The organism is Cloacibacterium rupense (assembly GCF_014645495.1).
Lineage (GTDB): Bacteria > Bacteroidota > Bacteroidia > Flavobacteriales > Weeksellaceae > Cloacibacterium > Cloacibacterium rupense.
The window spans coordinates 230686-278185 of record NZ_BMLV01000004.1; the positions used below are offsets into that span (position 1 = coordinate 230686).

At 34.2% G+C, this 47500-nt stretch carries 49 protein-coding genes, 1 tRNA gene and 1 riboswitch (1 of these 51 cut by a window edge); of the genes, 29 read left to right on the plus strand and 21 right to left on the minus strand.

Annotated elements, in window-relative coordinates; genetic code table 11:
- Together IEW40_RS10180 and IEW40_RS10185 are read right to left on the minus strand one after the other, a co-directional pair.
- Window positions 1-1124: the 5' portion of a voltage-gated chloride channel family protein gene (locus tag IEW40_RS10180; protein ID WP_188617986.1), read on the minus strand. 190 nt of this gene lie to the left of the window's left edge; only the first 1124 of its 1314 coding nucleotides appear in the window; it begins with the start codon at window positions 1122-1124; the stop codon falls past the left edge of the window.
- Between the two features lie 32 nt (window positions 1125-1156).
- Window positions 1157-1224, minus strand: a riboswitch (Fluoride riboswitch).
- A gap of 32 nt (window positions 1225-1256) precedes the next feature.
- The gene (locus tag IEW40_RS10185) at window positions 1257-1712 is read right to left on the minus strand and encodes a hypothetical protein (protein WP_188617987.1); all 456 of its coding nucleotides are present in this window, start codon (window positions 1710-1712) and stop codon (window positions 1257-1259) included.
- 219 nt (window positions 1713-1931) lie between these two features.
- Here IEW40_RS10185 and IEW40_RS10190 point away from each other — a divergent pair, with 219 nt between their 5' ends.
- The 12 genes from IEW40_RS10190 to IEW40_RS10245 all read left to right on the plus strand — a co-directional run bounded on the left by IEW40_RS10190 (window position 1932) and on the right by IEW40_RS10245 (window position 12253).
- Window positions 1932-2174: an AtpZ/AtpI family protein gene (locus IEW40_RS10190; RefSeq protein WP_188617988.1), complete on the plus strand. Its 243-nt coding sequence runs from the start codon at window positions 1932-1934 to the stop codon at window positions 2172-2174.
- Entirely contained in the window at window positions 2164-2526 is a 363-nt protein-coding gene (locus IEW40_RS10195; RefSeq protein WP_188617989.1) for a hypothetical protein, read from the plus strand. The genes IEW40_RS10190 and IEW40_RS10195 overlap by 11 nt, the downstream gene beginning before the upstream one ends.
- A gap of 62 nt (window positions 2527-2588) precedes the next feature.
- Entirely contained in the window at window positions 2589-3722 is a 1134-nt protein-coding gene (atpB, locus tag IEW40_RS10200) for a F0F1 ATP synthase subunit A (protein WP_188617990.1), read from the plus strand.
- 36 nt (window positions 3723-3758) lie between these two features.
- Window positions 3759-3953 carry an ATP synthase F0 subunit C gene (atpE, locus tag IEW40_RS10205; protein WP_188617991.1) on the plus strand — a complete coding sequence of 65 codons (195 nt, stop codon included), beginning with the start codon at window positions 3759-3761 and terminating at the stop codon, window positions 3951-3953.
- A gap of 86 nt (window positions 3954-4039) precedes the next feature.
- The gene (gene atpF, locus IEW40_RS10210) at window positions 4040-4537 is read left to right on the plus strand and encodes a F0F1 ATP synthase subunit B (RefSeq protein WP_188617992.1); all 498 of its coding nucleotides are present in this window, start codon (window positions 4040-4042) and stop codon (window positions 4535-4537) included.
- Window positions 4538-4539: 2 nt separating this feature from the next.
- Window positions 4540-5079 carry an ATP synthase F1 subunit delta gene (gene atpH / locus IEW40_RS10215; RefSeq protein WP_188617993.1) on the plus strand — a complete coding sequence of 180 codons (540 nt, stop codon included), beginning with the start codon at window positions 4540-4542 and terminating at the stop codon, window positions 5077-5079.
- 17 nt (window positions 5080-5096) lie between these two features.
- On the plus strand, window positions 5097-6674 hold the full coding sequence (gene atpA, locus IEW40_RS10220; protein WP_188617994.1) for a F0F1 ATP synthase subunit alpha: 1578 nt from the start codon (window positions 5097-5099) through the stop codon (window positions 6672-6674).
- Window positions 6675-6759: 85 nt separating this feature from the next.
- The gene (gene atpG / locus IEW40_RS10225) at window positions 6760-7617 is read left to right on the plus strand and encodes an ATP synthase F1 subunit gamma (protein ID WP_188617995.1); all 858 of its coding nucleotides are present in this window, start codon (window positions 6760-6762) and stop codon (window positions 7615-7617) included.
- 132 nt (window positions 7618-7749) lie between these two features.
- Window positions 7750-9177 carry an ATP-binding protein gene (locus IEW40_RS10230; RefSeq protein ID WP_188617996.1) on the plus strand — a complete coding sequence of 476 codons (1428 nt, stop codon included), beginning with the start codon at window positions 7750-7752 and terminating at the stop codon, window positions 9175-9177.
- A gap of 49 nt (window positions 9178-9226) precedes the next feature.
- Window positions 9227-10120 carry a DUF8428 domain-containing protein gene (locus IEW40_RS10235; protein ID WP_188617997.1) on the plus strand — a complete coding sequence of 298 codons (894 nt, stop codon included), beginning with the start codon at window positions 9227-9229 and terminating at the stop codon, window positions 10118-10120.
- A 394-nt stretch (window positions 10121-10514) separates the two neighbouring features.
- Window positions 10515-11864 (plus strand): hemolysin family protein, encoded by a 1350-nt coding sequence (locus IEW40_RS10240; RefSeq protein WP_188617998.1) that lies wholly within the window; start codon window positions 10515-10517, stop codon window positions 11862-11864.
- Between the two features lie 98 nt (window positions 11865-11962).
- Window positions 11963-12253 carry an ATP-dependent Clp protease adaptor ClpS gene (locus tag IEW40_RS10245; RefSeq protein WP_188617999.1) on the plus strand — a complete coding sequence of 97 codons (291 nt, stop codon included), beginning with the start codon at window positions 11963-11965 and terminating at the stop codon, window positions 12251-12253.
- A gap of 31 nt (window positions 12254-12284) precedes the next feature.
- On the opposite strand, the gene IEW40_RS10250 is transcribed toward IEW40_RS10245, so the two are convergent.
- Genes IEW40_RS10250 through tamL form a run of 3 tightly spaced genes read right to left on the minus strand, consistent with a single transcriptional unit; the run spans window position 12285 to window position 17551 of the window.
- Window positions 12285-12737: a hypothetical protein gene (locus IEW40_RS10250; RefSeq protein WP_188618000.1), complete on the minus strand. Its 453-nt coding sequence runs from the start codon at window positions 12735-12737 to the stop codon at window positions 12285-12287.
- Window positions 12738-12752: 15 nt separating this feature from the next.
- Entirely contained in the window at window positions 12753-14954 is a 2202-nt protein-coding gene (locus tag IEW40_RS10255) for a M20/M25/M40 family metallo-hydrolase (protein ID WP_188618001.1), read from the minus strand.
- 20 nt (window positions 14955-14974) lie between these two features.
- On the minus strand, window positions 14975-17551 hold the full coding sequence (tamL, locus tag IEW40_RS10260) for a translocation and assembly module lipoprotein TamL (protein WP_188618002.1): 2577 nt from the start codon (window positions 17549-17551) through the stop codon (window positions 14975-14977).
- Here tamL and IEW40_RS10265 point away from each other — a divergent pair.
- A complete protein-coding gene (locus IEW40_RS10265; protein WP_188618003.1) occupies window positions 17537-18265 on the plus strand; it encodes a TrmH family RNA methyltransferase in 729 nt (242 codons plus the stop codon). The genes tamL and IEW40_RS10265 overlap by 15 nt on opposite strands.
- A gap of 108 nt (window positions 18266-18373) precedes the next feature.
- Window positions 18374-19303, plus strand: a complete 930-nt coding sequence (locus IEW40_RS10270) for a diacylglycerol/lipid kinase family protein (RefSeq protein WP_188618004.1) — start codon at window positions 18374-18376, stop codon at window positions 19301-19303.
- Window positions 19304-19327: 24 nt separating this feature from the next.
- Here the strand turns inward: IEW40_RS10270 and IEW40_RS10275 are convergent, their stop codons facing one another.
- The 6 genes from IEW40_RS10275 to porQ all read right to left on the minus strand — a co-directional run bounded on the left by IEW40_RS10275 (window position 19328) and on the right by porQ (window position 23361).
- Window positions 19328-20152 (minus strand): mechanosensitive ion channel family protein, encoded by an 825-nt coding sequence (locus tag IEW40_RS10275; RefSeq protein WP_188618005.1) that lies wholly within the window; start codon window positions 20150-20152, stop codon window positions 19328-19330.
- A gap of 2 nt (window positions 20153-20154) precedes the next feature.
- A complete protein-coding gene (locus IEW40_RS10280) occupies window positions 20155-20658 on the minus strand; it encodes a phosphoribosyl-ATP pyrophosphatase (RefSeq protein ID WP_188618006.1) in 504 nt (167 codons plus the stop codon).
- 12 nt (window positions 20659-20670) lie between these two features.
- Window positions 20671-20982 carry a phage holin family protein gene (locus tag IEW40_RS10285; RefSeq protein ID WP_188618007.1) on the minus strand — a complete coding sequence of 104 codons (312 nt, stop codon included), beginning with the start codon at window positions 20980-20982 and terminating at the stop codon, window positions 20671-20673.
- Between the two features lie 82 nt (window positions 20983-21064).
- Window positions 21065-21409, minus strand: coding sequence for a YtxH domain-containing protein (locus tag IEW40_RS10290; protein ID WP_188618008.1), 345 nt, complete (start codon window positions 21407-21409; stop codon window positions 21065-21067).
- A gap of 125 nt (window positions 21410-21534) precedes the next feature.
- Complete coding sequence (gene cmk, locus IEW40_RS10295; RefSeq protein ID WP_188618009.1) at window positions 21535-22209, minus strand: (d)CMP kinase; 675 nt, start codon at window positions 22207-22209, stop codon at window positions 21535-21537.
- 153 nt (window positions 22210-22362) lie between these two features.
- Window positions 22363-23361, minus strand: a complete 999-nt coding sequence (porQ, locus tag IEW40_RS10300; protein ID WP_188618010.1) for a type IX secretion system protein PorQ — start codon at window positions 23359-23361, stop codon at window positions 22363-22365.
- Window positions 23362-23743: 382 nt separating this feature from the next.
- Between porQ and pyrH the strand changes: the two genes are divergently transcribed.
- Together pyrH and frr are read left to right on the plus strand one after the other, a co-directional pair.
- Window positions 23744-24451, plus strand: a complete 708-nt coding sequence (gene pyrH, locus IEW40_RS10305) for a UMP kinase (protein WP_188618011.1) — start codon at window positions 23744-23746, stop codon at window positions 24449-24451.
- 111 nt (window positions 24452-24562) lie between these two features.
- Window positions 24563-25117 (plus strand): ribosome recycling factor, encoded by a 555-nt coding sequence (gene frr / locus IEW40_RS10310; protein WP_188618012.1) that lies wholly within the window; start codon window positions 24563-24565, stop codon window positions 25115-25117.
- Between the two features lie 132 nt (window positions 25118-25249).
- Here the strand turns inward: frr and IEW40_RS10315 are convergent, their stop codons facing one another.
- From IEW40_RS10315 to IEW40_RS10325, 3 genes are all read right to left on the minus strand, one after another.
- Window positions 25250-26707 carry an LptF/LptG family permease gene (locus IEW40_RS10315; RefSeq protein WP_188618013.1) on the minus strand — a complete coding sequence of 486 codons (1458 nt, stop codon included), beginning with the start codon at window positions 26705-26707 and terminating at the stop codon, window positions 25250-25252.
- 100 nt (window positions 26708-26807) lie between these two features.
- Window positions 26808-27437, minus strand: coding sequence for an outer membrane lipoprotein periplasmic chaperone LolA1 (lolA1, locus tag IEW40_RS10320; protein ID WP_188618014.1), 630 nt, complete (start codon window positions 27435-27437; stop codon window positions 26808-26810).
- A 100-nt stretch (window positions 27438-27537) separates the two neighbouring features.
- On the minus strand, window positions 27538-27924 hold the full coding sequence (locus tag IEW40_RS10325; RefSeq protein ID WP_188618015.1) for a Fur family transcriptional regulator: 387 nt from the start codon (window positions 27922-27924) through the stop codon (window positions 27538-27540).
- A gap of 73 nt (window positions 27925-27997) precedes the next feature.
- Between IEW40_RS10325 and IEW40_RS10330 the strand changes: the two genes are divergently transcribed.
- The 3 genes from IEW40_RS10330 (at window position 27998) to IEW40_RS10340 (ending at window position 31030) form a co-directional block, all read left to right on the plus strand.
- Complete coding sequence (locus IEW40_RS10330; RefSeq protein WP_188618016.1) at window positions 27998-28336, plus strand: MerC domain-containing protein; 339 nt, start codon at window positions 27998-28000, stop codon at window positions 28334-28336.
- 6 nt (window positions 28337-28342) lie between these two features.
- On the plus strand, window positions 28343-29545 hold the full coding sequence (locus tag IEW40_RS10335) for a GTP-binding protein (RefSeq protein ID WP_188618017.1): 1203 nt from the start codon (window positions 28343-28345) through the stop codon (window positions 29543-29545).
- Between the two features lie 72 nt (window positions 29546-29617).
- Window positions 29618-31030 (plus strand): alkaline phosphatase, encoded by a 1413-nt coding sequence (locus tag IEW40_RS10340; RefSeq protein ID WP_188618018.1) that lies wholly within the window; start codon window positions 29618-29620, stop codon window positions 31028-31030.
- 165 nt (window positions 31031-31195) lie between these two features.
- Here the strand turns inward: IEW40_RS10340 and IEW40_RS10345 are convergent, their stop codons facing one another.
- The 3 genes from IEW40_RS10345 to IEW40_RS10355 all read right to left on the minus strand — a co-directional run bounded on the left by IEW40_RS10345 (window position 31196) and on the right by IEW40_RS10355 (window position 34394).
- On the minus strand, window positions 31196-31603 hold the full coding sequence (locus IEW40_RS10345; RefSeq protein ID WP_188618019.1) for a type II toxin-antitoxin system VapC family toxin: 408 nt from the start codon (window positions 31601-31603) through the stop codon (window positions 31196-31198).
- The gene (locus IEW40_RS10350; RefSeq protein WP_188618020.1) at window positions 31603-31845 is read right to left on the minus strand and encodes a DUF6364 family protein; all 243 of its coding nucleotides are present in this window, start codon (window positions 31843-31845) and stop codon (window positions 31603-31605) included. The genes IEW40_RS10345 and IEW40_RS10350 overlap by 1 nt, the downstream gene beginning before the upstream one ends.
- A 113-nt stretch (window positions 31846-31958) precedes the next feature.
- Complete coding sequence (locus tag IEW40_RS10355) at window positions 31959-34394, minus strand: FtsK/SpoIIIE family DNA translocase (RefSeq protein ID WP_188618021.1); 2436 nt, start codon at window positions 34392-34394, stop codon at window positions 31959-31961.
- Between the two features lie 195 nt (window positions 34395-34589).
- Between IEW40_RS10355 and ccsB the strand changes: the two genes are divergently transcribed.
- The 5 genes from ccsB (at window position 34590) to IEW40_RS10380 (ending at window position 40263) form a co-directional block, all read left to right on the plus strand.
- A complete protein-coding gene (gene ccsB, locus IEW40_RS10360; RefSeq protein WP_188618022.1) occupies window positions 34590-37754 on the plus strand; it encodes a c-type cytochrome biogenesis protein CcsB in 3165 nt (1054 codons plus the stop codon).
- Between the two features lie 119 nt (window positions 37755-37873).
- Window positions 37874-38743, plus strand: coding sequence for an SPFH domain-containing protein (locus tag IEW40_RS10365; RefSeq protein ID WP_188618023.1), 870 nt, complete (start codon window positions 37874-37876; stop codon window positions 38741-38743).
- A gap of 48 nt (window positions 38744-38791) precedes the next feature.
- The gene (locus IEW40_RS10370) at window positions 38792-38986 is read left to right on the plus strand and encodes a type II toxin-antitoxin system antitoxin (RefSeq protein ID WP_188618024.1); all 195 of its coding nucleotides are present in this window, start codon (window positions 38792-38794) and stop codon (window positions 38984-38986) included.
- Window positions 38987-39037: 51 nt separating this feature from the next.
- On the plus strand, window positions 39038-39400 hold the full coding sequence (locus IEW40_RS10375) for a cupin domain-containing protein (protein WP_188618025.1): 363 nt from the start codon (window positions 39038-39040) through the stop codon (window positions 39398-39400).
- Between the two features lie 80 nt (window positions 39401-39480).
- Window positions 39481-40263 carry an alpha/beta fold hydrolase gene (locus tag IEW40_RS10380; protein WP_188618026.1) on the plus strand — a complete coding sequence of 261 codons (783 nt, stop codon included), beginning with the start codon at window positions 39481-39483 and terminating at the stop codon, window positions 40261-40263.
- Here IEW40_RS10380 and IEW40_RS10385 read toward each other — a convergent pair.
- Genes IEW40_RS10385 through IEW40_RS10395 form a run of 3 tightly spaced genes read right to left on the minus strand, consistent with a single transcriptional unit; the run spans window position 40244 to window position 41910 of the window.
- The gene (locus IEW40_RS10385) at window positions 40244-40855 is read right to left on the minus strand and encodes an HAD family hydrolase (RefSeq protein ID WP_188618027.1); all 612 of its coding nucleotides are present in this window, start codon (window positions 40853-40855) and stop codon (window positions 40244-40246) included. The genes IEW40_RS10380 and IEW40_RS10385 overlap by 20 nt on opposite strands.
- Window positions 40848-41435, minus strand: coding sequence for a hypothetical protein (locus IEW40_RS10390; protein WP_188618028.1), 588 nt, complete (start codon window positions 41433-41435; stop codon window positions 40848-40850). Before IEW40_RS10390 ends, IEW40_RS10385 begins: the two co-directional genes overlap by 8 nt.
- Window positions 41436-41475: 40 nt before the next feature.
- The gene (locus tag IEW40_RS10395) at window positions 41476-41910 is read right to left on the minus strand and encodes a type I restriction enzyme HsdR N-terminal domain-containing protein (RefSeq protein WP_188618029.1); all 435 of its coding nucleotides are present in this window, start codon (window positions 41908-41910) and stop codon (window positions 41476-41478) included.
- A gap of 2 nt (window positions 41911-41912) precedes the next feature.
- Here IEW40_RS10395 and holA point away from each other — a divergent pair, with 2 nt between their 5' ends.
- The 5 genes from holA (at window position 41913) to IEW40_RS10420 (ending at window position 45981) form a co-directional block, all read left to right on the plus strand.
- Window positions 41913-42944, plus strand: a complete 1032-nt coding sequence (holA, locus tag IEW40_RS10400; RefSeq protein WP_188618030.1) for a DNA polymerase III subunit delta — start codon at window positions 41913-41915, stop codon at window positions 42942-42944.
- 1 nt (window position 42945) lies between these two features.
- Window positions 42946-43908: a YitT family protein gene (locus tag IEW40_RS10405; RefSeq protein ID WP_188618031.1), complete on the plus strand. Its 963-nt coding sequence runs from the start codon at window positions 42946-42948 to the stop codon at window positions 43906-43908.
- A gap of 8 nt (window positions 43909-43916) precedes the next feature.
- Window positions 43917-44663: an alpha/beta hydrolase gene (locus tag IEW40_RS10410; protein ID WP_188618032.1), complete on the plus strand. Its 747-nt coding sequence runs from the start codon at window positions 43917-43919 to the stop codon at window positions 44661-44663.
- A gap of 106 nt (window positions 44664-44769) precedes the next feature.
- Entirely contained in the window at window positions 44770-45708 is a 939-nt protein-coding gene (gene trxB / locus IEW40_RS10415; protein WP_188618033.1) for a thioredoxin-disulfide reductase, read from the plus strand.
- Between the two features lie 188 nt (window positions 45709-45896).
- A tRNA-Ser gene (locus tag IEW40_RS10420) sits at window positions 45897-45981 on the plus strand.
- A gap of 625 nt (window positions 45982-46606) precedes the next feature.
- On the opposite strand, the gene IEW40_RS10425 is transcribed toward IEW40_RS10420, so the two are convergent.
- Entirely contained in the window at window positions 46607-47089 is a 483-nt protein-coding gene (locus IEW40_RS10425) for a hypothetical protein (protein WP_188618034.1), read from the minus strand.
- Window positions 47090-47500: the final 411 nt, after the last annotated feature.

Below are 47500 nucleotides of genomic sequence, written 5' to 3' on the forward strand. Positions count from 1 at the left end.
GTGTTGGTAGCCCCTGCAAAAACGGCTACAAAACCCATGCCTGCTAAAAGTGCCGTAGGAAGAGGTATAAATAAGGAAAGTGCACTGCCCAAAGTAGCGCCAATAAAGAAGAGCGGGGTGACTTCGCCTCCTTTGAAGCCTGCTGCCAAAGTAATGATGGTGAAGGCCATTTTAAGGGCAAATACATAAGTTGGTTCTTGGGTTTGAAAAGCTTCAATAATGGTAGGAATGCCAAGGCCAATGTATTTGGTAGTTCCCATGATAAATACCAAAGCAGCAACGATGATGCCACCTACTACAGGTCTTAGTGGGGGAAATTTAATTTTAGATTTGAATATTTTGGTCAGAAAATGAATGGTTTTGCTGAAGGCGGCTGCGCATAATCCGAAGGCAATTCCCGCCAAAATACTATATAAAATAGGCAAAACTTCTAGTTTGGGGATAAGGTCTACATGATAGTGGGTATGTTTTACAGGCCAAAGGTTGGTTACGATATCAGCTAAAATAGCCGAAGCAAAAGCTGGGAAAATGGCATTGTATCTTATTTTGCCAATCAAGAAAACCTCTAACCCGAATAAAGCACCCGCTAAAGGAGTGCCAAAAACAGAGCCAAAACCAGCCGCTATGGCAGCGATGAGCAGAATTTTTCTTTCGTCTTTGTTGAGGTGTAAAGGTTTTGTGAGTTGGTCTGCAATAGCACCTGCCATTTGCAGTGCTGTGCCTTCTCTACCAGCAGAGCCCCCGAAGAAGTGGGTAGCGATGGTCCCGATATATACAAAAGGAGCCATTCTGAAGGGGATGGTTTCTTTGGGATTGTGTATGCTGTCTATTAATAAATTATTACCCGCCTCAATATCTGTACCTAAATAGTAGTACAATAATCCGATTAAAAAACCGCCGATAGGGAGTAGGGCAATAAGCCAAAGGTGATTTTCTCTAAAGTTGGTGGCCCAATCTAGAGAGATTAAGAATCCTGCAGAGGCAGAGCCTACGGAAATACCAATGATGGAACTTATGAGTAGCCATTTTAGGATATAAGGTAGGGCAGGATATTTCCTGAAAAATAGGGCAATAAAGAGTTTTGGTTTTTTGATGAACGATTTATTGTTGTAATGATTTTGCATAATTCTCCTGATTAAAATTGATTGTTTTAATTTGATAATCAGGCGTCATCAGCTCTTACAGAGCGGTTGGGTTAGGAAGAACACCATTTCCTATGAGACAAAGATATTAAATTTTGAAAAATCAAAAAAAAGTTATTCAGATTTTTCTTCTTGCATTCTTTGGGCTAAGAGGTAGATGGCTTTCAGTACCCGTTCGCATCTTGTGATGTCTGGGGAAAGGGAGAAAAAATCTACTTTAGAAACTAAAAGACCATTATACAATTTAATTTTTTCACCATTTGTTTGTAAACTGAATTGGTAATTTTTACCATCAGGCTTACATTTAACCTCAGAAATGATGAGGTCTTTCACATTAAACGAAGTGTTTTCTGAGAGCAAGATAACACCATCGGCGTTTACAGAACCCGTTTTTTTGGTGATAAGGCCTTCCTTGGTTACCGAGAATTCGTTGGCTCCATTATTAAAATATCCTAGAAGGTCAGACGCATAAGCATTGAGCCAAGCTGAGATGTCTTCTTTGGATTGAGCAAAGGAAATTATGGGTAAAATGAGTAAAAAGGAAGCAATAAATTTTTTTGTTTTTTTCATATTTGTGAATAGATATACAAATATAAAATATTATCTCATCAAATGACCTTTTGATATTGAAGGAGCATTATTTTTTTTGATTTAATTTGTTTTCTGGTCTTGAAGAAAGGTGTTTTTGAGGAAACTGATGAAGCATTCAAGTTAATTTTTCAGGGTATGACATTTGTCATCTTTTGGATTTTGTATATACTTTTCTCTATTTTTGCAAAAATCGGGTTTATGGAAAAAAAACCTTATCAGGAGAGCCCATTAAGAAAATATGGGATTTATTCTACCATTGTGTTTCAGATGTTGTTTATCATCGCCATTTCATTTTGGGGAGGCAATAAGATAAGTGAATATTATGAACTTAAAACCAAATTGTTAACCGTAGGAATTGGTTTTGCGGGGTTGTGTTTGGCGATGTATGTAACCCTAAAGAGATTGAACGAAATCAATAAAGAAGAAGAGAATGAAAAATAATATATTGTGGATAGGTTTTGTAGTGGTGATGATGGTTCATTTAATCATTTGGACTCAGGTAGAGCATCTGGCTCCGCTATTGCTTATCAAATTTTATGTTTTTTTAAGTGTGATGTTTCTAATGCTGATTACGGTGATTAATATTATTAATAGAACCGTGCCAGAGTTTTTAGGATTATCATTTATAGGAATTATTTTGTTGAAATTTGTGTTGATGTATTTGATAAGAATGAAGTTGGATTTTGAGCAAGTTCCGCATTATAAATTTCATTTTATTATTCCGTATTTCGTTCTTACAGGGCTACTTACGTACTACACGATTCAATTATTGAATCAAGAAAAAAAACATTAAATATTTTCTTTTATACTCCGAAAAAATATCATATTTTTGCACAACTAAAAAAAAAGACTCTAATGCTTAAGAAAACAGCACTTATAATTAGTACCATTTTTACTTTGACTTTTGCATTTGCTAATCAGGAAACACCTGTAGCAGAAGCACATAGTACAGAAGCACATGCGGAAGCTAAGCCTTTATCAGAGAAAGAAAAGATTGCTGAAGAAAATAAAGAATTTATTCAGCATCACTTGTTAGATGCTCATGATTTTACCATTATGGTAGATGTAGACGGTCATCATATAGGTTTTCCGTTGCCTGTGATTATCTATGATGGAGGATTTCATTTCTTCATGAGTAACAAAAATAATTTCTCTCATGTAAACAATGAGGGCAAAAGTGCTGAAAATATAGTAGAGAGCAATGGAAACTATTATAGACTTTTCCATGAGAAAATATACAAAACAGATGCTTCTGGTGATTTGAAATTAGATGCGCATCATCATCCAACGGTAGAAAAAGTTTTAGACCTTTCTATTACTAAATCTGTGTTGATGATATTGTTTGTTTCCATTTTGATGTTGGTTATTTTTGGAGGAATGGCCAAATCTTACAAGAAATCTTTGGTGCCATCTGGGGCTGCAAAAATATTTGAACCATTGATTATCTTCATTAGAGACGATATAGCTATCCCGAATATTGGGCATAAATACAGAAGATATATGGGTTATTTGTTAACTGTATTTTTCTTTATCTTGTTCTTGAATGTTATTGGTTTAATGCCTTTTGGGGTAAACGTAACGGGTAATATTACCATTACTTTCTTCTTGGCTATATTCACTTATCTTATTACCAACATTTCTGCCAACAAAGATTATTGGAAGCATATTTTCTGGATGCCAGGTGTTCCTTTCCCAATGCAATTGATTTTATTGCCAATCGAATTATTAGGGACTTTGACAAAGCCATTTGCATTGATGATACGTCTTTTTGCGAACATGTCTGCTGGTCACATTGTGGTCATGAGTTTGATAGGTTTGATTTATTATTTTAAGAATGTTGTAGCTGGAGTGTCTTTTCCGCTTTTAGCATTGGTAATATATGTGTTAGAGGTATTGGTAGCATTTTTACAAGCTTATATCTTTACGATGCTTTCAGCATTATTTATTGGTATGGCTGTACAAGATCATGAGCATGAGCACGCTCATTAATAGAATTATTAAAACAATTTTTTAAATTTTTATATTATGGAAATTCCTAAAATTATTGGTGCAGGTTTAGTAGTAATCGGTGCAGGTATCGGTATCGGTAAAATTGGTGCTGCTGCTTTAGAAGCTATCGCTAGACAACCAGAGCAATCAGGTAAATTACAAACTGCGATGCTTATCGCTGCGGCTCTTGTAGAAGGGGTAGCGTTCGCTGCATTATTTGCTGTAAACTAATTGCTTAGAAAAATTTCATTGACTGTAAGGGTTGCTTGCAGTCAGTGATTTTTTAAACAAAAATTTTAAAAAACATTAATCTACATATGGAATTAATTAATCAATTTCAATCAGGATTGTTTATCATCCAATCTATTATCTTCATAGCGCTTTTGCTTTTATTAGGAAAGTTTGCTTGGAAGCCAATTCTTAACTCTATCAACGAGAGAGAAACTAACATTATGGATGCTCTTAACCAAGCACAGTTAGCAAAAGAAGAAATGGCACAGCTAAAATCTGATAACGAAAGAATCATCAGAGAAGCAAAAGCAGAGAGAGATGCTATCTTAAAAGAAGCTAGAGAAATTAAAGAAAAAATAGTTTCTGATGCTAAAGAAGTAGCTAAAGTAGAAGGGGATAAAATGATTGCTCAAGCAAGACAGTCTATCGTTGCTGAAAAGACGGCTGCAGTAGCTGAAATCAAAAACCAAATTGGTGCTCTTTCAGTACAAATTGCAGAATCTATCTTGAAACAAAAGCTAGATACTACTGAAGCACACAATCAATTGGTAGAAAATATCCTTAAACAACCTAATCAGAACTAACAATGCTTACATCTAAAGTAGCAAAAAGATACGCACAAGGTTTACTTGATTTCACACAGGAGTCAGGTAATACTGCAACTGTATTTGCAGAGATGAAAGATGTGGTAAAGATTATGAAAGATTCTAAGGAACTGAAAAATTTCTTTGCTTCACCTATTATTGATGCGAAAAAGAAAATAGCGGTAGCTTCACAAGTTTTCGTTAGTTTTTCTGCAGTTGCCCAAAACTTAATCACCCTAGTTATCAAACAAGGTAGAGAAAGTCATCTGCAAGACATAGCACAAGAATTCATCAACAAAGTAGAAGATTTACAAGGAGTACAGAGAGTGACATTGACAGTAGCATCTGAGCTATCTCCTAAAAACATTGAAGAGATTGTAAAATCTACTTCTTTGGTAGATCATTCTAAAAACAGTGATTTAAAAGTGGTGGTGAATCCAGAAATTATAGGTGGTTATATCCTAAGAGTAGGAGACCAACAGGTAGATGCTTCTGTAAAAACTAAGCTAAGCCTAGTAAAAAAAGAATTTCAATTAAATTAAGTTAAAACAACCATAAAATGGCAGAAATAAATCCGGCTGAAGTTTCAGCAATTTTAAAACAACAATTGGCCAACTTTGATACGCAATCCAACGTAGAAGAAGTAGGTACAGTATTACAAATTGGAGATGGTATTGCTCTTGTTTACGGTTTAGAAAACGTACAATACGGTGAATTGGTAAAATTCCAAAGTGGTATTGAAGGTATTGTATTGAATCTAGCTGAAGACAACGTAGGTGTTGCGCTTTTAGGAGAATCTAAAAATGTAAAAGAAGGAGATACCGTAAAAAGAACCCAAAGAATCTCTTCTATTAGAGTAGGTGAAGGTATGCTAGGTAGAGTAGTAGATACTCTTGGTAATCCTATCGATGGTAAAGGGCCTATCTCTGGTGACCTTTACGAAATGCCACTTGAAAGAAAAGCTCCAGGTGTAATTTTCCGTCAACCGGTAAATGAACCTTTACAAACGGGTATCGTAGCGATTGACTCTATGATTCCGATCGGAAGAGGACAAAGAGAGCTTATCATTGGTGACAGACAAACTGGTAAAACAACTGTTGCGATTGATACCATTCTTAACCAAAAAGAATTTTTCGATGCTGGTGAACCAGTATTTTGTATCTACGTAGCAGTAGGGCAAAAAGGTTCTACCGTAGCACAAATCGTAAAAACTTTAGAAGATAAAGGAGCTATGGCTTATACTGTAGTAGTAGCAGCTAATGCTTCAGACCCTTCTCCAATGCAGGTATATGCTCCTATGGCAGGTGCTGCAATTGGTGAGTATTTCAGAGACACAGGTAGACCAGCATTAATCATTTATGATGATTTATCTAAACAAGCGGTAGCTTACCGTGAGCTTTCTTTATTATTAAGAAGACCACCGGGCCGTGAAGCATATCCAGGTGACGTATTCTACTTGCACTCTAGATTATTAGAAAGAGCTGCTAAAGTGATTAAAGATGATACGATTGCTGCTCAAATGAATGATTTGCCAGAATCTCTAAAACCAATGGTAAAAGGTGGTGGTTCTCTTACGGCTTTACCAATTATCGAAACTCAAGCGGGTGACGTATCTGCCTATATCCCAACCAACGTAATTTCTATTACAGATGGTCAGATTTTCTTAGAGTCAGATTTATTCAACTCTGGGGTAAGACCAGCAATCAACGTAGGTATCTCTGTATCTAGAGTAGGGGGTAATGCACAGATTAAATCAATGAAAAAAGTATCTGGTACTTTGAAATTAGACCAGGCACAATATAAAGAACTAGAAGCTTTCGCAAAATTCGGTTCAGACTTAGATGCGGCTACTATGGCGGTAATCTCTAAGGGTGAAAGAAACGTAGAAATCTTAAAACAACCTGTAAACTCTCCACTACCAGTAGATGCACAGATTGCAATGATTTACTCAGGAACTGAAAACCTATTGAGAAACGTACCGATTAGAAAAGTAAAAGAATTCCAAGTAGAATATATTGATTTCCTAAGAAACAAGCATCCAGAAGTAATGGCAGCTTTGAAATCTGGTAAAATTGATGATTCATTAACAGGAGTTCTAAAACAAGTAGCTACAGATTTAGCAGCTAAATATAACTAATATTAGTTGATGGTTTTTGGTTGATAGTTGACAGAAAATTCTAAAACTAACAACCAACAACCGACAACCAACAACTAAAAAAATTATGGCAAATTTAAAAGAAATTAGAGGCAGAATAACATCTATATCATCTACGATGCAGATTACGAGTGCTATGAAAATGGTTTCGGCTGCGAAACTTAAAAAAGCACAAGACGCTATCGTAATGCTAAGACCTTATTCAGAAAAACTTCAAGAAATCATTCAGAATGTGAGTTCTAATTCAGATTCTGAGAATGTTTCGGTTTTTGCACAAAAGAGAGAGGTAAAAAAGGTGCTTATTATAGCGGTAACTTCTAACAGAGGTTTAGCAGGAGCATTCAACTCTTCTATTGTAAAAGAACTGAATCATAAAATTGCTGAAACACCTGTAGAAGTTGAAGTTTTGACCATCGGAAAAAAAGTTTTTGATGCGGTTAAAAGAAGCAGAACGGTATATGATAATCAAAGTGCCATCTTTGACCATATGAGTTTTGAAAAAGTATCAAAAGTGTCTTCTAAAGTGATGAAAGCTTTTAAGGAAGGACAGTTCGATGAAGTGCATTTAATTTATAACAAATTTATCAATGCTGCTACTCAAGAAGTAAAAACTGAACAATTATTACCAATAGAAATGCCGGAAAACACTGGTAATGTTGTAAGTGATTATATTTTTGAGCCTAGCAGAAAAGAAATTATCGAAAGTTTGATTCCTAAATCAATCAAAACTCAGGTTTATAAAGCAGTATTAGACTCTATCGCTTCTGAACATGGTGCTAGAATGACAGCCATGCACAAAGCAACAGATAATGCGCAAGCTCTAAAAAATGAATTGGTGATTTTCTATAACAAAGCCAGACAGGCGGCGATTACCAATGAAATTCTTGAGATTGTATCTGGAGCAGAAGCCCTTAAAAATAGTTAATCTAATTATAAGATATCAATTAAAAGCATCAACGAGAGTTGGTGCTTTTTTTTATAAATATTCTCTGTTAAATATAATTATGTTAAATTTAGATGAGATAATAAATGCGTAATTTTGCAAAACTAGTAAGCTATGATTGTTCCTAAAAACACTTTTTTCAGATATAAGATATTTTTTGCAATTGTGTCATTAAATTTAATATTTGTGACCACCATGGCTTTGTTCAATTTTTACAAAGATTCATTGCGTTTACAGCGTGCCAAAAAGCAAGAACTTATCGCTCTAGAGAATAAAGTACAAGACACTTATCATTATATTCTTACCAGACATTCTGAATTATCTCAAAAGGAGCAATTTTTGGAATTGATGAAAGATAGGATTTTTGAGATTTCAGATGTGAATCATGTGACCATTAGCATTTATGATTTTAAAGGCAATTTATTAGCGAGCAGCAGACATGAAAAAGAACCGCTAGAAACTTCAGTATTAGAAAGACTAGAAAAGACCAAAAAAAGAGTAATCGAAGAATCTGTACAAGAAAAAAAAGGGATTACACAATATCATTCTTATAATTATTTAATGGCAGAGAATAAAGCCATTGCAATTTTTGAGGTAAGTAATCTGGGAACTAGTTCTTCGTTATTTGTTCATTTTAAACTATTGGCTAAACAATATTTTTTGGCCATTATCATCTTATTTATTTTAAGTGGCTATGCAGCATGGTTTATCTCCAAAAGCCTCACTCAGAAAATAGATGCTATTTCTAAAAAACTGAGCAAAACCAATGTAGAATATCTGGATACCCCTATAGACTACTCTGATGAAGACGAGATAAAACCCTTGGTAGATTCTTATAATACCATGTTGGGTAAATTGCAAGAACAAACCCATCAATTGGCCAAAACAGAAAGAGAAGAAGCATGGCGAGAAATGGCAAGGCAAGTGGCCCATGAAATCAATAATCCACTTACCCCATTAAAGCTATCGGTGCAGAATTTCCAAAGGAAGTACAAAGCAGATGACCCAGATAATGATGAAAAAATAAAGAACCTGACGCAGGTGGTGGTGCATCAAATAGATATTATATACTCTATTGCCAAGTCTTTTTCGGATTTTGCCAAGATGCCTATCAGCAATGATACCCTGATTGATGTGGTGAAAACGGTAAAGTATTCTGTAGACATCTTCCCAGAGCATATCATAGAATTTTATAGCAACGTAGATGAATTGTACTATAAGATAGACGGGATTTACCTCACGAGGATTATTACCAATATTGTAAAAAATGGAATACAATCTATACAACATAACGATAAAAAAGTAAGGGTAGAAATTAAAAATAAGCCAGACAAATTTACCATCAGTATAGAAGATAACGGAAGTGGTATTCCAGAAGAGCATCTGGATAGGGTATTTGAACATAAGTTTACGACCAAATCTTCTGGAATGGGACTAGGACTATCTATGGTAAAAAAGATTGTAGAAGATTATCATGGGAAAATATGGTTCGAAACAGAAGTAGATGTAGGAACTACCTTTTATATAGAATTTATAAAATAGCAATTTAATGGATTGCATTTAACCATAAAAAACAAATAAAAAACAACATATGAAGACTAAAATTATTGGATTACTCTCTGCAATTGTACTTGCATTATCAGGATATTTGCTCTATGACAGTTTGAATACAGAGATGAGTGAAGCGGAAATACAAACCCAATTTGCAGATTTAAAAGCAGATTATCAATACATTAAAGAAGATTTAGAATTTGCTGTAAAGGATTTGAATTTTAACAGCAAAGAAATTATTTCTCAAAAGCAAAAGATAGAAAAACTGGTGAGTAAAAATAATCTGACCCAAGAAGAATTGATAGAGGCCAAAAAGATTATGAGTACCTTATCTAAAACCATTCTTAAAAATTTTAAGGAAAAAGTGATAGTTTTAGAAGATGAGAAGTTGAAGTTATTGAATGAAAAAGACAAAATCGTAATAGAAGTGACTAAACTGAAGGATCAGGTAGAAGATTTGGACCATAGAATCATTAATGAAAAGAAAATTTCTGAGAAAAAAGATCAGTTGATTACTTACGCTTCTAAGTTGACCCTTTCTAATTTTAAACTCAATAGTTTTAAAGTAAGAAGTAGTGGAAAAGAGGTGCAGACTGATAAAGCTTCTAGGATTGATAGAATTAAGGTGAGTTTTGATATTAATGAAAATATATTAGCCCCTTCTGGTGCCAAAAATCTCTATATGGTGATTAAGAAGCCAACAGGAGAAACGGTAACCTTTACCAACAAGCCTTCCGGTATTTTTATGTTGGGAAACAAAAAAGTGGTATATTCTGACAAGATAGATTTCAACTACGAAAAAGGAAAAGAACAATCTCTAGAATTCGTTTGGGATAATGAGGAATTTAGCAGAGGAGATTACATGATGGAAGTTTATGAGAAAACCCCAACAGGAATTGTGATGATAGGTAAGGTGACTAAGACCTTAGAGTAATTTAACATAAAATACGTAAATTAACGTATTGATTATCATGTTGGTTTAACATAATTTTGACATGTAAAATTGAAACACCAAAAAATTTATATATAACTACACAAAAGTGTAATTGACGAGGATTAGTATAAGTTTTAAATTTGTATTTAATTATTAGTAACCAGGAAAACACAAATGATGCTAAACTCTACTACGGAAAATTAAAGCATTTGTTAATTTAAAATTTTTTTTTCTGTAGTAGTTTTTTTTTAAAAGTAGTAATTTTCTTCATATTTCGATTTTTAGACCCAAACGAAGGATACACGTTTCTAGTGTATCCTTTTTGTTGTCTCATATATAAAAAATTGTTTTTAATAATTTTTATATCTTTGCAGTAATTGTTTAAATAAAATAAATGGACCCCGATAGTTTTGTCAAACTTCTCATCGCATTATTGTTAGTATTATTGAACGGTTTTTTCGTAGCCGCAGAATTCTCCATCGTAAAAGTTCGCTATTCTCAGATACAAATAAAAGCTGCCGAAGGAAACAAAATGGCAAAGCAAGCAGAATTGATTATCAAGAATCTAGATGCTTATCTATCTGCTACACAATTAGGAATTACTCTAGCATCCTTAGCCTTAGGTTGGGTAGGAGAGAGTGCCCTAGAGCATGTTTTCCATGATGTATTCAGTTATTTTAATCTAGAAGTATCACAATCTATACTTACTACCATCTCTATAGTGGTTAGTTTTTCTATCATTACGGTAATGCACATTGTTTTCGGGGAGTTGGTTCCTAAGTCCATCGCCATCAGAAAATCTGAAGCTACCACCTTATTTATTGCATCGCCTCTTCGATTTTTTTATTTTATTTTCAAGCCTATTATTTGGTTAATGAATGTCATTTCTAATGCTTTTCTAAGATTAATTGGGATACACCCTGCTTCTGACCAAGAAATACACTCTACCGAAGAATTGCAACTTTTGGTTAAACAATCTGCCGATAGTGGAGAAATTGAAGAAGAAAACTACGAAATCATCAAAAACGCTTTTGATTTTACAGACCATACGGCAAAGCAAGTCATGATTCCTAGGCAAAATATTTTTTCTATTGATATTGAAGATTCTAAAGAAGAAATCATCAAACAAATCATGGAGAGTGGATATTCTAGAATACCCGTTTATGAAAACTCTATAGACAATGTTATTGGTATTTTTTACACCAAAGAAATCATAAGAGAATATGTAAAACACATCGATAATCTTGAGAATTTTGATTTAAAAGATTATCTCAGAGAAGCCTTCTTTGTGGTGGGGAGTAAAAAAGTATCAGATTTATTGAAAGTTTTCCAATTAAAGAAACAGCATTTAGCCATTGTAATTGATGAATTTGGAGGAACTGAAGGAATATTGACTTTAGAAGATATTTTAGAGGAATTGGTAGGTGAAATACAAGATGAAGAAGACGAAGAAGAGAAAATTGTAGATAAAGTAGGGGAAAATGTATTTTGGGTACAAGCTACGCAACCACTAGAAGAAATCAATGAACACTTACCCAAGTCTTTGCCCGAAAATGCAGAGTATAATACTTTGGCAGGATATATTTTACACCAATTAGAAGATATACCAGAAGAAAATCAAGAATTTAAATTAGATGATTATCAATTTAAAATTCTGAAAATGAATAACAAGAGTGTAGAATTGGTACAATTGACCTACCAAGAACCTGATTTAATAGAAGATATTATTGAAGAAATAGAGTAGGCTTGATGGAGGTGCATGAGATTAAAAGATGGAAGATGGAAGATGGAAGATGAATCCTGAACTCTGAACTTTGAACTCGAAACCCGAAACCTTTTAGAATGATTAGATTTTACGATAAACCACAGCGTGAGTACGAAGAAGATGTAGCCTTGTTAGAAAAAGAAGACGAGGTTTATAAATTGGTACTTCATAATGATGATGTCAATACCTTTGATTTTGTCATAGAATGTTTGATAGAAATCTGCAAGCATACCCTAGAACAAGCCGAACAATGCACCATTTTGGTTCATTATAAAGGCAAATGCACGGTAAAAACAGGCAGCATGGAACTCCTAAAACCTATGCACGAAAAATTAATTTCCAGAGGTCTTACTTCTGAGATTGTATAAAAAAAACTCGCTGATTAGCGAGTTTTTTGGTTTATATTTTTTCCCATTGAGCTTTTATTTTGCTCATTTTCATCAAATATGGAATAAGGAACAAAAGTTCTAATCGGAAAGAAAAACTGTGGTTGTATAATGGTAAAACGAACATAGAAATTGTACAAATAATAATTCCTAATACTGCATCAATTTGTGCCATATTTACGCCCCAATTTTTTTCGAACCATAATCCATAAGATACAGAACCCTTTAAAATAAATAATAGCATTACAGATATCCCTATCAAAGATTTAGGATTAGTGGTCGTCAAGCCATATAGAGATAAATCTATATTGTCTGCAAAAGGTGTCATTAGAAGTAGTATAACTCCTAATACCCCAAAGAAAAAGAAAATCCAAATAAAAACTTTAATCCATATAGGCAATAATTTTCTTCTTTGATTTTTAATATTTAAATTGTCAAACTCATCAAAATTTGATATTTCTTCCATGATTATTAATTTTGATTAAAACTTCACCTTAAACACCTTCTTTTCACCATTTCTAATTACGGTAACGTCTTTTTCGTCGCCAGCGTTTAGTTTGGAAAGGCATTCCATATAAGAATAGACTTCAGTGATTTTGCAATCTCCTATTTGAACCAAAATATCGCCAGAAACAATTCCAGCTACTGCAGCAGGTCTTCCGTCTGTTACGCCATCTATATGCAGTCCGTCTTTGGTATCAGCATAACTAGGCATAATCCCAAGCGTTACTTTGTATTTAGGGGCAGATTTGGTAGCGGTTGTTTTAGTTTTGGTGAAAGGAATTTCAGATTTTTGACTCAATTCATTGGCAATCCCGAAAACATAATTAGTAATGGTTTTTACACCTTCGAAATTAATCTTTTCGGTATCATCACTTGGTTTATGATAATCTTCGTGCGTTCCGGTAAAGAAAAATAATACAGGGATGTCTTTTAAATAAAAACTGGTGTGGTCGCTTGGTCCGGTTCCAGATTCATCTAATGCCAAGTTATAACCAGCTGGTTTGTATTTTTCTATCAATTCTTTGAAAATAGGGCTGCTGCCAATTCCGCCTACATTCAAGACTTTGTCTTGGTTTAGTCTGCCTACCATATCCATATTAATCATGGCTACCACATTAGGGAATTTGGTTTTTACCTCTTCGGCTAGTTTTTTAGAACCAATAAGACCATCTTCTTCGGCAGAGAAAAGAGCAAAAACATAGTTTACTTTTTCTTGGGTTTTGTTTTGAGAAAACATTCTTGCCAATTCCATTACGGCAGTTACCCCAGAAGCATTATCATCTGCACCGTTATGGATTTGTCCGTCAGAATTCATCAAGGTAGAGTGGTGGTGTTCATTTAATCCTAAATGGTCGTAATGCGCACCAATGATAATGGTTTTCGAGGCTTTATTGTCTAGATAACCAATGATGTTAGTCCCTTTACTTGGCGTAGAAGAATTTTCATCGTGAGGATTAAGTTTCACTGAATATTCAAACGGTTGTAGTTCTGTTTTTAATCCTAATTTTCTGAAATTTTTACTGATGTATTCAGCTGCTTTTTTTTCACCTTCACTTCCTGCCAATCTTCCTTTCAAATCATCTGAAGCAAGAAAAGAAAGATTCGATTTTAGATGTTCTTCATTTACATTTTCTGTGGGTTCATCATCTACCCAATCAGCGATAAAAACGTTGGTTTCTCTAGGTTTAGACTGATTTCTATTGCTGCTGAAAACCAGTTTTTTGCCATCTTTAGAAAACATAGGGAAGGCATTGAATTCGCTGGCGTAAGTAATTTGTTTTAAATTTTTACCATCTAAATCTATGGTGTATAATTGGAAATCATATCCTCTGGTAGAGTGGTGGTTGCTAGAAAAAATGATTTTCTTATCATTGGGTGTAAAATAAGGCGCCCAATTGGCTTTGCCAAGATGTGTAATTTGTTTTAAATCTGTACCATCTGCATTGATGGTGTAAATCTCCATATTGGTAGGAGCTACCAAATTCTGAGCGAGATAGTCTTTGTATTCTTTAATTTCGGCATCGGTTTTGGGTCTAGAAGCACGAAATACAATTTTTTTTGAGTCATGAGAGAAAAAAGCACCACCGTCGTAACCTAAACCTGAAGTCAATTGCTTTTGGTTTTTGCCATCAATATCCATGGTCCAAAGTTCTAAGTCGCCACTTCTGGTAGAGGTAAATACTATTTTTTTACCATCTGGCGAAACTACCGCTTCTGCATCATAACCTGGCGAATTGGTGAGTTTTTTGGTGATTTTACCATTCAAATCGGCTACATAAATATCAAAATCTGAATAAATAGCCCAAAGGTATTTCCCGTCTTTAGGAACTGGTGGCGGTGGACATGCAGCAGAACCTTCGTGAGTAGAAGCATACAAAACGTGCTTGTTATCTGGCATAAAGAAAGAGCAAGTGGTTCTTCCTTTACCTGTGGAAACTAGTTTTAGATTAGCGGATTTTTTAGATGCATCTTTAGAAAGGTCGTACACAAAAATCTGGTCGCACTCTGCACCTAATTCTTTGTTGGTTACCTGCATGGTAAGAAATTTGCCATCTGGCGAAAAGTAGGCTTCTGCATTATCACCACCATCGGTAAGCATGGTGATGTTTTTTAGATTTTTTTCTTGAGAAAATAACGTTGCACTCGTAATAAGTGCCATTAAGATATATTTATTTTTCATATACTAAGTAGAAATTTTTATTAGAATGGATACCCAATTGAGAAATTGAGGGTTGGTTTTAAAGGTTGAATTTTATCGATCACCCATCTTTCACCTTTAGGTTGATTAGGGTCGTGCATTTTATAGGCAAGGTCTAGTCTTACGGTGATGTAGGCTACGTGAATTCTAAGACCTAAACCACTACCCAAGCCCATTTGAGGGATGAATTTTTTGAATTTGAATTCATCTCCTATACCTGTATCTTTTAAACTCCAGATGTTCCCTGCATCTGTAAACACAGCGCCTTCAAACATTTTATTAATAGGGAATCTGTACTCTATATTGGTGGTTAATTTTACGTTGCCCATCATATAATCTCTTACTCTTTTATCAACATCAGAATCAGCAGGCCCCAATCCGCCAAAAGCAATCCAAGCTCTTACATCATTACTTCCTCCACTGAAATAAGACCTTACAAAAGGCATGCTAGAAGAGTTGCCATACGGAATACCTACCCCTACCACTTGTCTAATAATGAATTGGTGTTTGTTTTGGAAGGTAAAATATTTTCTAATATCTACATCAAACTTCACAAACTGAGAAATGGGAATCCCGAAAATCTGTCTGCTATTAGCACTTAATCCGTTTGATGTATTTATTTTTTTACTTACTAAACTCAAAAGATTACCAGCTAGTTCAAATTTACCATCGAAATAAAAGGGGTTATCATATCCTTTTTTTCCTATTTCGTTGTAGGTGTAGTTGTAAAATAAAGAATTGATGATAACGTTCTGAGTAATTCTTTCTTTTTTGTAAATGACTTGAAAGTAATTGAGTAAAAGTTGAAACTCTTCTGGGGTTGTAAAAGAATTAGGAAATCCACTGTCTGCCAAAATAATATTGGTCACATCATCTTTCGTTAATGTCCCATTACCATTGTTATATTGGGCACCTACACTAGGATTGTAGATAAAGTATTTATCAAAAACTTGTTCTCTTACAGCATCATCTGCGGGAAAATAGTCATAATAAGCACTCTTGTTTCTGGTGATGCTCAATTGGGTGTTAAATAAAGATAATTTATGAATCACACGGTCTCCAACATTTAGAAAATAATTAAAGCCTGCATTGAAGATTCTTCTATCCATCCCAATGTTGTTTTGCGCAGAAACCCCAATGTTAATGGTTGACACGGGAGAGTATCTGTTGGGAACCAATTTTTCTGTATTGAAAGGCAGCAATAATCTTGGGAAATTTAAACCGAATTGTAGAGAAAATTCTGAGGCATTAAGAAAAGCATCAGGATTTTTTTGGGTATATACCGTTCCAAAAGTTCCAGAAAGGCTAGTAGTAAGGTTTTCGGCACCCTTAAAAATATTTCTAGCGGTTAATTCTACAGATGGTGAAAATCCAAAATTTAAAATCTGAGAGTAGTGCACGTCAAAACCCGTTTTAAAGTTGTATCTAGGCAGCGGAACCAATCTGTATTTTACATTAATTACGGTATCATTAGGTTTTATGGTTTCTCTGTAATCAGCAATGCTGAAGTTATTCAAAGCCATAAAATTTCTTTTGGTAAGGTCTAGATTTTTTTGGAAATAAACTTCCCCTCTTTTAAGGGTAATAGGCCTCCAAAGTGTTTTTACTTTATATTCTTCGTCTATTCTTTTGATTTTTACCCCATGGTATAAGGTATCTAGAGTAGCATTTTCAGTGATGTTATTAATGTATTCTACTTCTACATCACCTATGGTGTATTTTTTATAAGGAGAATTAATAGAATCTTTCAAAATTTGCATAGAAAGGGGCACCTGTTTACGGCTGGTAAGGGTGTCTGCGGTGAAAAAAATTTCGCCACCATCTCTGTTGAAAGAGAAATAACCATTCTCCTGCATTTGTTCTGTAATTCTTTTTACTTCTTCTTCTAGATTGACTTGATTAAGGATGGTTCCAGATTTTACATAGCTGTCTTTAATGTTGGCCTCGTAGAGCGCTCTAATATTATCATAAGGAATGTTGTAGGTATAATCCTTTATAAATGTAGGGTCTTTATAAGTGATTTTATAGGTGGCTTGTGCTTTTTTAGCAGCAGAATCTTTTTTGGTGCTATAATCTACATGACTGTCCCAATAGCCTCTGTATACTAGAAATTGTCTCATTTTTTCGGCACTGCTGGCTGTTTTTGCTTCGTCTAAAATCACAGGAGGCCTACCAATTGTATGGAATAATCTACTCCAGAAAATACTTTTACCTACAAATTCTGGTTTATTGTATTTTCTAAAAAGAGAGTCTCTTAGTTTTTGAGTTCTCAGATTATTAGGAAAGGTCATATATTCTGAGACGATGCTGTCATATTTAGGATTTCCCATATTATAGATGAGTAATCTGGTAGGGAGAAACATAAGGTCTCTTTTATTGGGTTTTTGGGCTGCATAATCAGGGATTTCATCTTTATAATGGTCAGCGTCTTTATACTCAAAATGATTTTTGGTAAGCAAATATTGTCCTGCTGGAACTTTTTTGGTACTATTGCAAGCGTACAAAACCAATAGCAAAATTGCGAAAGAAAAAAATATGTGGTATTTTTGAAAATATTTCGGATAATGCTTACTGCTCATAAAATAAAAGTTTTTCAATCTTTAGATAAAAAGAAGTTCAGACAAAAATACAATTTGTTTTTGGTTGAAGGCAATAAAATCATCTCTGAACTCAAAAATTCTTCCTATAAAATTACTGAAATTTTCAGTACCAATCCCTCTGCGTTGTCATTTTTATCTTCAGAAGCTCATCTGATTACAGAAAAGGATTTAAAAAAAATAAGTTTTTTACAAACGCCTAAGGATTCTGTAGCCGTAGTAGAGTTGCCTAATTCTATAGAATTGCCAAATCAAAACATACAAATCATTCTAGACGGCATACAAGACCCTGGCAATTTAGGGACTATTATCAGGCTTTGCGATTGGTTTGGTATTGCACAAATTATTTGTAGTCAAGACACCGTAGACTTCTACAATCCAAAAGTAATACAATCTACCAAAGGTTCTTTTGCCAGAGTTAATGTAGTGTATACCGATTTAGAAAATTATCTGAGCCAAACCGAAGTGCCAAATATCGGGACAGACATGGTAGGTGAAAATCTTTATCAATTTGATTTTCCTAAAAAATTCAATCTTATTTTAGGAAATGAAGGCAATGGTATGCGCCCTAGTGTAGAAAAATTGGTAACAAAGAATATTACCATTCCACGCTTTGGTAAGCATCAATCTACCGAAAGTCTCAATGTTTCTATGGCCACAGGAATTATTCTGGGACAATTGTTTTCTAAATTCTAGAAAATTAAAGGTCGGATTTTTGAATTCCGAAAAATGATTATCTTTAAATTTTTGTAAAAATCTATGAAGTGTACTTCATAAGCCACCCTAATCCTATTTTAAATTTAGATGCAGAAAATTGCCTTTTTTATAAATCCCACCATTAGAAATTTCAGAAACATAGAAATAGAATTGCAACATCATTTTATTGATTTCGACTATCAATTTTTTATTTCAGAATATCATGGCCATTTGTTAGAGCTTCCTCTGAAGGCAATTAAAGAAGGATATAATTGCATGATTGCCGTAGGTGGAGACGGCACATTAAATGAAATTGTGAATGGTACGTTAAAAGCCTTTAAAAATGGTGATTCTTATGATTGGGAAGCTATTTCTAACATTAAAATCGGGGTGTTTCCTACAGGAAGTGGAAATGATTTTGTGAGAAATATTTATGATTCTAAAGTTTCTACTTTATTAAATTTGATTCAGAACCAGCGCTCTGAGTTGATTGATGTAGGGCTTGCCACTTTTTCTAATGAAAATGGGGTAGAGGAACAACGTTTTTTTATGAATATTACAGATGTAGGCATCGGTGGTGAGGTGGTAATAACTAAAGAAAAAATGCCTGCTTTTTTCTCTGCCAAGTTCAATTACCTTGTCTCTATTCTCTATGTAATGGCTACTTATAAAAAGCATCAGGTAAAAATAAAGACAGATAAAGATTCTTATCAAGGAAAAATTTTGAACTTTGTGATTGCCAACGGAAAATATTTTGGAAACGCCATTGGCATTGCGCCTCATGCTTTACTAGATGATGGTTTGTTTTCTATTACCAATATTGGTAACGTAAGCCTTTTGGATTATTTTCTGCATATAGGAAAGGCAAAAAAATGTCAAAAAATTAATCATCCTCAGGTAAGTTATACTTTTTCTAAAGAGGTCTTTGTAGAAAGTGCTGACCATAGAAAAATAACCATTGACATGGATGGCGAATTTGTAGGCTTTGCCCCTATTGCAATAACTTGTCTTGAGAAGAAGATTCGTTTTTTGAAATGATTTTCTACAATTTATTAAGCATAATTATGCTGTGGCTGGTGGGATATTGATGTTATTGGCTTTAAGGTAAGCCAAGACTTTTTTCAAAATTTCAGACCTTAAACCGCCTCCTGGTGCATTTACGTCTGTGGTTTTGAACCAATAAGAGCAACGTATTTTTACGGTATTGTCTACAAAATCGGTAATCAATGCAGATGCTTTTGGCATTTTTTCCACTTGATTGAACGAATTGACAATGGCGACAATATCTGCCATTATTTTTTCTACATCTTGTTCCATTTTAACACTGATGGTAAAATCACTCATCAGAAGTTGATGGTAAGTGTAATTTTCTAATGGGTTTTTAAGAATGATAGAATTCGGGATGAAAACATCTTTTCCATCTAGAGTTTGAATGTTGGTTTCTCTTAAAGATAAGTCTTTTACTCGGCCTCTTATTTTTTGTACTTCTATTAAATCTCCTATTTTAAACGGCCTTCTAAATGCCATCAGAATACCAGCCAAGAAATTTTCTCCGATATCCTTTAAGGCAAAACCTACAATAACAGTTGTGATGGCGGTACCTGCCAATATTTTGTCGGTTATATTGCCATAACCTAAAATGCCTAAACTGATGGAGATTAAAAATAGGGTGAGAATAATAGAAACGATGTTGACCAAAAAAGTAGTTGCTATAGAGTCTCTGGCTTTTTCTTGTATGATTTTTCGTACACGGCTAGAGGTGAATTTAATCACAAAAACACCTATGGCAAGAACCAATAAAGCGACTATAAGAGCAGGGATTTTGTGGATAAAACTCAGCCAGATTTGTTCTATCTGATTGCTAAATATCAAGAATTCTTTCTTCATGGTTAGATTACTTTATTCAGACTTTTTAGGGTTTCTTGTTTTTGGTAATCATCTAGTTTTTCTCTAAAAAATTTAATGGCGTAGGGTGCCAAATAGATGATGCCAATTCCTATGGCTTTTTTCTTCCAACTAGAGTGGTAAAGATTTTTTTTGGCGTAGTTGGTCACCATGGCTGCAACGCCCAATTTCAGTGCGTTTTCTGTAACACTGCCTATAATGTTTGTAGTGTTGATGCCTAGTTTTTGTTCACCATATTCATTGATTTTGGTTTTCAAGAAATTGTCTGTGGCCCCACCTGTTACAAAACTTAGTATTTCACCAGTCTTTAGAGACAGTTGGTGGTTGCCTTCATCATCTATTTTATCGGCTAGAAATTGGTCACTCATACCGTTGGTAAAGGCGCTGAGACTTTCTTTAGGATTCTCAAAAGATAGTTTTTGTTCTATATCCGCAATATTTTGCTTGAGCTCTTCTTTTCTTTTTTTTAGGTCTGATAAATTTTTCATGTGTTTTCGTTTTTAATCATTAAAGAATGCTTCTATGGCCTTATTGGTGATAAAATTTTTGATGTGGTTTCTGAAAACGAAGGCCAATATAATCATCAAAAGATAAAATCCAGATAAGATAAAGAAGCCCAAAGCATAATTGCCAGTCCATTTACCAAGCAATAAAGCTAAACCAATGTTTAACAAAATAATAAAGAAACTTCCCATGATGGAGATAAAGAAAAGTGGGACAGAAATGCCTATGATTTTAAGTGTTTTCTCTGTAGCGTCTAGTTTTAGAAGTTCTACATGATTTTCTATATAATCTTTTACTATTTTGACCATGGTGTAATAAATTTGATTTAAAAGTACAAAAAAAGGAACTTATAAGCTAAGTTCCTTTAGAAGTTTTTTATGAAATCATTGTTTATTTCAAAGCGTCTAGTTCTGTTTCTACTTCATGAGCAACTTCAGATGCTTTGCTAGCGGCAGTAGATTTGTATTTTTCGAAATTTTCTTTTACGCTAGAGACTACTTTGTCTATATTTTCTTTCGCTTTTTCAGAAAGTGTTCCGTATTCAGATTTTACTTTTTCTGATACTTTTTCATATTCGTCTAGAGCTTGGTCTTTTAGGTCTGTGGCTTTAGCTTTTAGTTTTTTTCTTGTTTCTTTGCCTTCTTCTGGAGCAAATAATACTCCTAATACTAGACCTGCAGCTGCTCCTGCCAATATTCCAGCCAATACGGCTGCTGTATTTTTTCCTTTTGCCATTTTGTTTAGATTTTAGTGTTAATATAAATGATTAGTTATGACGTTGTATATGCCACAACTATTGTACCAAATATAGTGAAAATCTCACAAATTTTTGTTAAATAATGATGAATTTATTCTATGGTTTATTTTAAAATGTGTGATAAAATCAACTCAATGGTTTCCTCTTTATTGAGTGTGGTATTGTCTATTAGGGTAGCATCTTCTGCTTGTTTCAGGGGAGCTACTTCTCTTTCGCTGTCAATTTTATCGCGGGTTACTAGATTTTGGAAAACTTCGTCATAAGAAACTTCTTTGCCCTCATTTTTCAACTCTAAAAACCTTCTTCGGGCTCTTTCTTCTGGGCTAGCGGTTACAAAAAATTTAAAATCAGCATTGGGCAGAATTACTGTTCCTATGTCTCTGCCATCCATAATTACACCACCTTTTGCGGCTAAGTTTCTTTGAAAATCTAGTAGAAATTCTCTTATTTCTGGTTGTTTAGCAATGATGCTTACGTTATTAGAGACTCTTACTTCGCGGATTTCTTTATCGATGTTTTTACCATTTAGGTAGAGCTCTAGAAATTCATGGTTAGGCTTGAATTCTAGATGAATTTTATCTAATTGCGAAAAAAGTGACTTTATGTCAATTTCCTGTTGGTCATTTAGGCAGTTTTCTAGTGCAAAAAAAGTAATCCCTCTGTATAATGCCCCTGTATCTATATGAATAAGATCTAACCTTTTGGCTATTTGTTTAGAGATAGAACTTTTTCCAGTGGATGAAAATCCGTCAATGGCAATTACAGGTTTCTTTTTCATAGGGCAAATTTCGCCAAATTATTTTGAATTTGAAAGTTTTTGAAAAGGAAGTTGGATGTGCTAGGCAGATGAGATACCATCGTAAATCCAAAATCTAAAATCTTAAATTTAGATATTAGCATAATGATAATAACCCATAAACGTGCTAAACTTCTATCTTCTGTAACCCGAAAGTTCTACCAAATCGAGCATCAAGCCTATTTGATTAACGTTAGAAGCATTGTGATAACGAACATGCGAATAATCAAACCTAAAAGACGATATTTTGATGCCAAAACCGAAACTTAATCCCGAAAAACTCCTTTGGTCTAATACCGCCAATTCATTTCCTCTCTTTACATTGTAGCCCATTCTAAGGTTAAAAGCCTGCTCTGGAAATAATTCTACCCCACCAGAAAGATGATCTAAGAATTTTCTACCAAAGCCAACTTCTTGCCCATTGACATTATATGTTTGTGAAATATTGAATTTCTGCAAATCATGATAAGTAATGGTGAAGGCCAAAGGGAACTCAGGTAAAATTCGGGTATAGCCTATATCTGCACGAAAAGGCAATGCCTCTTTTACTCCGTTGTAAGTCTGAAGTTGATACCCAAAATTTCTGAAAACTAAGGCAATGGTTTCTTTGGTTCTTTCATTGTGATAGGTAACCCCAGCGCTTGCCGAAAGGGCCGAAGAATTGAAATTATCTATTTTAGAAGTAATGTAATTCACATTGGCACCTATGGTAAAATTATCCTCGAATTGATAGGCATACCCTAATCCTACAGAAGCATCCATCGCAGAAAACTCTCCATTTACTTGTCCGCTTTCATCAGTTCTAGGTATTTTGCCAAAATCCATTACCCTGGCATTAACTGAGAGAAAGTGCCCTGCAGCTAAATCTTTTACATAATTGATGCTGCCTAATTTAGAATCAGCCAAATAAGAGGCGTAGTTGAGCGCAATTCTATTGTCCATATCCAAATTCATCAAAGATGGATTGACGGCCGTAAAATTAAGGTCATAATCTCTTACAGAAACAGCATCACCTCCTAGTGCTGCTTGCCTAGCAGAAATAGGAATGTTCAGGAACTGATAAATCGTAGTTCCTGTTTGTGCATTGGCCCACAATGAAAAATTACATAAAAATAAGAGGATTAGCTTTTTCAAATTCTTCAAATTTCTGTACAAAAATAGATAATTAAATGTTTTATTAAAAAATAATTGGAGTTTCGCCTATTTAAATTAAACAAATGGCATTCTAATATTCAATCACTTATTTTTACCTGTGATGATACAGATGTACCAATAATCACAAAATGTTTTCCCTTAGATTAATCATCATTACAATCAGCCTATTCGTATTTATTTAATTTTTACAGATGTTCTAGACTTTAGAATAGGTAATTTTTATCATGTTCTTCTAAAAATTAAATACTCTTCACTCATTCTTTTTAACGAAATTCTTTGCGATTCATTATATTTGCATAATTAAAATTTTGAATTTACCCAAAGATTCAATTTTTCAGTCAACCCGAAATAACATATAATAATGAAATACAAAAGAGTTCTTCTCAAATTAAGTGGCGAAGCTTTAATGGGAAACCGATCATATGGTATTGATAATGACCGATTGGTAGAATATGCTAAAGAAATAAAAAAAGTAGTAGATGGTGGTTGCGAATTGGCCATTGTCATTGGTGGAGGAAATATTTTTAGAGGTTTGGCAGGAGCAGCAAAAGGAATGGATAGAGTGCAAGGAGATTACATGGGAATGCTGGCAACGGTAATTAATGGGATGGCATTACAAGGTGCTTTAGAAGATCAAGGCATTAAAACCAGACTTCAATCTGCCATAGAAATGGATAAAGTAGCAGAACCATTTATCAAAAGAAGAGCCGTAAGACATCTAGAAAAAGGAAGAGTCGTAATTTTCGGGGCAGGTACTGGCAATCCGTACTTTACTACCGACACTGCAGCTACCCTTAGAGCAATAGAAATAGGTGCAGATGTAATCCTAAAAGGAACTAGAGTAGATGGAATCTACGATAGTGACCCAGAAAAAAATGACGATGCTGTGAAATTTAATTCACTTTCTTTTGATGAGGTGATGGATAAAAACCTTAAAGTGATGGATATGACCGCTTTTACCTTGAGTAAAGAAAATAATTTGCCTATCATCGTTTTTGACATGAACAAAGAAGGCAATCTATTAAAGGTAGTTCTTGGTGATAACATAGGAACCATCGTTAAACTATAATAGATAATTGATAAATGATGATTGATAAAGGATAATAAATTTTACCATCTATCATTAATTATCAACAATGAAAAATAATGAATGTGTAATTTATCAAATTTTCAATATATAATGGAAGAAATAAGTATGATTTTGGATATGGTGAAACAAGAGATGGATGCAGCAATAAAACATCTCGATCACGCCTTCCAAAAAATTAGAGCAGGTAGAGCTTCTACTTCTATGGTACAAGACGTAATGGTAGAATACTATGGGGCTTTGACTCCCATCAATCAGGTAGCGAACATTTCTGTACCCGATGCTATGACCATCTCTATCCAACCTTGGGATAGAACTGCTATTAATGCCATCGAAAAAGCGATTATCAATTCTAACCTAGGGTTTGCACCTTCTAACAATGGTGAATACATCATTCTGAATGTTCCACCATTAACCGAAGAAAGACGTAGAGATTTGGCTAAACAAGCAAAAGCCGAAACCGAACAGACCAAAGTTACTATAAGAAATGCCAGACAAGATGGTATGAAAGAACTTAAAAAACTAGATGGTGTATCTGAAGACTTGATTAAAGATGCGGAAGAAAAAATCCAACAGTTGACGGATAAATATGTAAAACTTTCTGATGAGCATTTAAAAATCAAAGATGCAGACATTTTCAAGATTTAATTTTTTTGAAATGGCTGACCTCATAAAAAAAACTTCAGACTTGTCTGAAGTTTTTTTTTATGCTTAGAAATAGTTAATTTAAACTTTTTTCATTCATCAACCATCAATCACCCATCATACATCATCCATCAATTATTGATACCTTTCGTGTTCTCTTTGTTTTACAAATTTACTCCATATAGGTTTGGTAAGGGCTTTGTATTTTTCTACATCAAAAACTTGAGAATCTGTGAGAGCCTTATAAGTAAGCCAAACTCCAAACGGAAAGAGCACCATATTCGGAAGCCAAGAAGCGATATAAGGGTCCATTTTACCTTTCCAAGCGATGTTTTCTACAGAGAGATTCAGAACATAAAAAATAATAAAGATGATAATGGCGATTACCACTGGCAATCCTACACCTCCTTTTCTGATGATAGAACCTAGGCTAGCACCAATCAAAAAGAAAATAATACAAGTCACAGAATACGCCAGAATTCTCTGCTGATACATAATGACCTTGTTGTAATATTTAATCATATCATAGAGTTGGGTATCTCTATTTTTTTTGTCTTCCTGTATCATTTCTATTTTATTATAGGCATCATACAAGACTTTTAGTTTTTTCTCTTTGTTTACTTTTTCTAATTTAAAGGGCTCTTCAGGTTTAGAATTTTTAGATTCTTTTATTTTGTCGATGTAAGAGACATAACTGTTGGTTTGTCCTACCATCTCGTTATTCAGTGTGTTGAAAGTCACCTCGTTGTCTTTCTTTACTTTATCTATAGTTTTGAAGATTTGTCGGTAAGTTTGAAATTGATAATCATCGGTAATTTTTTCATCTTCAATGGCTTTGTTGATGATTTCACTGATGTCAAAATGCTGTACCAAAGTATCAAATTTTACTGATTGTCCCGGCTGACGAAGTCTTTCTAAATAGTTTTTGTCTTGAATGTTGTCTTCGAAAATATAACCGCTTTTCAAGACTAATTTTAAGTAGTTTTTATTTTCGGCAGGTACAAATTTCCCTTTTTTGGCAATAATGGTTCTTTGGTCCTCATAAGAATTCGCTACTTTGTGAATGAAAACCCCTTCTAGAAATTCACTTTTTTCACCATATATTCTGTCAAATTTAATGGTAGCACCTGGGAATTCATTAAACTGACCTGGTGTAAATTTAAGGGCAGGTTTACTAGATGCAATATTATAGAGCATGTTCTTTGCCTTTCTCTGAAAGTCTGGGATAATGTTATTCGAGAAAAAGTAAAGCATAATCGATAGCAGGGTTACAATCCCAAATAAAGGAAGCATGACTCTGGTAAGCGATATTCCGGCAGATTTCATGGCGGCTAGTTCGTAGCGCTCTCCAAAATCACCAAAAGTCATAATAGAAGACAAAAGTATGGTGAGCGGAAGCACCATCTTGACCACATTTACACTCATGTAAAAAAGAAATTTTATAATTTCCCATGTGGTAAGACCTTTGCCTGTAAATTGAGCCAACTGAATCCAAATGATGTTCACCATAAATATAAAGAACAATACACTGAAGATAAAAAAGAAAGGCCCAAAAAAGGTTTTTATAATATATTGATCGAGTTTCTTTAGCATTTGCCAAAATTATGAAAAAGTCACAAAAGGAAATGCTTCTGTGACTTTAATTTTAACTTATTTTATAATTATTTTTTCCGAAAATTCTTCAAGGTCTATTTTACAACTCAGTAATCAAATAGTTTTTGTATTTGTTTTTATCAAAAGTAAAAACAGAATTGTTCAAGTTTTGGTTTTCTTTGTATTCGGCAATCGTAATTACTGCAATATCGTCTCCTGCAGAAGTTTGTACAATTTTAGAGACTTGTTTTTTGGCAGAATTGATATAGAGTACCACATTTTTAATGCCTTCATCCTTCACAGGAACCATTTTTATCAGGTCTAGCGCTCCACTTTTACCAGCATAAGTTACCGTATATCCGTTTCTATAATCATCAATATAGTTGGTAGGTGATAGAGCCTTTTCGTTTCCGTTAGGTTTAGCGATGGTTATTTCTTGATCTTCTTTAGAAATGTTGTATACTTTTTTTCCATCAAATATCTGCTCATTTCCCATAATATTCAGTTTGTACTGAGTGGGAGTAGAGTAGAAGATGCCCGTTTCAGTTTTAGAAACCGTGCCTCTGCCTGTGCCATAAGAAAATTTGAAATACATATTTTTCTTGGCTTTATAATTCGCAGACACTGCATCTAAAATGGTTTTCGCTTTAGCATCTATTTTTTGGGCATTAGAAAAAGTGAAAGTTCCTACCACTAAAGTTCCTAAAAGTATTTTGTTTAGTAATTTCATTGTTTATTTTTTGGTTTGGATTAATGGTTTCAAAAACTGAGCCAATGGCTACAAAATTACAATAATGCAACTAATTTTTTTGTTTTAAATGTTGGTTTGTTCATTTTTTTGAATTGCAACTTGCACAAATGCCACTCACTACAAAATTGTAATCATGGATGATAAATTTTTCTGGAAGTTCAATTTCTGGAACTGCATTTTCTACACAAATCACAGATTTACATTGCTCACAACTAAAATGAATATGGTTATGATGGTGTTCTCCTGCACAATTTTTGCATTTAGCAAAGTTGACCACCCCATCTACATTCACAAATTTATGAATTTTTCCCTCTTCTTCTAATCTTTCTAATACCCTGTAAATGGTTACTCTATTGCATAAAGCCCCTAATTTTAATTGGATATCCGCATGAGAAAGTGCCTTTTCTGATGCATTAATCAGGTTGAATATCTCAGTTTTTGCTGGTGTATTTCTTGTTGGTTTCATTTTATTAAATGCAACAATGTTGCGATAATGAAAATTAATGATTACTTTTGCAACAAAGTTACAATAAGAAATAATGAAATCAAAAATTCTAGACCTTATCGGCGTTTCAGCAGCGGTTCTTTGTTTAATTCACTGTATGGCATTTCCTTTGTTAATGCTAATTCCTCTTGGGATATCACATAATCCTTACATCGATTTGTTTTTTCTTGCCATAGGGCTCATCGTAGTTTATAGAATTACCAAACATATTTCTTCCTTTTGGTTGAAATCTCTTTTCTGGATTTCTATTGTATTAATTGCTATTTCCATAGGATTAGATTTGTTTTTCCATTGGCACTCAGAATTGATTTTTGTAGGAGCGGCAGGATTAATTATGGCTCATCTTATCAATTTTAAAAATCATAAACATTAAATAACAATGCAAAAAAGAATTCCAGTTACGGTTCTAAGTGGATTTTTAGGCGCTGGTAAAACCACACTTCTTAATCACGTTCTTCATAACAAAGATAACCTAAAAGTGGCCGTCATTGTAAATGATATGAGTGAAGTCAATATAGACGCCCAATTGGTGAAAAACGAAAATACCCTCTCTAGAACCGAAGAAAAATTGGTAGAAATGAGCAACGGTTGCATCTGTTGCACGCTTCGAGATGATTTATTGGTTGAAGTAGAAAGATTAGCCAAAGAAAAACGTTTTGATTACCTTTTGATTGAAGGAACGGGCATTGCAGAACCTGTTCCCATAGCCCAAACGTTTTCTTATATAGATGAAGAAAGCGGTATAGATTTATCTAGATTTAGCTACATAGATACGATGGTTACAGTAGTAGATTGTCTCAATTTTTTCAAAGATTTTGGTTCTAATGAACTCTTGATGGATAGAGAATTAACCGATATCGATGGAGATTACAGAACCATTGTTAATTTATTGACAGACCAAGTAGAGTTTGCCAATGTAATTATCCTTAATAAAACCGATTTGGTGACCGAAGAAACCGTTAATTTTCTGAAAGCGACCATTAAGAAACTCAATCCAGATGCTAAATTCATTACCTCAGAATTTGGTGAAGTAAATCCTAAAGAAATTCTTAATACCAAAATGTTTGATTTCGAAACTGCCCAAAATTCTGCGGGTTGGCAAAAAGAATTACAAAGTGAACACCACACACCAGAAACCGAAGAATATGGCATCAGTTCATTTGTCTTCAGACATCAAAAACCATTTCACCCAATGCGTTTTTGGAATTATCTCAATCAAAAATATCCTGCAGGGGTCATTAGAGCTAAAGGCCTTTTTTGGTTAGCCTCTAGACCAGATGATGCGCTTAATTTTTCGCAAGCTGGCGGTTCTTTCAGATTAGAAAGAGCTGGAGTTTGGTGGTGCAGTATGACCATGAATGAACGGGCAATGTATGCTTCTTTTGCAGAAAATCAAGAATTTATAGAAAGTAAATGGCATAAAATTTGGGGAGATAGAATGAACGAGTTGGTCTTTATCGGTCAAGATTTAGACAAAGAAAAAATACAGGCAGATTTAGAAAAATGTTTGCTCAAAGACAATGAAAAGTATATGTTCGACCAAAAAATCTCCTTCGAAGACCCTTTTCCACATAATATTTAATTTAAATTTTAATGATAATATCATAAGTTTAAGAAATTAAATGAATAATTTTAGACTTTTAAATTAACATCTATGGATAGAAGAAAATTCCTAAAAGGTTCTATTTTATTATCAGGAGCGCTTACCCTTAATCCTCTCAATTTGTTCGGAAGAAATTCTGAGGAACAACTCAGTTTTAAAGGAAAGATAGCCAAAAATATCATCTTTATGATTAGCGACGGAATGAGCAATGGTACACTTTCTATGGCGAATTTGTATTCTAAAAATATCTTAGGCAAAGAAACCAACTGGATGAATTTATACTTAGAGAATAAAGCTTCTAGAGCATTGATGGATACTGCATCTGCGAGTTCTATCGTAACTGATTCTGCAGCGGCAAGTTCTTCTTTTGGAGGTGGTTTCCGAGTGAAAAACGGCTCTCTAAACGTAGGCGTAAACGGAGAACACCATCTTCCGATTTGGCAAAAATTTAAAAAGAAAGGCAAAAAAGCAGGCTGCGTGACCACGGTAACCATTACTCATGCTACGCCCGCAGGTTTTTGTGTCAACTCAGCCAAAAGAAGTGCCGAACCAGACATTGCAGAAATGTATGCAGAACTAGGTTTTGATGTAATGATGGGCGGTGGAGATGAATTTTTCAATCCTGAAAAAAGAGCCGACAAAAAAGATGTCTATGCTGCTTATCAAAAAAAAGGCTATCAAATTCTTAAAAATCGCTCTGATTTAAATAATATCGATAAAAATAAACCAGTTTTAGGAGTTTTCAACACAGGTGCTTTACCTTATACAAGTGATAAAAATACTTCTGCCGATTTACAAAATAAGCCTACTTTGGCAGAAATGGCAAAAGCGGCCATAGACCAAATGAAAGACCATAAAGAAGGTTTTGTCTTACAAATAGAAGCCGGAAAAGTAGATTGGGCGGCACATGCTAATGATGTGTCGGCACTTTTACACGACCAATTGTCTTTTGACGAAGCGATAAAAGTAGTGATGGATTTTGCTGAAAAAGATAAAAATACTTTGGTGATTATCACCACAGACCACGGAAATGCCAATCCTGGAACTATTTATGGGGCAGATGCTACCAAAAATTTCAACAGTATTGCTAAATATAAATGTACCAATGAATTTCTGCTCAATAACATTAAACCAGATTTTAACCTCCAACAAATTAAAGATTGGATAGTAGAAAATAATCAATTTTCTGTTTCAGATGAAGAGGCCAAACATATTCTTAATTTTTATCAAGGTCTAGAAAAAGATGAAGAAGGTCTTTATAATTACAAAAAATTGCCTTACAAAGCTTTTTCAGAAATACAAAAAAAACACAACAGTGTCGGTTGGATCAGTATGGACCATAGTGGTGATTATGTAGAACTGGCCATGTATGGCCCAGGAAGTGAACTTCTGAAACCTTTTGTAAAAAATACAGATTTGCATTATCTGATGCTAGAAGCCACAGAAGTAGAAAATAAATTCTAAAAAAAACTCCACTCAAGTCGCAGTTACTTCAAACTGTCTCACAATCAACTAGCCAACTTAATTTTTGATTTTATAAAATTTAATAAAGTTGATTGTTGATCTGCATATAAATAGTGAAAAGAAAATTCAATAATTTAAATCTAAAAATTCTAGAAAATAGGATATTTATTTTTTCAAAAATTCACTAGCACTAAAAACAGGAATTAAGTTATTCTTAAAATCCTTTTTATTTCTTGTAATAATTGCCTCCAAACTACTTTCTAATGCAGTATAGAATTGAATAGCATCTTCAAAATCTTTAAAATCTGAAGCCAATACCAATTCTATAATTTTGTCTGTAGTTGGCAAAACTTCTACTAAAACTTTAAATTTTGAAAGTATTTTTTTTGCTTCATCAGAAGAATAAAACCTTGATAAAATGTAATAAGTATTGGCAAATGTAAGTGCAGAAATGTAGAGTTTTACTTTTTTTCTATCGGCAAGTGTAAACAATTCCTGTGCTTCTCTATAAAATTCATCTCTTTTTTGTAATAAATCTATTACAATATTGGTGTCTACAAAAACATTTTCCATTAAGAGTATTTTTTGTTTAAAAAATCTTGATACTCTTTTTTGTAATTTGTATTTTCATTAGGAATTACCCCAGTCAAACTTTCTACAAGAGGGCTTACATCATCAGTAGAATTCTCTTTTTTGGTGATAGAATTTAGATAAGTTTCAATCAATTTAGAAAGGCTCGTTTTATTGTTTTTAGCATAATCTTTAGCACTTTCTATAATTGTTTTGTTGAGATTTAAAGTGAGTTTCGTATTCATTTTTAATAATATTTACGTACAAAATTAAAAATTAATTACGTATAAACAAATTTAACTTGTTAAAAATCTACAAACTTCCATCTTCGGACTTCCGTCTTCCGTCTTCCAACTCCCTACTTCCTCAATTCCTCCAAGAAACTTTCCAAAGCATTAAGGTCAGAAATTTGTACTTCTCTGGCTTTTGCCCCATTGAAACCGCCTACAATTCCTGCGGCTTCTAGTTGGTCCATAATTCTTCCCGCTCTGTTGTAGCCCAATTTTAATTGTCTTTGGAGCATAGAGGTAGAACCTTGTTGGGTAGAAACAATAATTCTGGCAGCTTCTTCGAAAAGTTGGTCTTTTTCATTCGGGTCAAAAGCTGCAACCGTAGAAGTAGCGTCTTCACCAGAATATTCTGGCAACATAAATGCAGTAGCATAACCTTTCTGTTCACCAATAAATTCTGCAATTTTTTCCACTTCTGGGGTGTCTACAAAAGCACATTGCAATCTCAAAATCTCATTACCGTTGAAATACAACATGTCTCCTTTACCTATCAATTGGTCAGCTCCAGGTGAGTCTAAAATCGTTCTAGAATCTACCGAAGAAATTACTCTGAAGGCAGCTCTCGCTGGGAAATTCGCCTTTATCATCCCCGTGATTACGTTCACAGATGGTCTTTGTGTAGCTACAATTAAGTGAATTCCCACAGCTCTTGCTAACTGAGCCAATCTGGCAATCGGGAGTTCTACCTCCTTACCAGCGGTCATAATAAGGTCTGCAAATTCATCTACAACCAGCACTATATAAGGCATATAACGGTGCCCGTTTTCAGGATTTAATTTGCGCTCTGTGAATTTTTTATTGTATTCTTTTAGGTTTTTACAAAATGCATTTTTCAACAAATCATACCGCGTATCCATCTCTATACAAAGAGAATTCAGTGTGTTGATAACTTTGTGTGTATCGGTAATAATCGCATCTTCACCATCCGGAAGTTTGGCGAGATAGTGTCTTTCAATTTTTGAATACAGAGAAAGTTCTACTTTTTTAGGGTCTACCATCACAAATTTTAATTCTGATGGATGTTTTTTGTAGAGTAGGGAAGTCAGAATAGCGTTAATCCCTACAGATTTTCCTTGTCCTGTAGCACCCGCCATCAATAAGTGGGGCATTTTAGCTAAATCTGCCACGAAAACTTCGTTAGAAATCGTCTTCCCGAAAACTACAGGCAAATCCATATCAGAATTCTGAAATTTAGGCGATGCAATTACACTGCGCATAGAAACCATCGAAGGATTTTTTCGTGGAACTTCGATACCAATGGTTCCTTTTCCTGGCATTGGTGCGATAATTCTAATGCCTAACGCAGATAAGTTTAGGGCAATATCATCCTGTAGTTTTTTGATGGCTGCCACCCTTATTCCAGCTTCTGGTACTATTTCGTAGAGCGTAACAGTTGGGCCAATGGTAGCTTTAATCTCTGCAATACCAACGTTGAAATTCTTGAGTAAACCAACGATTTTATTTTTATTTTCTTCTAATTCATCTTTATTGATAGCGATTTCTTCGTTGCCATATTCTCTTAAAAGTTCGATGGGTGGCATTTGGAAATTGGCCAAATCTAGTTTGTGGTCATAAACCCCATGTTTATCAACCAATTCTTTGGCTTTTTTGTCAAAATCGTCTAAATCTTCTTTTTGTTCTTCTATGCTAAAAGCGATGTCATCACTAGATTTTTCAGCAAGCTCTTCTTTTTGAAAACTAAAACCTACTTGTTCCAAATCTTTTTCTATAGGAAGGGTAACTGGGGTTGCCACTATAGGTTTTGCCGTCTCAAAACTGGTTTGGTTGGGCGTTTTGATGGTTTCTATAATTTCAACTTTTGGTGGCTCTACCTCTGTAGTCACTCTCAGATGTTCGAAGTTATTTTCATCTTTTAGTTCTTTATCGGCTTCGAAATCTTCTTCCGCATCATGGTCTGGAGTAGAGAATTTTTCTTTAATGGTGTCATATTTTGCTTGTATCGCACTTGGTCTTAAATTAAACTCAAGAATAAAATAAATGCCAATGGCCGCCAACAAAGTCATCCATAACCCAAATTCACCAATAATGGAAGCTAAATAAATCTGAATTTCATTGCCGTAAACTCCACTTAATGTTCCAGCTCCTTTGGTAATTGCCCCCATGAAAATAGGCAACCAACAAATAAAGAAAAGAGAATGAGAAACCGTTTTCCAGATTTTAAAGTAAGGCTTTTTTAGAATTTGAAAACCAAAAACCATGAATAAAAATGCAATGATAAAAGCAGCAATGCCTATGCCATCAAAAATGAATAGATTTCCAAGCCAATCTCCCAGTTTCCCAAAAAGATTGCTCGATTTTATTTCTCTATCCAACATAGCTCCTGCTTGGCTTTGGTTAGCCTTCCAGTTCATCAAATAAGATGCAAAGGATACCGCAAGAATTAAGGATAAAAATAAAAATAAAAGTCCGAAATAAATTCTAGGCTTAGAAAGCGTTTTGCTCTTTTCTACCTCTTGTCTATTGTTAGATGCTATTTGTGCCATACTTTTGATTACATGCAAATGTAATATTTTAAATGAAAAATAGAAAGGGATAAGTAAATTTTTAAATGCTAATTTAATCACATTAATAGATAAAATTAACGAATATTATGCTAAGATTTAATTTCTAGAACTTATTTTTGCAAATCTATTTTTAAATCTAAAAATGAAGCTAAGGCTTCAAAATCAATAAGAAATATGAATAAAATACTAAATTTCTTGGTCTCTACTAGAACAATGGCTGTTTTACTCTTAGTATATGCTTTTGCAATGGCTTATGCTACTTTTATGGAAAATGATTACGGTACGCCTACCGCTAAAGCACTAATTTATGAAGCCAAATGGTTTGAAGTAATCATGCTTCTTTTAATAATCAATTTCATTGGTAATATCGGCAGATACAGACTTTGGAAAAGAGAAAAGTGGCCTCTTTTGGTTTTTCACTTGGCTTTTGTGCTCATCTTTATTGGTGGGGCAATTACCAGATACATCAGCTACGAAGGGCAAATGCACATCAGAGAAGGCGAAACTTCTAATGAAATAGTGACCGATAAAAATTTCTTTAAAATCCAAATAGAAAACGGTGGTGATAGACTCAGTTATCAAGAAATTCCTTACATGATGTCTTCCCAAGAACCTCTGCTAGCAAAATTGATGAACCATCGATTTGAAGCGAAATACGATTTTCATGGCCAACTCATTCAAGTAAAACAATTAGATTATATCCAAAGAAAAAAAGACAGCTTGCAGGTAGATGATTCAGGTAAAAACTACTTGCACCTAGTTTCTACCAATGATTCTGGAAGAGAAGATATCTACCTCTCATCTGGTGAAGTTAAAAACATCAATGGTTTTCTCATTTCATTTGATAGACCTATCGAGGGTGCCGTAGAATTCAAAAACGAAAACGGAAACATCCTTATTAAAACTCCCGAAGAAGCCAATTATATGACCATGGCTACTCAGGCAACGGGCGTTACCAAAAAAAATGAATATCAACCTTTGGTTTACAGAAGCTTATACACCATCAAAGATTTAAAAATTGTAGTCCCAGAAATGATGCAAAAAGGAAAACTAATTTCTTATTCTGGTGATAAAAAGAAAGATCAAAATGTTCCTGATATGCTTTTGGTTGAATTGAAAGGGCCAAAGACCTCTCAGAATGTTGAACTTTCCGTAGAAAAAGGAAATCCTAATGCATACAAGCAAGTCACAATAGATGGACTCAATATCATTCTAGGTTTCGGACCAAAAGTCTATCAAACGCCTTTTGCCCTTAAATTAGATGATTTCGTCATGGAAACTTATCCGGGTAGCAATTCTCCATCTGCTTATGAATCTCACATTCAGATTATAGACGAAGGCAAACAAACACCTTATAAAATATTTATGAATCATGTCCTTAATCATAAAGGCTATAGGTTTTTCCAAGCCAGCTTTGACCCCGATAGACAAGGGACAGTGCTCTCTGTAAATCATGATTTTTGGGGAACTTTAATCTCTTATATCGGATATGCTCTTTTATTTTTAGGATTGTTTGTGACCCTTTTCTGGAAAGGAACTCACTTCTGGAAACTCAACCAATCTCTTAAAGATATGGCCGCTAAAAAAGCAACTGTAGTATTGTTATTATTGTCTTTTCTAGGATTTAATGCTCAAGATAATCACCAGCACGAAACTGTAGCTCCTAGCTCAGTAGCTACACAAGCGCCTGCACAAACAGCGCCACATCTAGAAATTAGCAAAGAGCATGCTGCTCAGTTTGCTTATCTTTTGGTACAAGGTTATGATGGTAGAATAGAGCCTATGAGTACTCAGGCGCTAGATGTCCTAAGAAAAATGGCAAAAAAAGAAAAATGGGGAGACTTAAATGCAGACCAATGGTTTTTGTCGATTAATCTAAATCCTATGGCTTGGATGAATGACCAAATCATAAAAGTTGGTTCTAGTGGAGGAGAAGAATTATTGAAGAAAACCAAAGCCAATGAAAAAGGTTATACTTCTATGATGAACCTTTTTGTGTCTGATACTCAAGGTATGCCTCGTTTTATATTAGAAGATGATTTCAATACTGCTTTTAGAAAAAAACCAGCAGAACAAAGTAAATACGACCTAGAAGTAATTGCCATCAATGAAAGAGTACAAATTTTTTACGGAATTCTTTCAGGGCAATACTTCAGAATTATCCCTATACAAAATGACCCTAATCATACATGGAATTCTTGGTTAGACCAAGAACAAAAAGCTGACCCACAAGCGCAAAACGTTATAGCACCTTATTTCTTAAGTGTAATAGATGCTACAAAGAATAATGACTGGGCAAAAGCAAATGCTGAGTTGGAAAAGGTTAAAGAATACCAAAAAACTTGGGGTAAATCTGTAATTCCAGACGAATCAAAAATAAATATAGAAGTTTTACTCAATACTTTAAACCTTAATTTTTATTTACTCATTTTCTATACATTAATAGGTGGTTTGTTAATTATTTTAGGGTTTATAGAATTATTTAAACCGAGTAAAATTCTCCATAAAATTATCAAAATCATTATTTATTTAGGCGTTATAGGCTATGTATTTCATTTCTTAGGATTAATTGCAAGATGGTATATCTCTGGTCACGCTCCATGGAGTAATGGTTACGAAGCTATTGTATTTATCTCTTGGGTGGGTATTACCGCAGGATTGATGTTATATAGAAATTCTAATGCTCTCATTCCTTCTGCTGGTTTTATGGTAGCGGTAATTATGATGGGATTTGCTCATGGTACCTCTCAGCTTGACCCACAGATTACACCGCTTGTGCCAGTGCTCAAATCGTATTGGTTAATCGTTCACGTAGCCATTATCGTCAGCAGTTATGGTTTCTTTGCGTTATCGATGATTATTGCAGTTATTTCTTTGTTTTTTTACATTATTTCAGATAAGAAATCATATCAAACCCACAACGGAACTACTTTAAAAGAATTGACCATCGTCTCAGAGATGTCTCTTACCATTGGTTTGTTAGCATTGGTTATTGGCGTATTCTTAGGCGGAGTTTGGGCCAATGAATCTTGGGGAAGATACTGGAGCTGGGACCCCAAAGAAACTTGGGCTTTTATTTCTACTATTGTATATGCCTTTGTTTTGCACATGAGATTGGTACCAGGTTTACGCGGTAGATGGGCTTATCATGTTGCGGCGATGTTCGCATTTTGCAGTATGGTGATGACCTATTTTGGAGTAAATTATTATCTTACTGGTTTACATTCTTATGCTGCTGGTGACCCTATACCAGTGCCTGCATGGGTCTACATCAGTTTAGTAACTATGACTACTTTGTCAGTCTGGGCTTATTTCAAATTTAAGAAACTGAATAGTTAGAATTTTTTACAATACATCGACAATATAATCCGATTGAAATTTTTCATTCGGATTTTTTTTGAAATATGAAATTATATTATATCTTTGTGATATCAAATTAATATCAAAATATAACAGCTATGGAAAAAAACTTAAAACCAATGTCTGGTTATCTTGCTTTAGTAATCAGCTTGTTTCTATTCATTGTAGGAATTGCTTTAATAATCAATGGTGGAAATTCAGACAGTTCTTTTATGGTAATTATAGGGATTTTTTGCATCATTGCTTTCATTTTTTTTATGAAAGGTCTTATGATTATTCAACCCAATCATTCTAGAGTGCTTAATTTCTTTGGGAAATATGTGGGTTCTGTGAAAGAGAATGGTTTATTTTTTATTAATCCGCTTTATTCTTCTCAAAAAATATCGCTTCGTTCAGAAAACTTACAAGGTCAAACTCTTAAAGTAAATGATAAAATGGGAAATCCTATAGAAATTGCGGTAGTAATTGTCTGGAAAGTGGGAGATACCTACAAAGCAGCTTTTGATGTAGAACGTTATTCTGATTTTGTAAAAATGCAAAGTGAAGCCGCAGTTCGTCATTTAGCAATGAGTTTTCCTTATGATAATTTAGAAGACGAACACGCTGCCATTACCTTAAGAGAAGGTGGAGATAAAATAAATGCTATCTTAGAACAAGAACTTACAGATAGACTTTCAAAAGCGGGTATCGTAATTCAAGAAGCTAGAATTTCGCATTTGGCTTATGCTTCAGAAATTGCAGGCGCTATGCTTCAACGTCAACAAGCTACTGCTATTGTAGCGGCGCGTTCTAAAATTGTAGAAGGTGCAGTTGGAATGGTAGATATGGCCTTGAAAAAATTGTCTGAAGAAAACATTGTAGAATTAGATGATGAGAGAAAAGCAGCAATGGTTTCTAATCTTATGGTGGTTCTCTGTGGCGAAAAAGCAGCTCAACCTATCCTAAATGCTGGAACGCTTTATAATTGATGAAAAATGAAGATTGATGGATGATATTTTCAATTGAGAAATTTTAAAATGGCTAAAAAAAGTTTTGTTTTAAGAATAGATGATGAAACCTATAAACTTCTAGAAAAATGGGCAAATGATGAATTTAGAAGTGTAAATGGGCAAATAGAATATTTGCTTCATCAGAACTTAATAGAATCGGGGAGGAAGAAAAATAAAACTCCCCAAAACGAAACGCAAGAAACTAAAAATAATAGTAAATAGAGATATACCTTTGTCGGTTATTCAATAAAGTTTTATTTTCAAAAAAATACAATGTCTAAAAAGTATAAAATCCAAAAATCACCATTTGTAGTTCCTACCGATGATGGCAAATTAATTCAAGAACATTGGGGCAATTCTACAGGAAATGCCAATATATCCATCGCACATATGGTAGCACCTGCTGGCTGGAGTGAACCTCACCAAACACCTGAATTTGATGAGTTTACCATCATCATCAGAGGAAAAAAACAATTCGAAATAGATGGTGAAACAATCGTTTTGGAAGCTGGACAAAGCATTTTAATAGAAAAAGGTGCCAGAATAAGATACAGCAATCCCTTTGATGCAGAATGCGAATACATGGCCATCTGTTTGCCCGCTTTTTCAATAGATTTGGTGCATAGAGAAGCTTAATTATTTTTTAATGTAGATTCTATGTTATGCATTGCCTAATATTGAAAAAAATAGCATAATTTTGTAAAAATTCATAAAAATTGATTTCATATACCATATATAAACATGAAACTTCAGACAATTGGGTGACTTTTGTACACGGTGCAGGAGGCAGTTCCTCCATTTGGTTCAAGCAAATCAGAGAGTTTCAAAAAAAATTTAATGTCCTTTTATTAGACCTTAGAGGTCATGGCAATTCACCTAAAGAACATCAAAATCATAAAAATTACAGTTTCAAAGCCATTGCGCAAGATATTATAGAAGTAATAGACCATCTAAAAATCCAAAGTTCTCATTTTGTGGGAATTTCCTTGGGCTCTATCGTCATCAGACAATTGGCAGAGATGAATCCCGAAAGAGTAAAATCAATGATTATGGGAGGGGCTATTCTCAAAATGAATTTCAGATCCCAGATTTTAATGAAGGTAGGCAATTTATTTAAATATGTGCTTCCGTATTTAGTTTTATACAAGTTTTTTGCATTTATCATCATGCCAAAAAATCATCACAAAAAATCTAGAAATCTTTTCATCAACGAAGCTAAAAAACTCTACCAAAAAGAATTTATCAAGTGGTTTAAGCTCACTGCCGAAATCAATCCTGTCCTGAAGTGGTTCAGACAAAAAGAACTCAATATTCCTACTTTTTATGTGATGGGCGAAGAAGATTATATGTTTCTTCCTGCCGTTAAGAAAGTTGTCTCAGAGCACACCCAATCATCATCTCTATTGGTAATAGAAAATTGTGGACATGTAGTTAATGTAGATAAACCTCATATTTTCAATGAAAAAGTGATAGAATTTATCACAAAACAGTCTGCGTAATTTTTTCTATTTCTTTAATTAAATCGATATTCGGAAGACAATGTATGGTGTGGAAACCTAGGCTTTTTGCTACCTCTATGTTTTTAGCATTGTCATCGATAAAGATAGATTCTTCGGCTTTAATTTGGTAACGGTCTAGTAAAACTTGCCAGATTTTAGGGTCTGGTTTTATCAATTGTTCTTCACCAGAAACTACAATTTTTCCATCAAATACTTCAAAAAAATCATAATGCGCCAAGGCATAAGGGAACGTTTCGTGTGACCAATTGGTTAGCCCGAAAAGCTCGAATTCAGTCTCCGCTAATGCTCTTAGTGCTGCTACATTCTCTGGAATGTCACCACGCAACATCGTAGTCCAGTTGTCATAAAAAGCTCTGATTTCGGTCTCCCAAGTTGGGTGCTGTGCTACCAAAATTTCGGTTCCTTCAGCTAAACTTCGGCCACGGTCTTGTTCGGCATTCCACTCATCAGTAGCAATGTTTTTTAAGAAAAATTCCATTTTCTCATCATCTCTGAAATAATCTTGGTAAAAATACCTCTGGTTCCAGTCCATAACCACACCTCCAAAATCGAAAATTATATTTTTAATCATTAACTACTGTTATTTTTATATGTTTAGAATTCTTTTTGATGGATTTCAACTTACCCATTTTGTGAGGGTAAAAATCGTTAAAATATTCGAATTCTATACCATCTATTGTACTGATTTTTCCACTTTGGTAAGAATAAAAATCAGAATAATAAGAAAAAGAAAGATTTCCAATAGATTCTATCTTGCCTTTTTGATAATCATAAAAATTACTGTAATAGCTGAATTTCACGCCGTTTACTTTTTCTAATTTGCCACTTTGGTAGTCATAAAAATCATTATAATAACTTATTTTTCGATTGAATGAAGAAGAGAGTAGACTTTTATCAGGATAGTCAAAATCTGTATCAGCATTCACAGAAAAAGTTCTGGTGTTGGGTTCTATTTCCATAGTACTGCTTTGGTTTCCAGATTCACTCAGGTGCAGGAGTTTTCCATCGGTGTCGATAGAAACAAAGACGTCTTCAATTCTTAGATTGATAATGGCTCTTCCGGATTTTTGAAAAAAAATGATTTCATTGATTTTTTGTGCTTGTACAGAAATTGTAAAAACAAGCATCAAAAGAGAATAGATTTTGTTCATATTAATTTTTTTATCATCAAAATCAAAATGCGTGCTAAATCTATAAATTGCAGGGCATAAATTGATATTTCTCTTGAATGAACTGTGCTTCAATGTGTTGTAGTCCGTTGCTTAAGATTATTTTTTCTGCACCAACCACAGAATTGTATCTCGCCACTTGCTCGAAAGTTTCTTGAGATAAAGTAATGTGTGGCGCTTTCAGTTCTATCAAAATTTTGGGACTGGTTTTTTCGGTGATGAGTAGGTCTATTCTTTTCAGAGTTCCATTAACCTCTAGCTTTTTTTCTAAAATCAATGCAGATGGTGCATATTTTTTCACCTTGATAAAATAATGTACAAAATGCTGTCTTACCCATTCTTCAGGGGTGAGAACCAACCAAGATTTGCGCACTAAATCATAAATAAAAAATGTATCTTTGTCTTTCTTGATATCAAAAACAAAATCTTCTTTAAAATTTAATTTCGGTAGCTGCATTAATGAAAGAGTTAGAACTAATTTTCAAAAATATTAAAACAAAGGAGTTTCTTCCTATTTATTTTTTCCACGGAGAGGAAGCTTATTACATAGATGCTGCTGTGAAGGCATTAGAGAATGATGTGCTCACAGAAGACGAAAAAGCTTTTAACCAAACCGTAACTTATGGCAAAGATACCAATTATAATGAGATTCTAGCACTGGCAAAGCAATATCCTATGATGGGAGATAAACAACTCATCATCGTAAAGGAAGCTCAGGACCTGAAACTCAATGAAGATGAAACTTCACTACTTGAAAAATATGTAGAAAGCCCAATAGAATCTACCATTCTGGTTTTTGCTCACAAACACAAAAAAGTAGACAGTAGAAAAAAGGTTTTCAAGGCATTAGACAAACGCAAAATGCTATTCCATAGCGAACCCGTTAAAGATTACAACCTCGCCAAATGGATAGATGACGAAGCCAGAAATCTACAAATAAAATTAGCTCCCGGTATTTCTCAACTCTTGGCAGATTACCTAGGAAACGACCTTTCTAGAATTGCCAATGAACTGAATAAAATGAAATTGGTGCTGAAAGATGGTGAGGTTTTGGATGGTAAATTGGTAGAAACACATATTGGGATTTCTAAGGAATTTAATGTTTTCGAACTGCAAAAAGCCCTTGGGAAAAAAGATGCCAATACAGCTTTCAAAATTGCCTACTATATGGGCAAAAATCCCAAAACCAATCCTATCGTAATGACCATTGGTAATTTGTATAATTTTTTTAGCAATGTCGTTTTATACCATACCGTAGCAAACCAAAGTCCACCTACTATAGCTTCGGAATTGGGGATTAATCCGTATTTTGTGAAAGATTATGCAGAAACCGCTAGGCTGTATCCATTGAAATTGGCTACCAGAATTATTTCTGTACTCAGAGAAATTGACCTTAAAAGCAAAGGTCTAGGCGCTGTAAATATGGATGAAGGAGAATTACTCAAAGAAATGGTCTTCAAAATTCTAAATATCGATAAAGTAAAAATGTAGAATGCTAAAGAAATTGTGGAAACAAATCATTTTATGGATTCTTCGATTTCAAGGTGAAGTTGAGGTCAATCGCTATAAAGTCCTTAAAACCAAAAATAATATTTTGGTTTCCTTGAAGAATGAAGTGAAGAATTTCGGACTCATTACCATAGGGATTTTTTCTGCGGCATTTGGCTTTAAAGGTTTTCTACTAACCAATAAATTCATTGATGGTGGGGCTACAGGTATCTCTTTGCTCTTGTCAGCACTCACTCGGTATGAATTATACCATATTATTCCTATAGTCAACTTACCGTTTATCATCATGGCTTATAAAACGGTAGGAAGAAACTTCGCCATCAAAACCGCATTAGCCATCTTAGGACTTTCTTTTTGCTTAGTTCTTGTAGATTTCCCCAATGTAACCAATGATAGTATTTTAGTAGCCATTTTCGGAGGCTTTTTCTTAGGTGCTGGAATTGGGCTCTCCATCAGAGGTGGGGCTGTAATTGATGGTACCGAAGTTTTGGCCATTTATCTCAGCAAAAAATTAGGCTCTACCATTGGCGACATCATCATCATTATCAATGTCATGATTTTTTCAGCTGCCGCTTATTTGCTGGGAATAGAAATTGCTTTGTACTCCATGATTACCTACCTGTCGGCTTCCAAAACTCTAGATTTTATCGTAGAAGGAATAGAAGAGTATATAGGCGTTACCATCATATCTTCTAAAAGTGACGAGATTAAGCAGATGATTTATAGCAAATTAGGAAGAGGTGTTACCGTATACAGCGGCAAAAAAGGATTCGGAAAAAGAGGACTCAAAGAAGACAATGACATCATTTTTACCGTCATTACCAGACTTGAAGTAAGCAAGTTGAATACTGAACTAGAAAAAATTGCTCCCAATGCTTTTGTAGTGATGCACACCGTAAAAGATACAAAAGGAGGAATGATTAAAAAAAGACCATTGAAACACTAATGGATAACATGAAAAAAACAGTTGCTATTTTAATTTTATTAGTTCTTTGTCTTTCTTGTTCCACCAGAAGATATGCAGTGAGACAATTTGATGAGGTGTATTTTGACCAAAAAAGAAACAGAGAAATTCCAGTGAGTTTTTTTGTGCCAGTTTATCCAATTCAAATGAAAAGAAAAGTGGTCATTTTTAGTCACGGATACAGCAAAAACCAACCCGGTGCAAACAAAGAGTATTCTTACCTTACCAATGCTTTAGCAAAAAACGGATATTTTGTAGTTTCTATACAACATGAGCTGCCTACAGATGATTTGCTTCCCATGGAAGGAAAACCTCAAGTCGTAAGACGCTCCAATTGGGAACGTGGCGCCGAAAATATTCAGTTTGTTTTGAGCCAACTCAAAATTAAATATCCTTATTTAGACTATGCCAAAGTAGTGATTGCGGGGCATTCTAATGGTGGAGATATGTCTGTTTTATTCACAGAAAAAAATCCTGAAAAAGTATGGAAACTCATTACCCTAGACCAAAGAAGGTATCCTTTCCCTAGAGTGGCTATTCCTCAAATATATTCACTTCGCTCTAGTGACCAACCAGCAGACGAAGGAGTTTTGCCAACCTCTCAAGAACAAAAAAATTTAAATATAACCATTATTAAACTACCCAATACCATTCATAACGATATGGACGATGGTGGAAATGAGCAACAGAAACAAGAAATCATAAACTATTTTTTAGAATTTTTAAAGCATAAATAAAATACCTGCCATTGAAAAAATTCATCAACTAATAATTGAATAACCAAAAATAATTAACGAATTTTGCATCCTTAAACTCAAGACAATAAACTTAAATATCTAAACAATGGAAAACATACTAGATTGCGTAATCATTGGCTCAGGACCTTCAGGGTATACAGCAGCTATTTATGCTGCCAGAGCTGACCTTAAGCCAGAATTATATACAGGTTTAGAACCTGGTGGACAATTAACTACCACCACAGAAGTAGACAATTTCCCAGGCTATCCTAACGGAATTACTGGACCTGAAATGATGATGGACCTGCAAAAACAAGCCGAAAGATTCGAAACCAAAGTCCACTACGAAATGATTACCAAAGCTGAGTTTTCTACTGAAGTAGGAGGAATTCACAAACTTTGGGCTGGCGAAAAAGAAATCCTTGCCAAAACAGTAATCATCTCTACTGGTGCTACCGCTAAATATCTAGGACTAGACGATGAAAAAAAATATTCTGGCGGTGGAGTGTCTGCCTGCGCTACTTGTGACGGATTTTTCTACAGAGGAAAAGAAGTAATTGTTGTAGGAGCTGGTGATACCGCTGCCGAAGAAGCAACTTACTTGGCTAATCTTTGTACCAAAGTGACCATGTTGGTAAGAAAAGACCATTTCCGCGCTTCTAAAGCCATGATACATAGAGTAGAAAATACGCCTAACATCGAAGTGAAATTCAACCACGAATTAATCGCCATCGAAGGAGAGAATAATTTGGTCGAAAGAGCGGTAGTCATCAATAACCAAACCCAAGAAACTTCTAAAATAGACGTTCACGGTATTTTTATTGCTATCGGTCACAAACCAAATACCGATATTTTCAAAGGACAAATCACCCTAGACGAAAACGGATACATCGCTACCGAAAAAGGGTCATCTAGAACCAATTTACCAGGGGTTTTTGCTGCTGGTGACGTGCAAGACCACATTTATAGACAAGCGATTACCGCTGCGGGTAGCGGATGTATGGCTGCTATAGATGCTGAAAGATACCTAGGAGAATTGAAATAATCATCAAATAAATATTAAAACTCCCTTTGAAATCCTTTTCAATAGGGAGTTTTTTATTGAATATTCTATTTTTTTGTAACTGTAAATTAATACGTTAAATAATAGTTTTAAAATTATTTGAAAATAATTTTGTCATTATCTGAAAGAGTAGTATATTTGCACCACTGAAAACGAAAATGCGTTTTTAAGGAGAGTTGGCAGAGTGGTCGATTGCGGCAGTCTTGAAAACTGTTGACTGTAACAGGTCCGGGGGTTCGAATCCCTCACTCTCCGCTGAGTAATCAATAAAAACATTTAAAACCCACTTAAACTTATGTTTTAGTGGGTTTTTATTTTCTGTAGTATTCAATTTTTTCATTATTTCTTTAAATCTAGGTGTCCAGAAAGGAGTCACTTATTTTAACCAACTAAGTGACTCCTCGAAAATTTGAAAACTCAGATCTCTCGGATTTCCAATCCGTGAGTCTTCACGCAAAAATACCACACCCAATAATTTGCATAAATCTGGGTGAATCAAAAACCATTTTCTTCCTCCTTTTAGGGCAGGGGAAAAGAAGAAAATGGTTTTGCTGGATACCCTTTTTGCGTTCTATCCACAAAAATAATAAAGCAGAAAGGGTTGGTTCAGAAATTATCAAAGTATCTTATAGATTCAACTAATTTCACCCAAAAAAAGAGAACCACCAGTTCTCTTTGAAATATCATTTAAAAATTTTACGACAACCCCATAACTCCTGAAAAGAGCTCCCAAAGCGAGCCTGCCCAGAGCTTGTCGAAGGGTTCAACAGGAGTTTGAATTCGTCGATTTTCAATTCATCTCGTGTCCTTCGGACAAGACGACACGAGGCGATAGCCGAACTGAGCGAAGCTAAACTCTAGTTATTATCTGCAGTTTTTTTTATCCCATTATTGTTGGAGCAACTGCTTCTAAATTTTCTAATTCTAATCCTTTATGCATCATTTCGTTAATTGCTCTAAAATCACCACTATGAAATAAAATTTTATTTAAATCCATTCCAATATATTCCTGCCAATTCTCATCAATATTATCTTTCAATTCCATTAAAGTTATAGAATCATTAAATTTATGACTTGTAATTTTCCCCTCTTCAGTTTGAATATTATAGTAATCTGTCCATTGAACTTCAGGAATAATTTTACGAGTAAAAAAATACGGTATAAATAAATATATTAATGTTGTTTTGTCGTTAGATTGAGTTATTTCAAATATTTTATCTTGTATTAAATCAGGATTTTCAAAATATTCAAAGAAAGCCCTTATTGATTTTGTATAAACTTTATTTAATTCATTTGTTTCATTTTCCTTTTCTTTTTCAGCAGTAATTTTTTTATTACCAAATAAGTTCTTAAATATTCCCATAGTGTTTTTTTTAAAATTGCAGATAACGGCAGACAGTGAAAAAACTTCCAATCTGCCTAAACAAAAATAGGGAAAAAAGCTGATAAAACGGATCGTAAATTCGTGCATTCAATCATGCAGTTTAACAGTTTTTATTTGTTTTTTGTCATAGAATATGCAGCTGGGAAGTGCTTGGCTTTTGTAAAAACGCTCTTTAAAGCCTTCATTACCACAAATTTAAGCCCCCAAAATTTTAGAATCGTACACCTAAACTAAAAAACAAACCTCGCTTAAAAAGGCTTAAACGAGGTCAAATTATAATGTTTTAGAAAACTATTTTTTTTAAATGAGAGTTGTGCAACGGTTACCCTTGTTAGCGGTTCGCCCTTTTTCGTCCGTTGTTTTAGTTGTCAATTGCATTAAAAAAATCTT

Bases quoted from the DNA above. Each gene is read 5' to 3' on its own strand.
- IEW40_RS10185 (WP_188617987.1), bottom strand. From the start codon at position 1,712: ATGAAAAAAACAAAAAAATTTATTGCTTCCTTTTTACTCATTTTACCC.
- IEW40_RS10190 (WP_188617988.1), top strand. From the start codon at position 1,932: ATGGAAAAAAAACCTTATCAGGAGAGCCCATTAAGAAAATATGGGATT.
- IEW40_RS10195 (WP_188617989.1), top strand. From the start codon at position 2,164: ATGAAAAATAATATATTGTGGATAGGTTTTGTAGTGGTGATGATGGTT.
- atpB (WP_188617990.1), top strand. From the start codon at position 2,589: ATGCTTAAGAAAACAGCACTTATAATTAGTACCATTTTTACTTTGACT.
- atpE (WP_188617991.1), top strand. From the start codon at position 3,759: ATGGAAATTCCTAAAATTATTGGTGCAGGTTTAGTAGTAATCGGTGCA.
- atpF (WP_188617992.1), top strand. From the start codon at position 4,040: ATGGAATTAATTAATCAATTTCAATCAGGATTGTTTATCATCCAATCT.
- atpH (WP_188617993.1), top strand. From the start codon at position 4,540: ATGCTTACATCTAAAGTAGCAAAAAGATACGCACAAGGTTTACTTGAT.
- atpA (WP_188617994.1), top strand. From the start codon at position 5,097: ATGGCAGAAATAAATCCGGCTGAAGTTTCAGCAATTTTAAAACAACAA.
- atpG (WP_188617995.1), top strand. From the start codon at position 6,760: ATGGCAAATTTAAAAGAAATTAGAGGCAGAATAACATCTATATCATCT.
- IEW40_RS10230 (WP_188617996.1), top strand. From the start codon at position 7,750: ATGATTGTTCCTAAAAACACTTTTTTCAGATATAAGATATTTTTTGCA.
- IEW40_RS10235 (WP_188617997.1), top strand. From the start codon at position 9,227: ATGAAGACTAAAATTATTGGATTACTCTCTGCAATTGTACTTGCATTA.
- IEW40_RS10240 (WP_188617998.1), top strand. From the start codon at position 10,515: ATGGACCCCGATAGTTTTGTCAAACTTCTCATCGCATTATTGTTAGTA.
- IEW40_RS10245 (WP_188617999.1), top strand. From the start codon at position 11,963: ATGATTAGATTTTACGATAAACCACAGCGTGAGTACGAAGAAGATGTA.
- IEW40_RS10250 (WP_188618000.1), bottom strand. From the start codon at position 12,737: ATGGAAGAAATATCAAATTTTGATGAGTTTGACAATTTAAATATTAAA.
- IEW40_RS10255 (WP_188618001.1), bottom strand. From the start codon at position 14,954: ATGAAAAATAAATATATCTTAATGGCACTTATTACGAGTGCAACGTTA.
- IEW40_RS10265 (WP_188618003.1), top strand. From the start codon at position 17,537: ATGCTTACTGCTCATAAAATAAAAGTTTTTCAATCTTTAGATAAAAAG.
- tamL (WP_188618002.1), bottom strand. From the start codon at position 17,551: ATGAGCAGTAAGCATTATCCGAAATATTTTCAAAAATACCACATATTT.
- IEW40_RS10270 (WP_188618004.1), top strand. From the start codon at position 18,374: ATGCAGAAAATTGCCTTTTTTATAAATCCCACCATTAGAAATTTCAGA.
- IEW40_RS10275 (WP_188618005.1), bottom strand. From the start codon at position 20,152: ATGAAGAAAGAATTCTTGATATTTAGCAATCAGATAGAACAAATCTGG.
- IEW40_RS10280 (WP_188618006.1), bottom strand. From the start codon at position 20,658: ATGAAAAATTTATCAGACCTAAAAAAAAGAAAAGAAGAGCTCAAGCAA.
- IEW40_RS10285 (WP_188618007.1), bottom strand. From the start codon at position 20,982: ATGGTCAAAATAGTAAAAGATTATATAGAAAATCATGTAGAACTTCTA.
- IEW40_RS10290 (WP_188618008.1), bottom strand. From the start codon at position 21,409: ATGGCAAAAGGAAAAAATACAGCAGCCGTATTGGCTGGAATATTGGCA.
- cmk (WP_188618009.1), bottom strand. From the start codon at position 22,209: ATGAAAAAGAAACCTGTAATTGCCATTGACGGATTTTCATCCACTGGA.
- pyrH (WP_188618011.1), top strand. From the start codon at position 23,744: ATGAAATACAAAAGAGTTCTTCTCAAATTAAGTGGCGAAGCTTTAATG.
- frr (WP_188618012.1), top strand. From the start codon at position 24,563: ATGGAAGAAATAAGTATGATTTTGGATATGGTGAAACAAGAGATGGAT.
- IEW40_RS10315 (WP_188618013.1), bottom strand. From the start codon at position 26,707: ATGCTAAAGAAACTCGATCAATATATTATAAAAACCTTTTTTGGGCCT.
- lolA1 (WP_188618014.1), bottom strand. From the start codon at position 27,437: ATGAAATTACTAAACAAAATACTTTTAGGAACTTTAGTGGTAGGAACT.
- IEW40_RS10325 (WP_188618015.1), bottom strand. From the start codon at position 27,924: ATGAAACCAACAAGAAATACACCAGCAAAAACTGAGATATTCAACCTG.
- IEW40_RS10330 (WP_188618016.1), top strand. From the start codon at position 27,998: ATGAAATCAAAAATTCTAGACCTTATCGGCGTTTCAGCAGCGGTTCTT.
- IEW40_RS10335 (WP_188618017.1), top strand. From the start codon at position 28,343: ATGCAAAAAAGAATTCCAGTTACGGTTCTAAGTGGATTTTTAGGCGCT.
- IEW40_RS10340 (WP_188618018.1), top strand. From the start codon at position 29,618: ATGGATAGAAGAAAATTCCTAAAAGGTTCTATTTTATTATCAGGAGCG.
- IEW40_RS10345 (WP_188618019.1), bottom strand. From the start codon at position 31,603: ATGGAAAATGTTTTTGTAGACACCAATATTGTAATAGATTTATTACAA.
- IEW40_RS10350 (WP_188618020.1), bottom strand. From the start codon at position 31,845: ATGAATACGAAACTCACTTTAAATCTCAACAAAACAATTATAGAAAGT.
- IEW40_RS10355 (WP_188618021.1), bottom strand. From the start codon at position 34,394: ATGGCACAAATAGCATCTAACAATAGACAAGAGGTAGAAAAGAGCAAA.
- ccsB (WP_188618022.1), top strand. From the start codon at position 34,590: ATGAATAAAATACTAAATTTCTTGGTCTCTACTAGAACAATGGCTGTT.
- IEW40_RS10365 (WP_188618023.1), top strand. From the start codon at position 37,874: ATGGAAAAAAACTTAAAACCAATGTCTGGTTATCTTGCTTTAGTAATC.
- IEW40_RS10370 (WP_188618024.1), top strand. From the start codon at position 38,792: ATGGCTAAAAAAAGTTTTGTTTTAAGAATAGATGATGAAACCTATAAA.
- IEW40_RS10375 (WP_188618025.1), top strand. From the start codon at position 39,038: ATGTCTAAAAAGTATAAAATCCAAAAATCACCATTTGTAGTTCCTACC.
- IEW40_RS10385 (WP_188618027.1), bottom strand. From the start codon at position 40,855: ATGATTAAAAATATAATTTTCGATTTTGGAGGTGTGGTTATGGACTGG.
- IEW40_RS10390 (WP_188618028.1), bottom strand. From the start codon at position 41,435: ATGAACAAAATCTATTCTCTTTTGATGCTTGTTTTTACAATTTCTGTA.
- IEW40_RS10395 (WP_188618029.1), bottom strand. From the start codon at position 41,910: ATGCAGCTACCGAAATTAAATTTTAAAGAAGATTTTGTTTTTGATATC.
- holA (WP_188618030.1), top strand. From the start codon at position 41,913: ATGAAAGAGTTAGAACTAATTTTCAAAAATATTAAAACAAAGGAGTTT.
- IEW40_RS10405 (WP_188618031.1), top strand. From the start codon at position 42,946: ATGCTAAAGAAATTGTGGAAACAAATCATTTTATGGATTCTTCGATTT.
- IEW40_RS10410 (WP_188618032.1), top strand. From the start codon at position 43,917: ATGAAAAAAACAGTTGCTATTTTAATTTTATTAGTTCTTTGTCTTTCT.
- trxB (WP_188618033.1), top strand. From the start codon at position 44,770: ATGGAAAACATACTAGATTGCGTAATCATTGGCTCAGGACCTTCAGGG.
- IEW40_RS10425 (WP_188618034.1), bottom strand. From the start codon at position 47,089: ATGGGAATATTTAAGAACTTATTTGGTAATAAAAAAATTACTGCTGAA.